Source organism: Nocardia sp. NPDC051052 (assembly GCF_044456045.1).
Lineage (GTDB): Bacteria > Actinomycetota > Actinomycetes > Mycobacteriales > Mycobacteriaceae > Nocardia.
In genome coordinates this window covers 169,587-225,027 of sequence record NZ_JBITFL010000007.1, presented here as the reverse complement: position 1 = coordinate 225,027, position 55,441 = coordinate 169,587, and the positions used below count along the sequence as shown (strand labels likewise).

At 67.6% G+C, this 55,441-nt stretch carries 57 protein-coding genes (2 of these 57 only partly in view); 27 read left to right on the top strand and 30 right to left on the bottom strand.

Going from position 1 to position 55,441, the window contains the following annotated elements; translation table 11 throughout:
- Positions 1-94: the beginning of a GyrI-like domain-containing protein gene (locus ACIBCN_RS25440; protein ID WP_396994152.1), read on the bottom strand. 470 nt of this gene lie to the left of the window's left edge; only the first 94 of its 564 coding nucleotides appear in the window; the start codon lies at positions 92-94; its stop codon lies beyond the left edge, outside the window.
- A 71-nt stretch (positions 95-165) separates the two neighbouring features.
- On the opposite strand from ACIBCN_RS25440, the gene ACIBCN_RS25435 reads away from it, so the two are divergent.
- Positions 166-1,110, top strand: coding sequence for a serine hydrolase (locus tag ACIBCN_RS25435; protein ID WP_396994151.1), 945 nt, complete (start codon positions 166-168; stop codon positions 1,108-1,110).
- A 7-nt stretch (positions 1,111-1,117) separates the two neighbouring features.
- On the opposite strand, the gene ACIBCN_RS25430 is transcribed toward ACIBCN_RS25435, so the two are convergent.
- Entirely contained in the window at positions 1,118-2,044 is a 927-nt protein-coding gene (locus tag ACIBCN_RS25430) for a LysR family transcriptional regulator (protein WP_396994150.1), read from the bottom strand.
- A gap of 218 nt (positions 2,045-2,262) precedes the next feature.
- On the opposite strand from ACIBCN_RS25430, the gene ACIBCN_RS25425 reads away from it, so the two are divergent.
- From ACIBCN_RS25425 to ACIBCN_RS25405, 5 genes are read left to right on the top strand one after another with little or no spacing between them, the layout of a single operon-like run.
- The gene (locus ACIBCN_RS25425; protein WP_396994149.1) at positions 2,263-2,736 is read left to right on the top strand and encodes a DUF2871 domain-containing protein; all 474 of its coding nucleotides are present in this window, start codon (positions 2,263-2,265) and stop codon (positions 2,734-2,736) included.
- Positions 2,733-2,909, top strand: a complete 177-nt coding sequence (locus tag ACIBCN_RS25420) for a hypothetical protein (RefSeq protein WP_396994148.1) — start codon at positions 2,733-2,735, stop codon at positions 2,907-2,909. The genes ACIBCN_RS25425 and ACIBCN_RS25420 overlap by 4 nt, the downstream gene beginning before the upstream one ends.
- The gene (locus ACIBCN_RS25415) at positions 2,906-4,324 is read left to right on the top strand and encodes an amidase family protein (RefSeq protein ID WP_396994147.1); all 1,419 of its coding nucleotides are present in this window, start codon (positions 2,906-2,908) and stop codon (positions 4,322-4,324) included. Before ACIBCN_RS25420 ends, ACIBCN_RS25415 begins: the two co-directional genes overlap by 4 nt.
- A gap of 41 nt (positions 4,325-4,365) precedes the next feature.
- Positions 4,366-4,740, top strand: a complete 375-nt coding sequence (locus tag ACIBCN_RS25410; protein WP_396994146.1) for a DUF4267 domain-containing protein — start codon at positions 4,366-4,368, stop codon at positions 4,738-4,740.
- A 38-nt stretch (positions 4,741-4,778) separates the two neighbouring features.
- Positions 4,779-5,324 carry a DUF1772 domain-containing protein gene (locus ACIBCN_RS25405; protein ID WP_396994145.1) on the top strand — a complete coding sequence of 182 codons (546 nt, stop codon included), beginning with the start codon at positions 4,779-4,781 and terminating at the stop codon, positions 5,322-5,324.
- Here the strand turns inward: ACIBCN_RS25405 and ACIBCN_RS25400 are convergent.
- Positions 5,284-7,986, bottom strand: coding sequence for an AAA family ATPase (locus tag ACIBCN_RS25400; protein ID WP_396994144.1), 2,703 nt, complete (start codon positions 7,984-7,986; stop codon positions 5,284-5,286). The two genes, ACIBCN_RS25405 and ACIBCN_RS25400, sit on opposite strands and share 41 nt — an antisense overlap.
- A gap of 66 nt (positions 7,987-8,052) precedes the next feature.
- Positions 8,053-9,072, bottom strand: coding sequence for an AraC family transcriptional regulator (locus tag ACIBCN_RS25395; RefSeq protein WP_396994143.1), 1,020 nt, complete (start codon positions 9,070-9,072; stop codon positions 8,053-8,055).
- 92 nt (positions 9,073-9,164) lie between these two features.
- Between ACIBCN_RS25395 and ACIBCN_RS25390 the strand changes: the two genes are divergently transcribed.
- Positions 9,165-10,148 carry an MBL fold metallo-hydrolase gene (locus ACIBCN_RS25390; RefSeq protein ID WP_396994142.1) on the top strand — a complete coding sequence of 328 codons (984 nt, stop codon included), beginning with the start codon at positions 9,165-9,167 and terminating at the stop codon, positions 10,146-10,148.
- Positions 10,149-10,151: 3 nt separating this feature from the next.
- Here the strand turns inward: ACIBCN_RS25390 and ACIBCN_RS25385 are convergent, their stop codons facing one another.
- Positions 10,152-11,387, bottom strand: coding sequence for an FAD-dependent oxidoreductase (locus ACIBCN_RS25385; protein ID WP_396994141.1), 1,236 nt, complete (start codon positions 11,385-11,387; stop codon positions 10,152-10,154).
- Between the two features lie 351 nt (positions 11,388-11,738).
- Here ACIBCN_RS25385 and ACIBCN_RS25380 point away from each other — a divergent pair, with 351 nt between their 5' ends.
- Positions 11,739-12,347, top strand: coding sequence for a DNA-binding response regulator (locus tag ACIBCN_RS25380; RefSeq protein ID WP_396994140.1), 609 nt, complete (start codon positions 11,739-11,741; stop codon positions 12,345-12,347).
- A gap of 445 nt (positions 12,348-12,792) precedes the next feature.
- Here ACIBCN_RS25380 and ACIBCN_RS25375 read toward each other — a convergent pair whose 3' ends face one another.
- Together ACIBCN_RS25375 and ACIBCN_RS25370 are read right to left on the bottom strand one after the other, a co-directional pair.
- Positions 12,793-13,557, bottom strand: a complete 765-nt coding sequence (locus ACIBCN_RS25375) for a hypothetical protein (RefSeq protein WP_396994139.1) — start codon at positions 13,555-13,557, stop codon at positions 12,793-12,795.
- 414 nt (positions 13,558-13,971) lie between these two features.
- Positions 13,972-14,580 carry a DUF6461 domain-containing protein gene (locus ACIBCN_RS25370; protein ID WP_396994384.1) on the bottom strand — a complete coding sequence of 203 codons (609 nt, stop codon included), beginning with the start codon at positions 14,578-14,580 and terminating at the stop codon, positions 13,972-13,974.
- Between the two features lie 414 nt (positions 14,581-14,994).
- Here ACIBCN_RS25370 and ACIBCN_RS25365 point away from each other — a divergent pair, with 414 nt between their 5' ends.
- On the top strand, positions 14,995-17,040 hold the full coding sequence (locus ACIBCN_RS25365) for a thioredoxin domain-containing protein (RefSeq protein WP_396994138.1): 2,046 nt from the start codon (positions 14,995-14,997) through the stop codon (positions 17,038-17,040).
- A gap of 85 nt (positions 17,041-17,125) precedes the next feature.
- On the opposite strand, the gene ACIBCN_RS25360 is transcribed toward ACIBCN_RS25365, so the two are convergent.
- Positions 17,126-18,724, bottom strand: coding sequence for an adenylate/guanylate cyclase domain-containing protein (locus ACIBCN_RS25360; RefSeq protein ID WP_396994137.1), 1,599 nt, complete (start codon positions 18,722-18,724; stop codon positions 17,126-17,128).
- Positions 18,725-18,958: 234 nt separating this feature from the next.
- Positions 18,959-19,582, bottom strand: coding sequence for a hemolysin III family protein (locus ACIBCN_RS25355; RefSeq protein ID WP_396994383.1), 624 nt, complete (start codon positions 19,580-19,582; stop codon positions 18,959-18,961).
- A gap of 207 nt (positions 19,583-19,789) precedes the next feature.
- Between ACIBCN_RS25355 and ACIBCN_RS25350 the strand changes: the two genes are divergently transcribed.
- On the top strand, positions 19,790-20,569 hold the full coding sequence (locus ACIBCN_RS25350; protein WP_357381248.1) for an isoprenyl transferase: 780 nt from the start codon (positions 19,790-19,792) through the stop codon (positions 20,567-20,569).
- Positions 20,570-20,596: 27 nt separating this feature from the next.
- A complete protein-coding gene (locus ACIBCN_RS25345; protein WP_396994136.1) occupies positions 20,597-21,211 on the top strand; it encodes a hypothetical protein in 615 nt (204 codons plus the stop codon).
- A 6-nt stretch (positions 21,212-21,217) separates the two neighbouring features.
- Here ACIBCN_RS25345 and coaA read toward each other — a convergent pair whose 3' ends face one another.
- Positions 21,218-22,150 (bottom strand): type I pantothenate kinase, encoded by a 933-nt coding sequence (coaA, locus tag ACIBCN_RS25340; protein ID WP_396994135.1) that lies wholly within the window; start codon positions 22,148-22,150, stop codon positions 21,218-21,220.
- Positions 22,151-22,385: 235 nt separating this feature from the next.
- On the opposite strand from coaA, the gene ACIBCN_RS25335 reads away from it, so the two are divergent.
- Entirely contained in the window at positions 22,386-23,582 is a 1,197-nt protein-coding gene (locus ACIBCN_RS25335; protein ID WP_396994134.1) for a DUF885 domain-containing protein, read from the top strand.
- A gap of 432 nt (positions 23,583-24,014) precedes the next feature.
- On the opposite strand, the gene ACIBCN_RS25330 is transcribed toward ACIBCN_RS25335, so the two are convergent.
- A complete protein-coding gene (locus tag ACIBCN_RS25330) occupies positions 24,015-24,464 on the bottom strand; it encodes a nitroreductase family deazaflavin-dependent oxidoreductase (protein WP_396994132.1) in 450 nt (149 codons plus the stop codon).
- 18 nt (positions 24,465-24,482) lie between these two features.
- Positions 24,483-24,941 (bottom strand): PaaI family thioesterase, encoded by a 459-nt coding sequence (locus ACIBCN_RS25325; RefSeq protein WP_396994131.1) that lies wholly within the window; start codon positions 24,939-24,941, stop codon positions 24,483-24,485.
- A 239-nt stretch (positions 24,942-25,180) separates the two neighbouring features.
- On the opposite strand from ACIBCN_RS25325, the gene ACIBCN_RS25320 reads away from it, so the two are divergent.
- The 3 genes from ACIBCN_RS25320 (at position 25,181) to ACIBCN_RS25310 (ending at position 28,398) form a co-directional block, all read left to right on the top strand.
- Positions 25,181-25,756, top strand: a complete 576-nt coding sequence (locus ACIBCN_RS25320) for a TetR/AcrR family transcriptional regulator (protein WP_396994130.1) — start codon at positions 25,181-25,183, stop codon at positions 25,754-25,756.
- 101 nt (positions 25,757-25,857) lie between these two features.
- Positions 25,858-27,153, top strand: a complete 1,296-nt coding sequence (gene glyA / locus ACIBCN_RS25315) for a serine hydroxymethyltransferase (protein ID WP_396994129.1) — start codon at positions 25,858-25,860, stop codon at positions 27,151-27,153.
- A 507-nt stretch (positions 27,154-27,660) separates the two neighbouring features.
- Positions 27,661-28,398: a GDSL-type esterase/lipase family protein gene (locus ACIBCN_RS25310; RefSeq protein ID WP_396994128.1), complete on the top strand. Its 738-nt coding sequence runs from the start codon at positions 27,661-27,663 to the stop codon at positions 28,396-28,398.
- Here ACIBCN_RS25310 and ACIBCN_RS25305 read toward each other — a convergent pair.
- The 6 genes from ACIBCN_RS25305 to ACIBCN_RS25280 all read right to left on the bottom strand — a co-directional run bounded on the left by ACIBCN_RS25305 (position 28,352) and on the right by ACIBCN_RS25280 (position 33,175).
- Positions 28,352-28,795: a hypothetical protein gene (locus ACIBCN_RS25305; protein WP_396994127.1), complete on the bottom strand. Its 444-nt coding sequence runs from the start codon at positions 28,793-28,795 to the stop codon at positions 28,352-28,354. The genes ACIBCN_RS25310 and ACIBCN_RS25305 overlap by 47 nt on opposite strands.
- A 38-nt stretch (positions 28,796-28,833) precedes the next feature.
- Positions 28,834-29,577, bottom strand: coding sequence for an ESX secretion-associated protein EspG (locus tag ACIBCN_RS25300; RefSeq protein ID WP_396994126.1), 744 nt, complete (start codon positions 29,575-29,577; stop codon positions 28,834-28,836).
- Positions 29,574-30,806: a hypothetical protein gene (locus ACIBCN_RS25295; protein ID WP_396994125.1), complete on the bottom strand. Its 1,233-nt coding sequence runs from the start codon at positions 30,804-30,806 to the stop codon at positions 29,574-29,576. The genes ACIBCN_RS25300 and ACIBCN_RS25295 overlap by 4 nt, the downstream gene beginning before the upstream one ends.
- Before the next feature lie 22 nt (positions 30,807-30,828).
- Positions 30,829-31,422 carry a DUF3558 domain-containing protein gene (locus ACIBCN_RS25290; protein ID WP_396994124.1) on the bottom strand — a complete coding sequence of 198 codons (594 nt, stop codon included), beginning with the start codon at positions 31,420-31,422 and terminating at the stop codon, positions 30,829-30,831.
- Positions 31,419-31,808 (bottom strand): hypothetical protein, encoded by a 390-nt coding sequence (locus ACIBCN_RS25285; RefSeq protein ID WP_396994123.1) that lies wholly within the window; start codon positions 31,806-31,808, stop codon positions 31,419-31,421. The genes ACIBCN_RS25290 and ACIBCN_RS25285 overlap by 4 nt, the downstream gene beginning before the upstream one ends.
- 170 nt (positions 31,809-31,978) lie before the next feature.
- On the bottom strand, positions 31,979-33,175 hold the full coding sequence (locus tag ACIBCN_RS25280) for an FAD-dependent monooxygenase (RefSeq protein ID WP_396994122.1): 1,197 nt from the start codon (positions 33,173-33,175) through the stop codon (positions 31,979-31,981).
- A 113-nt stretch (positions 33,176-33,288) separates the two neighbouring features.
- On the opposite strand from ACIBCN_RS25280, the gene ACIBCN_RS25275 reads away from it, so the two are divergent.
- On the top strand, positions 33,289-34,023 hold the full coding sequence (locus tag ACIBCN_RS25275; RefSeq protein WP_396994121.1) for a TetR/AcrR family transcriptional regulator: 735 nt from the start codon (positions 33,289-33,291) through the stop codon (positions 34,021-34,023).
- Positions 34,024-34,084: 61 nt separating this feature from the next.
- Positions 34,085-34,504: a limonene-1,2-epoxide hydrolase family protein gene (locus ACIBCN_RS25270; protein ID WP_396994120.1), complete on the top strand. Its 420-nt coding sequence runs from the start codon at positions 34,085-34,087 to the stop codon at positions 34,502-34,504.
- 19 nt (positions 34,505-34,523) lie between these two features.
- Here the strand turns inward: ACIBCN_RS25270 and ACIBCN_RS25265 are convergent, their stop codons facing one another.
- Positions 34,524-35,234 carry a helix-turn-helix domain-containing protein gene (locus ACIBCN_RS25265; RefSeq protein WP_396994119.1) on the bottom strand — a complete coding sequence of 237 codons (711 nt, stop codon included), beginning with the start codon at positions 35,232-35,234 and terminating at the stop codon, positions 34,524-34,526.
- 231 nt (positions 35,235-35,465) lie between these two features.
- On the opposite strand from ACIBCN_RS25265, the gene ACIBCN_RS25260 reads away from it, so the two are divergent.
- Complete coding sequence (locus ACIBCN_RS25260; protein WP_396994118.1) at positions 35,466-36,650, top strand: cytochrome P450; 1,185 nt, start codon at positions 35,466-35,468, stop codon at positions 36,648-36,650.
- A gap of 9 nt (positions 36,651-36,659) precedes the next feature.
- The gene (locus ACIBCN_RS25255; protein ID WP_396994117.1) at positions 36,660-36,866 is read left to right on the top strand and encodes a ferredoxin; all 207 of its coding nucleotides are present in this window, start codon (positions 36,660-36,662) and stop codon (positions 36,864-36,866) included.
- A 27-nt stretch (positions 36,867-36,893) separates the two neighbouring features.
- On the opposite strand, the gene ACIBCN_RS25250 is transcribed toward ACIBCN_RS25255, so the two are convergent.
- The gene (locus ACIBCN_RS25250; protein WP_396994116.1) at positions 36,894-37,166 is read right to left on the bottom strand and encodes a hypothetical protein; all 273 of its coding nucleotides are present in this window, start codon (positions 37,164-37,166) and stop codon (positions 36,894-36,896) included.
- 507 nt (positions 37,167-37,673) lie between these two features.
- Here ACIBCN_RS25250 and ACIBCN_RS25245 point away from each other — a divergent pair.
- The 3 genes from ACIBCN_RS25245 (at position 37,674) to ACIBCN_RS25235 (ending at position 40,726) form a co-directional block, all read left to right on the top strand.
- A complete protein-coding gene (locus tag ACIBCN_RS25245) occupies positions 37,674-39,059 on the top strand; it encodes a PhoH family protein (RefSeq protein ID WP_396994115.1) in 1,386 nt (461 codons plus the stop codon).
- Positions 39,060-39,227: 168 nt separating this feature from the next.
- Entirely contained in the window at positions 39,228-39,773 is a 546-nt protein-coding gene (locus tag ACIBCN_RS25240) for an LGFP repeat-containing protein (protein ID WP_396994114.1), read from the top strand.
- A 98-nt stretch (positions 39,774-39,871) separates the two neighbouring features.
- Positions 39,872-40,726, top strand: a complete 855-nt coding sequence (locus ACIBCN_RS25235) for an acyl-ACP desaturase (RefSeq protein WP_396994113.1) — start codon at positions 39,872-39,874, stop codon at positions 40,724-40,726.
- Positions 40,727-41,072: 346 nt separating this feature from the next.
- Here ACIBCN_RS25235 and ACIBCN_RS25230 read toward each other — a convergent pair whose 3' ends face one another.
- Both ACIBCN_RS25230 and glpX read right to left on the bottom strand, forming a co-directional pair.
- Positions 41,073-42,476, bottom strand: coding sequence for a class II fumarate hydratase (locus tag ACIBCN_RS25230; RefSeq protein WP_396994112.1), 1,404 nt, complete (start codon positions 42,474-42,476; stop codon positions 41,073-41,075).
- 252 nt (positions 42,477-42,728) lie between these two features.
- A complete protein-coding gene (gene glpX / locus ACIBCN_RS25225) occupies positions 42,729-43,772 on the bottom strand; it encodes a class II fructose-bisphosphatase (RefSeq protein WP_396994111.1) in 1,044 nt (347 codons plus the stop codon).
- Positions 43,773-43,966: 194 nt separating this feature from the next.
- On the opposite strand from glpX, the gene ACIBCN_RS25220 reads away from it, so the two are divergent.
- Entirely contained in the window at positions 43,967-44,533 is a 567-nt protein-coding gene (locus ACIBCN_RS25220; RefSeq protein ID WP_396994110.1) for a DUF4245 domain-containing protein, read from the top strand.
- Here the strand turns inward: ACIBCN_RS25220 and ACIBCN_RS25215 are convergent.
- The 6 genes from ACIBCN_RS25215 to ACIBCN_RS25190 are packed head-to-tail and all read right to left on the bottom strand — an operon-like array spanning position 44,530 to position 47,859.
- Positions 44,530-44,922 (bottom strand): type II toxin-antitoxin system VapC family toxin, encoded by a 393-nt coding sequence (locus ACIBCN_RS25215; protein WP_396994109.1) that lies wholly within the window; start codon positions 44,920-44,922, stop codon positions 44,530-44,532. The genes ACIBCN_RS25220 and ACIBCN_RS25215 overlap by 4 nt on opposite strands.
- A complete protein-coding gene (locus tag ACIBCN_RS25210) occupies positions 44,922-45,221 on the bottom strand; it encodes a type II toxin-antitoxin system Phd/YefM family antitoxin (RefSeq protein ID WP_396994108.1) in 300 nt (99 codons plus the stop codon). Before ACIBCN_RS25210 ends, ACIBCN_RS25215 begins: the two co-directional genes overlap by 1 nt.
- Before the next feature lie 37 nt (positions 45,222-45,258).
- On the bottom strand, positions 45,259-45,606 hold the full coding sequence (locus tag ACIBCN_RS25205; RefSeq protein WP_396994107.1) for a VOC family protein: 348 nt from the start codon (positions 45,604-45,606) through the stop codon (positions 45,259-45,261).
- On the bottom strand, positions 45,603-45,869 hold the full coding sequence (locus ACIBCN_RS25200) for an exodeoxyribonuclease VII small subunit (protein WP_396994106.1): 267 nt from the start codon (positions 45,867-45,869) through the stop codon (positions 45,603-45,605). Before ACIBCN_RS25200 ends, ACIBCN_RS25205 begins: the two co-directional genes overlap by 4 nt.
- A gap of 2 nt (positions 45,870-45,871) precedes the next feature.
- Positions 45,872-47,224 carry an exodeoxyribonuclease VII large subunit gene (gene xseA / locus ACIBCN_RS25195; protein WP_396994105.1) on the bottom strand — a complete coding sequence of 451 codons (1,353 nt, stop codon included), beginning with the start codon at positions 47,222-47,224 and terminating at the stop codon, positions 45,872-45,874.
- A complete protein-coding gene (locus tag ACIBCN_RS25190; RefSeq protein ID WP_396994104.1) occupies positions 47,221-47,859 on the bottom strand; it encodes a lipid droplet-associated protein in 639 nt (212 codons plus the stop codon). The genes xseA and ACIBCN_RS25190 overlap by 4 nt, the downstream gene beginning before the upstream one ends.
- Positions 47,860-48,025: 166 nt before the next feature.
- Here ACIBCN_RS25190 and ACIBCN_RS25185 point away from each other — a divergent pair, with 166 nt between their 5' ends.
- Both ACIBCN_RS25185 and ACIBCN_RS25180 read left to right on the top strand, forming a co-directional pair.
- A complete protein-coding gene (locus ACIBCN_RS25185; RefSeq protein ID WP_396994103.1) occupies positions 48,026-49,039 on the top strand; it encodes a 4-hydroxy-3-methylbut-2-enyl diphosphate reductase in 1,014 nt (337 codons plus the stop codon).
- Positions 49,040-49,103: 64 nt separating this feature from the next.
- On the top strand, positions 49,104-50,054 hold the full coding sequence (locus tag ACIBCN_RS25180) for a phosphotransferase family protein (RefSeq protein ID WP_396994102.1): 951 nt from the start codon (positions 49,104-49,106) through the stop codon (positions 50,052-50,054).
- Positions 50,055-50,069: 15 nt separating this feature from the next.
- Here ACIBCN_RS25180 and ACIBCN_RS25175 read toward each other — a convergent pair whose 3' ends face one another.
- Together ACIBCN_RS25175 and ACIBCN_RS25170 are read right to left on the bottom strand one after the other, a co-directional pair.
- The gene (locus ACIBCN_RS25175; protein ID WP_396994101.1) at positions 50,070-50,933 is read right to left on the bottom strand and encodes a DUF6542 domain-containing protein; all 864 of its coding nucleotides are present in this window, start codon (positions 50,931-50,933) and stop codon (positions 50,070-50,072) included.
- A 58-nt stretch (positions 50,934-50,991) separates the two neighbouring features.
- A complete protein-coding gene (locus ACIBCN_RS25170; protein ID WP_396994100.1) occupies positions 50,992-52,149 on the bottom strand; it encodes a DNA recombination protein RmuC in 1,158 nt (385 codons plus the stop codon).
- Between the two features lie 404 nt (positions 52,150-52,553).
- On the opposite strand from ACIBCN_RS25170, the gene ACIBCN_RS25165 reads away from it, so the two are divergent.
- Together ACIBCN_RS25165 and ACIBCN_RS25160 are read left to right on the top strand one after the other, a co-directional pair.
- Positions 52,554-53,732 (top strand): exonuclease SbcCD subunit D, encoded by a 1,179-nt coding sequence (locus ACIBCN_RS25165; RefSeq protein WP_396994099.1) that lies wholly within the window; start codon positions 52,554-52,556, stop codon positions 53,730-53,732.
- 79 nt (positions 53,733-53,811) lie between these two features.
- Positions 53,812-55,441 carry the 5' portion of an AAA family ATPase gene (locus ACIBCN_RS25160; RefSeq protein WP_396994098.1) on the top strand. Its footprint extends 1,574 nt past the window's final position, so only the first 1,630 of its 3,204 coding nucleotides appear in the window; its start codon is at positions 53,812-53,814; its stop codon lies beyond the right edge, outside the window.

Below are 55,441 nucleotides of genomic sequence, written 5' to 3'. Positions count from 1 at the left end.
CCGTCACGTACCCGTAGGTGCCGAAGGTGCGCAGCGTCGGTTCGGTGGGTGCGTGGTAGTAGTGCTTGTCGGTCTTGGCCAGGTCGAGCTTCATCACTGTTCTCCGTTCGCCTTGTCGGATGGAAGGCCAGCCTGAACGCTCCAGCACCGGGAGAGTCAAGCGATGTGGCAGGTTGGGGAGTCGTGCAGGAGTTCTTTCGGGATGTCGGGGTGCGGGGCTGGGTGCATGCGCAGTGTTTCGACTGCGGTGCGGAGGCCGGGTCAGGTGCCGACGAGCCGGTGGTGCTGGCCTCGGTGGTGAAGGTGCCGCTGGTGCTGGAGTTCGCCCGTCAGGTGGCGGCGGGTCAGCTGGATCCGACCGACCGGGTGCGCGCGGGCGGCACGGATCGCCTCGGCGGGGTCGGCACGGCGGGTTGTCACGACGACGTCGACCTGAGCCTGCGTGACGCCGCGTTCTTCGCCCTCACGTTGAGCGACAACACCGCCGCGGACCTGCTGTTCGACCGGGTCGGCCTGGACAATGTGCGGTCGCTGGTGCGCGAGCTCGGCCTCGAGTCCACCCGGATCGTCGGCGCGCCGCGAAACACAGTGCAGAGCATGGCCGACGACATCGGCGCGCCCGACGCCGCGGAGTTCGCCGCGAGGTTCCCGGCGCTCACCGCCGACGAGGTCCTCGGCACTCGTGCCCTGGATCCGCACCGGACCACCGCGAGCACGCCGCGAGAGATGACCCGCCTGCTCACGCTCATCGGTCAGGATCGCGCCGGTTCCGCCGAGGCGTGCCGGTGGGTCCGGGATCTCATGCGCCAGCAGGTGAATTGGCATCGGCTCGCCGGTGCGTTCCCGCCGGAGGTGCAGGTGTGGGCCAAGACCGGCACGCTGCCCGGGATACGTAACGAGATCGGCGTGCTGGAGTACCCGGACGGAACCCGTTATGCCGTATCGGTTTTCACCAGGGCGGGCACGATTGCCCAACGGCTACCCGAGGTGGATCGTGCCATCGGCGCCGTCGCCGCGCACGCGGTCGGCAGCATCGTGCACGACTGCGCCTCGCCGGTGCCGGGCACCGCCGCGGGCGATGGTGTGCCACCTCTTCGGCTCGCTCGCTGACACCGGCTCATGGCCTGCCGTACACCACATTCCACGGTCGCTGGGACGCGGCCTGAACCTCAGCGGGCCGAGATGCGCCGTCGCCCTGCACAACTCGCACGACCAGCTCGGCGAGTTCGGGGACCAGCGGGTGCGGCGCGGCCGCTGGCCAGGCGAGCGAGAGCCGCCAGCTCAGCATGCCCTCCGGTAGCGGCCGCCAGACCACCCTCGGTTCCTTCTGCGCCACCATGCCCTGATCGAAGGCGACGCCGCGGCCGGAAAGCACCATGCCGAGCACGAATTCGGGATTGCGGGCATGCTGCACCCGCGCGGGTTTGAAGCCGTGCTCCCAGCAGGTGCGCAGCGTCGCGTCGTAGAGTCCCGGCGCGGCCGCCCGCGGGAAGATCACCAGCCCGAGTCCGGCCAGATCGGCGAGGGTGAGCGAAGAACGCACGGCCAGTGGTGAATCGCGCGGCAGCACCACGCCGACGGGCGTGTCCACGGCTGGGCCGAGCTCGAGGCCCACCACGTCGACCGGATGCTGTAGCAGGCCCGCGTCGAGCTGCCGGTCGGCGAGCAGGCGGACCTGCTCGGCGGTGGTCAGCTCCTGCAGATCCACTCGTACGTCCCGACTTTCGAACGAGGTGAGGATCGCGGCGAGCAGCCGCCCCGCCAGTTCCGGCGGCACACCGACCCGCAACGCGTCCATCTCGCCCCGATGCGCCTTGCCGACCAGCGAGGTCGTGCGCTCCCAGCGGGCGAGTAGCTCGCGGGACTCGGCAAGCAGGATCTGGCCTGCCTCGGTGAGCTCGACCCGGCGGCTGTTCCGGTCGAACAGCCGGGCGCCGAGGTCGTGTTCGAGCTTGCGGATGCGTTGACTCAACGGCGGCTGGGCGATGCCGAGCCCGCCCGGGACTGGGGTGGGCTCGAATCGCTGCGCAAGGCGGTCGCCCAAGCCAGCCCCACCAGCAAGTTCGTCACCGTCGACACCTGAGGACCTTCGCCCTCTGAGCCGGCGAATTGCCGCTGTGAGCCGGTGCCGCGGCCACGACGCCGGGCAAAGTAGAGGAGATCGCCTCATACCGGCACAGGGCTGTCCGCGCATACGTTTCTTCTCGCCACCAGCAATGCTCAGCGCCAGGTAGCTGATCACCGCCTGACTCGAGGAGCCCTGTGCAGAAGATCTATTACGCCGCACACGCTTACATGATCATCGGAGTGATCAGCGGGCTGTTCTATCGCGAATTCACCAAGCTGAACGACTTCACGGGCGACACCCAGCTGGCGGTCGTGCACACGCACCTGCTTGCGCTCGGCATGTTGTTCCACCTGATTCTGCTGGTGTTGGAGAAGCTGTTCGCGTTGGCGTCGAGCAAGCTCTTCGCCTGGTCCTTCTGGACCTACAACGCGGGCGTCGTGCTGACCGTCGCCATCATGACCGTGCACGGCTGCCAAACCGTGCTGGGCTTGCACACCAGCGCGGCCGTCTCCGGAACCGCGGGGATCGGGCACATCGTACTGACGGTCGGCCTGATCCTGTTCTTCGTCAACCTCGGCCGACGTATTTCGGATCTTTCTGCGACACAGCAGATTTCGGTAGATGTGCCAGCGACTGCCGAGGGTGGGCCCGAACTTCGGCCGGTATGACCGAACGGGTCACCGCTGCCGCTGCGACCACAGGCCGCACCGCTGACCTGCCGCGCATCTCGGCAGTGTCACCAAATGCCTTTCTGCCGAACGGTATTCGACGAAATATCAATCGGCAGCGGACGCGCCGCGTATCGATTGCCGACGCCCCGGAATATCAGGAGATCACATGACCACCGGACACCGCACCGCCCTGTGGCGACTCGATGCGACCTCGCTTGCGGCCATGATCGCCGCGCGGGAGATAACGGCCACGCAGGTGCTGGTATCGCACCTCGACCGCATCACGGAAGTCGATCCGGTGGTCGGCGCCATGACATCGGTGCACACCGAAACCGCGCTGGACGCAGCCGAAGCCGCCGATCGGCACACCGGGCATAGAGGTCCGCTGCACGGCGTTCCGTTCACCGTCAAGAACAACCTCGATGTGGCCGGCAGCCCGACGACCTGGGGAGTTGCCGCGTTCGCCGACGCCGTCGCACCCGTCGACGCGCCGATCGTGGCCGCCTTGCGCCGGGCGGGCGCGATTCCGATCGGACGAACGAACATGCCGGACTTCGCCACCCGATGGCATACCGACAATGACGTCACGGGCCCGACGTTCAATCCGTGGGACGCCTCGCGCAGCCCCGGCGGTTCCAGTGGCGGCGACGCGGTCGCCGTCGCCACCGGTATGGCCCCACTCGGACTCGGCACCGATTTCGGCGGATCGCTGCGCGTGCCCGCCGCGTTCTGCGGTGTCACCTCGTTGCGCACGACGCCGGGGCGGGTCGCGGTGGCCTCCAGCCTGCCGGGCCCACCGCCGTCGCCCACCCTCCAAATGTTCGCTGCGCCAGGACCGGTGGCGCGATCGGTGGGTGATCTCTCGCTGGTTTTCGATGCCGTGATCGGCGGTGATCCGCGTGATCCCGCCTGGGTTCCGGTGCGTGACCCGGATGTTGCGCCGACCGGAGCGCTACCGGCAGTCGCGGTGACCTACGACGGCGGTGCCGATCGCGTCGCTCCGCAGGTGCGCGACGCGGTGTTGTCGGCCGCGGACGCGCTCGACCGGGCCGGTTATCCGGTCACCGAGCTGGCGCCCCCACAATTGGCGGAGGTCGCCACCGCCTACGGCCGGTTGGTGTCGACCGAGGTGGTGGTGCAACGGCTGGAATTGATGCGCACAGTCGGCAGTGCCGGATTGAACGCCTTCATCGACGCCGCATTGGCACTATTTCCGCCCTTGGATCTGGCGGGATACATGGGAGCGTTGGGCGATCGCCTCACCTTGCGCGCCGCCTGGTCGCACTTCCTCGCCGACTATCCGATCGTGCTCGGCCCGGTGTCGGCCGCGCCGCCATGGCCGGTGGGATACGACATCGGCGGTGCCGCGAACGTGGCCACGATGTATTCGGCACAACGACTGACCATCGCGGCCAATTACCTTGCGCTGCCCGCGGTTACGCTGCCGGCCGGACAGACGGCCGAGGGGCTGCCGCTGGGCGTTCAACTGATCACCGCACCGTTCGCCGAGCGCCGCGGCCTCGCGGCGGCCACGGTGCTCGAGCACGCCTTCCGGATCCAAACGCCGGTGGATCCGAGACGGTGACGTGCGATCCGCTCACTCACCACTAGCGCACCAGGAGAAACGTGCTCACCCCCCTCGCTTACGGTCTGGCGATTCTGCTCGACTTGTTGATCATCTTTATCGGCGTGCGGTTCTTCCGCAGGCCCGATGCCGCCGCCGCGGGCTTCGGCGTCCCCGCCAGGTCGGCCGGTGACGCGGGCACCTACCTGATCGTCAAGGGGCTGCGCGATGTCACCTCCGGCATTATCGGTCTCGTCGTACTCGCTTGTGCCGGAGCACATCCCGCGGGCTGGGCGATGCTGGCCGTCGCGCTCACGCCGTTCGGTGACACGGCCATCGTGCTGCGCAACGGCGGTACCAAGGCCGCTGCCTTCGGTATCCACTTCGCTACCGCGGTGATCGTGCTGATCAGCGCTGCCCTACTGCTCGCTGCCTGATGTCTGGAGTTTTGACAATGACCAAAGGAAATTCAACCGTGAAGAGTTGGCAGACAGGCGCATTGGTGGCATCCACCGTCGTCTCCGGGCTGATGGCGGGGCTGTTCGCCGGCTTCGCGTACTCCGTGATGCCCGGCTTGAAACAGAGCGGGGATCACGCGTTCGTCGAGGTGATGCGGAACATCAACGTCGCCATTGTGAATCCACTCTTCATGAGCCTGTTCATGGGCGGCGTCGCGGTGGGATCCGTTGCGGTGGCAGGCCTTTGGCGCGGCGCGGACAGACAGCTGCGCGCCTGGTTGTTCGCCGGCCTGCTGTCCTATGTGATGATGCTCGGCATCACCACGGGGATCAACGTGCCGCTGAACGATCAGCTGGCCGCCGTGGGAGCGCCGGACCAGGCGGATCTGGCCGCGGTGCGGTCGGCCTTCGAGGACAAGTGGGTGCTGTGGAACAGCGCCAGGGCGATCGCCAACCTGGTCTCGTTCGGCAGCTTCGCCTGGGCGCTGGTGCTGCTCGGCCGAGTCCGGAAGACGGCACCGGTCAGTCCAATTGGAGGCGTGCCAGCGCGACCCGGCTGGTGACGCCGAGCTTCGGATAGGCGCGATAGAGATGGTTCCCCACGGTTTTGGGGCTCAGGAACAGTTGGGCGCCGATCTCCTTGTTGGTCGCACCGGCGGCGGCCAGCCGAACCACCTGGAGTTCTTGGGACGTGAGGAGTGCGGCCAGGTCCGACGGGGTCCGGTCGCTCGCTCCGGTGTCGATCACGCCGACGCCCGCGGCCCGCAGCTCGTTGCGTGCGCGCTCCGCCCACGGGTGCGCGTGCAGTCGCTCGAAGATCCCCAGCGCCATCCGCAATTCCGAGCGCGCCTCGGTCAACTGCCTTTCGCGGCGCAACCATTCGCCGTACAGCAGTTCGGTGCGCGCCTGATCGAACCAACGTCCCTCGGCGGCATGAACTTTCAGTGCCTGCGCAAAGAGGGCGCCGTCGTCGTCGAGCATGGCTCGGCAGCGCAGCTCGTGTGCTCGGACCCACGCCGAACCGGTGGCCGCCGACCATTGTGCGAGCAACGCCATCGGTTCGCGCGCGCGTTCCGGGCGACGGAGTCGCACCGCGGCTTCCACGTAGTCACTCAGCAAGTGAATCCATTGGCCGAGCGCGTGATTCGGGTCCCGATGGATCGCCTCCAGCCGGTCCACAGCCGCCTCGTGCCGACCGGAACCCAGATCGAGCAGCGCCAGCGCCCAACCACTGCGTGCCGCGGCGATCGAGTTGAATCCCCGATCCGCCTGCCGCAGCGCGTGTCTGGCGAAGTCCCGGCAGGCGGCTTCGTCGCCACGGCTGGCCGCGAGGATGGACAGGACGGAATGGACCTGGCAGATCTGGCCAGGCTGTCCGATATCCTCGGCGATCCGCAACGCGTCGGTCAGCGCCACCTCCGCCTCGCGGAACCGGCCGAGCAGTAACTCCGCCATCCCGAGGCCGCAGCCGACGGTGGGCAGCCAGCCCACCATGCCCTGGTCCCGGCATTCGATGGCCAACCCGGCCAGGATTTCTCGCGCCTCGCCGATGTCGCTGGCGATGATCGACTGGACCGCCAGGGCGAACCGCATGGCCGGTGGGCCGCCGGAAACCGCCTTGATGCGCGCGACGTTGGCACGGATCAGCTGTACTCCGGTCGCCGGGTCCACCGAGTGCAGCGCGAGCGGACCGTCGATCACCGTGATCATGTCGACCAGGAGCGGGCTGGTGGGTAGCTCGGCCAGCCGTGCCCGCGCTGCCCGGACGCCCGCCAGATCGCCTGTGGTCCAAGCGGTTTGGGCGGCCTCGACCAGCATCTTCGCCGCCATATCAGGTTCGACCGTCGCGACTCGCCTGGCCGCGGTGAGCAGCAGTTCGTAGGCGATCTGCAACGCGCCCCGGTCGAACTCGACCCTGGCCTGCACAACGGCCAGCCGCGCGGCCGCGATCGGGTCCGTGGCCAGCCGCTTGGCCTCGGTGATCAGGCCGAGTGCGCGCTCCGGGCGGCCCGCGTCCGCGGCGGCCTCGACCGCGAGCACGAGGCGGCGCACGCGGTCGGCCGGGTCCGGCGTGAGCCGCGCCGATCGCTCCAGCGCGACTGCGGCGGTGGCGTATCCGGTTCGGGCGCAGGCATTTTCGGCGGCCGCCTGCAAAGCCGCGGCTACCTGCTCGTCCGGCCCGCTCGCGGCACCGGCGAGATGCCAGGCCCGGCGATCGGGATCATCGGTGATAGCGGCGGCGATCGCGGCGTGTACGGTGCGGCGCTGGGTGAACGTGGCGGTCTCGTAGACCGCGGCGCGCCGGAGTGGATGGCGGAAGGCGATCGTCAGTTCCGACACCGTCAGCATCTCGGTCGGTGCCGCTGCGGCCAGCACCTCTTCGGTCAACCCGAGACCGGTCAGCACCCGCAACACCAGAGCCAGATCGCCGGTCTCCTCGGCGGCCACGACCAGCAGGGCGGTGCGGATCGACTCGGGCTGATCCAGGAGATGGCACTGATAGCCGCTGCGCAACCGATCCGGCAGCGGAAGTGGGCCGACGGGAAGCAGATCCAGATTCATGCCGGGCATTTCCAGCAAGGCCAGCGGATTGCCCGCGGCCTCGGCGAGCACCCGGTCACGCGTCTCCGGCGCCAGCTTGGGCACGGTCTCGGCGAGCAGGGCCCGGGACGCTTGCGGGTCGAGCGAGCCAAGTCGCAGCTCAGTCAGTCCCTGCGCGGCGAACTCTGTACATGCGGCGAACAGCACGACAACACCTTCGGCGCCCAGCCGGCGGGCGACGAACAACATTGCCTCGATCGATGGTTGATCCACCCAGTGCGCGTCATCCACCAGCACCAGCACCGGTCCGGCCGCGGACATTTCGGCCAGCAGCGACAAGGTGCCGAGGCCGACCAGGAACCGATCCTCGGTGCGCGGCGACCCATCGAGTCCGAACGCACCACGCACCGCGGCCGCTTGCAACGGCGGCAGCGCGGCGAGCCGGTCCATCGCCCCGGCGAGCAGCAACTGCAGCCCGGCGAACGGCAGTTCGGACTCGCACTCGACGCCAGTGCAGCGCAACACCTGCCAGCTGTCATCGACCATGCTCGCTGCCCGGTCGAGCAACGCGGACTTGCCGACCCCGGGTTCGGCGACGATCACCAAGGAACCACTCGAGCCCGTCCTCGCGTCTTCGAGCAACTGGCTGATCTGTCGCTCTTCGCGGGCCCGACCGTATAGCACTGCGTCAACCTAAGGGGCGTCGTGCCGATTCAGCAAGCCAGCGGCGAACTCGGAATACCTGGTCGACTACCCCGAGAGTTGTTCGTCGGCGAACCCAGTGCGGGAGGCACGGCGGTAGCTGCCCGGTGCGGCGCCGTATTCGCGTTTGAATGCTTTCGCGAAGGCGAACTCCGAGCGGTAGCCGGTGCGTTCGGCCACGGTCGACAGCCGGGCGTCGGTTTCCCGGAGCAGCCTGCCCGCCGTGGTCATCCGCCAGCTGGTGAGATAGCTGAGCGGCGGTTCGCCGAGGACGGCGGTGAATCGCTTGGCGAACGCGGCGCGCGACAGTCCGGATGCCCGGCTGAGTTCTTCGACGGTCCACGGATGGCCGGGGTCGGCGTGGATGGCGCCGAGCGCGGGCGCGATGAGCGGGTCGGAGACCGCCGCCGACCAGCCTTTCGCGTGATCGTCGGTGATGTCCTGGTACCAGGCTCGCATGATCAACAGCAGCAGTAGGTCGATGAGGGCCGCGACGATGCTGTCGCTGCCTGGGCCCGGATCGTCCATCTCGCCGGTCAGCTGGCCGACGGCGATGCGGAGTGCGGGCTGGTGGCCCGCCGCGGGCAGATGGATCACCGCGGGCATGCCCGCGAGCAGCGGATGCTGCCGGGTGATGTCGAGTTTGTAAGCGCCGCAGGCGAGTAGCGTCCGGGCACCCGGTCCGTCCTGATACAGGCCGCAACCGACGACGGGCTGATTCTCCTCGACGGGCACCCGTTGGTCGACCGACTTGCCGTCGATCAGCAACTCCCTGATGTACGAGCTGTCATCGATTCGATCCTGGGCGAACACATCCGGCGTCAGGACCGGGTCGCTGCACAGCGTGTGCCCGCTGCCCTGCCGCAGGAACACGATGTCGCCGGTATCGAGGCGGGTCGGGGCGCCGTCGTCGAGCGGGAGGAGCAGGCAACTCCCGTGCAGCGCTACATGGAAGCTGGCACCCGAGACCGCGGGAAATCGCATACTCCACGGCGCCCGCGCATCGGTGCGGGTGAACACCGGAGTACCGGTGCGCAGCGCGGTGAGGGCGTCACTGAATACATCCACCTGCAACCTCACCGAACACCGAAGACGCTCTGACAAAAAAGCGAGCGTATCAGCCATACATTTGCCTACCCAGCGAATTTAACGTCGTCCATATGACCCCATCGACCAGGAAATTCGTGCCGACGAGTATGGCTGCCGCGGCGGCGCTCATGGTTTTCGCCAGCGGCTGCTCCTCGACCGGCACCACCACCGCACCAGCTGCGGCACCCGCCGTCGGACAGTTCGCTTCGTCGAATCCGGGCTCCGTCAACACCTTCTGGATAGACACCCCGGATGGCCTGGTCGTCGTGGATGCCCAGCGCTCGCTGACGGACGCGCGCAGTGCGGTGTCGGCGATCAAGGCCACCGGTCGTCCGGTCGCGGCGGTGCTGATCACCCACTCGCATCCGGACCACGTCGGCGGGATCGGTGTGCTGCACGAGGCTTTTCCCGAGGCGCCGATCTACTCGTCGAAGGTCACCGCGTCGGAGATCCAGACCGACCCGCTGCAGTTCTACGATCTCACCCGGAGCCTGCCGGATTCGGACTACACACCCCGAATGACGGTGCCGGACCACACCTTTGAGCCGGGGGCCACGATCGGCATCGGCGGCACCGAGCTCCGGTCGGCCGACTTCGAGCCCGGTGAGTCGGCGGCGGCCACCGCCTACTTCGAGCCGCGCAGCGGCACGCTGTTCGCGGGTGACCTGGTCGCGGACAAGGCCACTCCCGCACTGCTGGAAGGGCATTCGTGCGGATGGCTCGTCGATCTCGACAAGCTGACCGAGCGATTCCCCGGGATCCGCACGATCTATCCCGGCCACGGCGCTCCGGCGGGCCCGGAGCTGATCGACCAGCAGCGAACCTATTTGCGGAAGGTCCGCGGCCTGGTCCGCACCGCTATAGCTCCCGCATCGCCCGGCGCCGCCAAGGTGACCGACGACGAAGAACGGTCGATCCTGGCCGGACTCGACCGCACCTACCCCGGTTACCCCGCCGTCGCCTCGCTGCCAACAATGCCCCAGCTCAACGTCCAGACCGTGGCCAAGGAAGAACGAGCCGAGGACGCGAACGCACTGCCTTCCTCGTGCAGGTGAGGTCTACTCGCCGGAATCGGCGGTGACGGTCTGATCCCAGTCGATGGCGTAGTAGTGGGTGTGGCGGAACATCTCTTCCGGCGCGGGGAGGGCGGGTTTTCCCGCTGGCTTGCCCTCCGCTTTGGCCTTGTTGGTGCCGCGCGCGCCGTCGGCGATGGCCGTCACTCGGGGGCGGCGCAGCCGCTCGTACGCGGCGAAGGCCGCGGGAACGGGTAGGTCGCGCAGACACCGCGCGAGTTCGACGGCGCTTTCGATGGCCAGCGACGCACCCTGCCCGGAACTCGACGACGGCGCGTGTGCCGAATCGCCGACCAGCACGATGCGCCCGCGGTGCCAGGTCGGCACGGACGGCATCAGTTCCATCGGGCCGACGACGGTGACATCCTCGGGCACGGTGTGCGCGAGCAGCGCCTCGCCCGGCAGGTGGCCCGCGTACAACTCGCGCAGCCGGGTCAGCCATTCGGCGTTGGAGATCGCAGTGGTTTCCGCCGCGGTCAGCGGTTCGGTGCGCGGCAGGCTGGCGAACCAGACCGTGTTTCTCTCGCTGTTACCGGAATTCGGATCGTCGCGCCCGCCGCGACCGACACCGATGACGGCACCGGCCGGGACGCCGTAGTAGCCGAGAAAGTGCTGGCCGAAGGCGAAATACATCATCCCGTCTTTCGTCGCCACGTCGCTGCCGCGAGCGATGCCGCCGAAGCTCAGTACACCGCCGTATTCAGGGCCGGGGGCGGCCGGGTCGATGAGCGTGCGCACGGTGGACCGGATGCCGTCGGCCCCGATCAAGACGTCGGCGGTCGCGGTGCTGCCGTCGGCGAACGTCGCGGTCACCGCGTCGGCGGTTTCGGTGACGGAGACGAGTTTCTTGTCGTATTCGAAGTGCACGCCGCCCGCTGCCGCGTGGTCGGCCAACGCCCGGAAAAGGTCGGCGCGCGCCATGACTCGGGTGGCCGGCAGATCGGGGAAGCCCGCGAACTCGGTGAAGATGTTGCCGTTGGCGTCGCCGAAGATCGAGCCGGGGAATTCGAGCCCGAGTGCGTCGATAGCGCGTTCGCCACCGATGGCCCGCAGCGCCTGCTGGCCGTTGGGGGCAAGACTCAATCCTGCGCCGACGCCGTCCGCGGCGGTGGGGTAACGCTCATAGACGGTGGCGTCGATGCCGGCTTTGCGTAATGCCAGCGCGGTCACCGATCCGGCGACGCCGCCGCCGATCACCAATGCTGTTGCGGTCTTGCTCATTTCAGTTTCCGATCCGTCGATCCGTGTGCAGCCATAGTATCCAGATAACTAGTGTCATGGCAACTAGTTATCTGGAGTCTAGTTGGTTACATTGGCACGTAGCCCGAAAGCGCTGGGGGAGAGAGCGGTTCACGTTGCCGCCCAGGGCGCCCGCGTCCAAGATGAATCGATGAGAACCGACCGCCTGGCCTGCGTCCGCGCCGTCGACGATCACCTCGGGGATGATCACGACTTTCCTCTGAGAGTCTGCGTCGAAATCCGTGCCGGGAACAGTCATCATTTCCCAGGCTCGACTGTGAATCCGTCACGGCCGTAGATCAGTCCCCAGCAGCGAAATATCAGAGGAACTCCATGATCCGGGTGCTTGTGGCCGACGACATGAAACTCATCAGGGGCGCGCTCACGAACCTGCTGGATCAACAGCCCGATCTCGAAGTGGTAGCCCAGGTCTACTGCGGCCGAATGATCGTGTCGAGCGCACTCGAACACCGGCCCGACATTGCCGTGCTCGACATCGATATGCCCGGCTTGGACGGTCTGACCGCCGCCACCGAGCTGCGCGCGCAACTCCCCTCCTGCCGGATTTTGATCCTCACCTCGCTCTGTAGCGTCGCCAACCTGCGCCGAGCCATGCTCACCGCCCAGGTCGGCGGCTTCCTCACCAAGGACATACCGCCACAGGCGCTCACCGCGGCGATCCGGCAGGTCGCGGCGGGCCAGCGCGTGATCGATCCGTTGCTCGCCGCACAGGCACTCACCCTCCCGGGCAACCCGCTGACCCCGCGCGAGATCGCCGTGCTCCGACTGGCCAGAGGCGGCAGCACCGCCGGCGAGATCGCCACAGAGCTCTTCATCGCTCGCTCGACCGTCCGCAACTACTTGAGCACCGTCGTGGCCAAGCTCAATGCCCGCACCCTGCTGGATGCTGTGCGGATCGCCACCGAGGAGGCTTGGCTGTGACTCGCCACCGGCAAGTACTGCCACAAGTTCTCCAGAGACCCGCAGGCCAGACCGGCCAGGTAGCCAGTATCGCGAACATCGCCGACGTCGTCGGCCTCGACTCAGCCACGGTCAAGGACTATCTCGGCCTCCTCGAAGCCGGTTCACGGAGCTCACCGACGCGCTCGGCACGCAGCTCACCGGCACCAAGCCCTACACCTTCCTCGCGCCCGGCGAGTCCGCCGCCGCGCGGCCTTCGACTTCGACACCCTCGCGCGGCTGCGGGAGATCAAACGAAACCGCGACCCGCACAACGTCATCCGGGCGAACTTCCCCGACCAGGGCTGATCCGCGGCCGCGGGCAAGGTGAGCGCGATGCCCACCCGCCCGCGGCCCGGCCGGTGCACGCACTTGTCGCACCCACGGCGCCCGATCCGCAGTGTTCCAGTCACCGCTGAGTGATGGTTTAAGGCGCTGCCGTGACGGCGCAGGTGGTGGGGCCGTAGGTGAAGTTCCAGCCGGGGCCGGATTCCGCGGCATAGAGTTGGTGGGTTCCCGCTGTCGTGGGAGTCCACTGCACGCTGGCGGTGGTGCCGACGCCGTCGGCGATCACTACCGGAGAGCCGATCGGCACACTCGTCCCGTTGGGACCGACCGCGCTGAAGACGATGGTGGTGTTCGGATTCAGTACGGCGGCGCTGACGGTGTAGGTCGAATTCACCTGCGGGGTCGTGCTGGACACTGCGGGTTGGTTGGCCGGATTCGATCCCGAGGCATAGGTGCAGCCCGACGCTGCCGTGACGGCGCAGGTGGTGGGGCCGTAGGTGAAGTTCCAGCCGGGGCCGGATTCCGCGGCATAGAGTTGGTGGGTTCCCGCTGTCGTGGGAGTCCACTGCACGCTGGCGGTGGTGCCGACGCCGTCGGCGATCACTACCGGAGAGCCGATCGGCACACTCGTCCCGTTGGGACCGACCGCGCTGAAGACGATGGTGGTGTTCGGATTCAGTACGGCGGCGCTGACGGTGTAGGTCGAATTCACCTGCGGGGTCGTGCTGGACACTGCGGGTTGGTTGGCCGGATTCGACCCCGAGGCATAGGTGCAGCCCGAGGACGGTTGGTCGGCGTTGGCCGTCGCCATCGTTGCGCCCACCGTCACCGTCGCGACCGCTACCGCGGCCGCCGTCACTCTGATGATTCCCAGTAAAGCTCGGCGAATTCGCTTGTCTTGCATGGCATTTCCCCCACTTTTTTCACAGAAGGCGACGACAACCGGCGCCGATCACGAACGTAACTGTGGCGGGCCGGGAAGCAAAGGCGATATCGACAAAACGAACATATGAGACAAGACACAGTGCGATTGCGGCGCTTGATCGAATCGGCTGATGTACAAGCACAACGAGACGTGCGTTACCGCTACCCGTCTATGTCCGCCAGGGTGGCGCGACGACCTGCCCGCTCGATGGTCCCCTTCGGCACGGACCTGGGTAAGCGCTGTAACCAGCCGCATACCGCGCGGCCTACGGATCGCTCGAAGATCAACGGGCGGAGATCACCCCCGACCACGAGAACGCCCGCAACCGCCGATTATGTGATGGTTCATATACATCACCCGAAACGTCGGCGTGCGTGTTGGGTGACTCGGCAGCTACCGCGAGGCTGGGGGTAGGAGCCGGCCGCTGAGGACGGGACGGTCGATGCGGGCATCTTCTTCAGTCACCCCGACACCGAGGTTCTCCGCAAGCCTGTAGAACAGTCCGAGGGATCCCAAGGGGCCGTATTCGCCGCCGTATTCGCCTTCTTCGAGTCGGGCGCCGAGGGCCTGGATCTCGGTGTCGAAGTGGTGCGGTTCATGGCCTGTCCGTTTGACGACGTCGGTGGTGTCGAGTCCGGTGATGAGACGGCCGTTCTCGGCGTACTGGAATACCACTCCCGGTTTCATGCTGGAACGCAACTCCAGTGCCGCGGTGCCGATCGAGGCGCGCAGCATCAGTCCTGGGTCTTCCCGCGATTTCCAGCCACCGTGCTCCTCTACCCAGGCCCAGCTTCGGTAATGCCCTGCGGTGACCACATATCCGTCACGTTCGTAGAGAAGGCCGCCCAGCTCGTAGTGGAAGTCCTCCATCCCGCGCACCGCCACCGTGTCCTGGTCGACGCCCATCCGCTCCAACAGCTCTCGGGCGTTGATCTGACGGGCGAAGGTGAAGCTGACCAGCGGCAGATTTCTGCTGTACATCCACCCGAAGCCACCGGTCATGGTGTTCACGCCGCCCCGGTTCGTTGATCGCGATCAAGGTCGGGAAACACAGTCCATGATCATGAACCCAGGCGTCGTCATCAGCTGAAGCAGTCACAGCGGCTGACACTGCCATGAGCCACCGACATCCCCGCCCCGGCCCCGGGACCGTCGTCTAGTACAGACGGCCCCTCCGGCGGACAAGCCGGTTCCATGCGGGACTCGAGAGTCCGACGTCCGGAAATCAGCGCTGTTCGGAGCGGTCGTCGGCTGAATGTCTGCGGTGATGGCCCACTACGCTTCAGGTGATGGCCCACTAGTCGGCGGTGCGGTGGCAAGGCAAGATTTTGCCCTTCTGGCAAGTTGAGCTTGTGGACCGAGGTTGAGGCGGGTCGAGCACCTTCGGTGCCCGCCTGATACGGGAGGTTGATGCGTGTGAACCAATTGGCTAGTGCCACTTCGCCTTATCTGCGTCAGCACGCCGACAATCCCGTCGATTGGCGGCAATGGGGTGCCGATGCTTTGGCGGAGGCGACGGCGCGGGATGTGCCGATTCTGTTGTCCATCGGATACGCGTCTTGCCACTGGTGTCATGTGATGGCGCACGAGTCGTTCGAGGATGTCGCTACCGCGGCGTTGATGAACGAGAATTTTGTTTGTGTGAAGGTGGATCGGGAGGAGCGGCCTGATCTGGATGCGGTCTATATGAATGCGACCGTGGCGATGACGGGGCAGGGTGGGTGGCCGATGACCTGCTTTCTCACGCCGGTGGGGGAGCCGTTCTATTGCGGTACCTACTATCCGAAGGTGCCGCGCGGTGGGATGCCGTCGTTCACGCAGTTGCTCACCGCGATCACCGAGACGTGGCAGCAGCGGCGCGATGAGGTGCACAAGGCGTCCGCGCAGGTGACCGAGGCGTTGCGGGCGCAGGCGGCGGGGTTGCCCGACTCGGATCTGGCGATCACGGCGGAACTGCTCGATCATGCGGTCGCGGCGGTGCTGCGGGACGAGGATCCGAAGTACGCGGGATTCGGTGGGGCGCCGAAGTTTCCGCCGTCGGCGTTGCTGGAGGGGTTGCTGCGCAGTTGGGAGCGTAGCGGTGATCAGGCGGCGTTCGCGGCGGTGAGCCGCACGGCCGAGGCGATGGCGCGTGGTGGCATCTACGACCAGTTGCGTGGCGGTTTCGCGCGTTACTCTGTCGATCCAGCCTGGTTGATACCGCATTTCGAGAAGATGCTGTACGACAATGCGCAATTGCTGCGGGTCTATGGGCATTTAGCGCGGCGCGCGCCGGTGGATCCGGAGTCGTTGGCGCACCGAGTGACTCGTGAAACCGTTCAGTTCCTGCTGGATGATCTGGGCACCGAGCAGGGTGGCTTCGCCTCGGGCCTGGACGCCGACACGCATCTCGAGGCCGGGCAGCCAGGGGTGGAGGGCGCGACCTACGTGTGGACACCCGCCGAGCTGGTCGGCGAACTCGGTCCGATCGACGGTGCCTGGGCCGCAGAGTTTTTCGGAGTGACAACCGGCGGGAACTTCGAGCAGGGCACCTCGGTGCTCACCCGATACGCCGACCCCGCGCCCGCCGATGCCGAGCGGCTCGAACGCGTCACCGCTGCCCTCCGTAAGGCGCGCGACGGTCGACCGCAACCGGACCGCGACGACAAAGTGGTTACCGCGTGGAACGGCATGGCGATCACGGCCTTGGCCGAAGCGGGTGCCGCGCTGGGAGAAGAAGACTGGGTGGCGGCGGCGGTCCGCTGCGCGCGATTCCTGTTGTCCGAGCACGTGATCGACGGCCGCGTGCGCCGCGCCTCGTTGAACGGCGCCGCGGGAACGTCGCCCGGCGTGCTGGAAGATTACGCCTGGCTCGTCACCGGCCTGCTCGCTCTGCATCAGGCCACCGGCGAGCTCGACTGGCTCGACGAGGCACAACGGTTGCTGGACACGGCGATTCAGCACTTCGCCGATCCCGGCATCCCCGGCAGTTGGTACGACACCGCCGACGACGCCGAGACCCTGGTTGCTCGCCCCCGCGATCCCGTCGACGGTGCTACTCCGGCAGGCGCGTCCTCGCTCGCCGAGGCGTTGCTCACCGCGGCCGCCGTCAGCGAGCCTGAACAGGCCGTCCCATACTTCGCGTTAGCCGAGCAGACCCTCCAGCGCGGTGCGGTCGTGCTGGCCCGCGCCCCTCGCTCCGCGGGCCAGTGGCTCACGGTCGCCGAGGCCGCTCTTCGCGGCCCCCTCCAGGTCGCCATCGCCGCCGAATCGCCCAGCGAGCCAAGCGAACTGCTCGCCACGGCGCGCGCTGTCGCCCCTGGTGGCACGGTGATCCTTGCCGCCCCGCCGAACTCGGTACCCCTGCTGGCCGACCGTCCGCTGCTCGGCGGCGAGCCAGCCGCCTACGTCTGCCGCGGCACGGTCTGCGATCTACCGGTGGCGACAGCGGCCGAGTTGCGCGCGGCTCTGGAGCGGCCGTAGGGCTGCGCGGCGAACTGCGATCTGCCGGTAGCGCGCACACATATGCGACGGTACGCGTCTGCGCGAAGTTGGCGCAGCGCCGATCTCAGTCGGTTTCCGTTGCGGCAGTGCGGACTTCGACTACTGCACTGCGGTCGGTTGTCGGGTCGGCGGTGCCGCTCGGTGCGGCAGCCTGCGAACCGTTGGTGCTCAATTTGGTAGTAGCGGGCTGATCGACGTCGGTCCAACAAGCCGTCGGCTGCTTCATCCCGCGCAGCAGGATCGTTTCGTAGAGCGCCCATTTCGCGCGTTCGTGCGGCGCGGTGTCCTCGATGGCGGAGCCGCTCACCAGGATTCGGCGGGGGACCTCTTTTGCCTCGGTGGTGAGGCGGGCGGCCTCGTTGACGGCGTCGCCGATGACGGTGTACTCCAGCCGGGTGTCCGAGCCGATGTCGCCCGCGAAGACCCGGCCGTGCGCGACGCCGATACCGATATCGAGTTCACCGGCCGCGACCACTTCGTCGCGGATCCGGCGTGCCGCGCGCAGTGCGGGAGTCGCGTTGTCGCGCAAGGCGATCGGCGCGCCGAAGATGCACAGCGCCGCGTCGCCCTCGAACTTGTTGACCAGCCCGTGGTTCTCCTCGGTCGCGGCGACAACGGTCGCTAGCAGCCGGTTCAGTTTGGCGACGAACTCCTCCGGCGGCAGCCCGGTGGACAGTTCGACCGACCCGGTCACGTCGACGAACAGCGCGGTCACCACCCGTACGTCACCGGTCAGGTCCAGCCCGCCTGCCAGCGCGCGCTCGGCCACCTCGGTGCCGACGTGCCTGCCGAACACGTCCCGCATCCGTTGGCGCTCACCTAGATTCGCGGCCAGCTCGTTGACCGAGTTCTCCAACCGCCCGATCTCGCTGGTGCTGCCCACGGGCACACGCACGTCGAGATCGCCCCTGGTGATGCGATCCAGCGCCAGCCGCAGCGTGCGCATCGGCGTGGCCACCGCGCGGGCCAGGAATGCCGTGGCCAGCGCGCCGACGCTGAGGCCGACCACCGAAAGGTAGATCGCGGTGCGGATCCGGTCGGGCGGTGCCGCCGCCCGATTGGCCAGCACCACGATCAGCATCAGCAACGGCAACGCCGAGGCGACCGCCCAGCTCACCACCACGCGGACCAACACCGAGGAACTCCAGTGCATGGTGGGTCCGAGCACAGTGGCGACCACCGGAATGGTCGGCCGGATCAGCCGATCCACGATGAGGAAGGTGAGTCCGATCGATTCGATACCGCCGAGCGCGAACAATGCCGCGATGACCGCCGGGTCGTTGTCCGGAGCCAACTGCATGAGCGTGATGGTGGCAACGATGACGCCGGTGATCCACACGGCGAATGACCGCGCGGTGATGGAGAGGGGCAGGCGCAGCACCTGGCGCGCCTCGTCTTCGGTCGGTTTACGGCCCTGATCGAGCCAACCGAAGTGCACGGAACGGTCGCGGATGGCGAGCGCGACCCCGGCCAGGAAACCCAGCGACGGATAGATGCCGGCGAGCACGATGGACCGGATCCAATCGTGGCCGAATCTGCTGAGGGATCCGCTGAGCCATAGCTCGGTGACGATGACGGCGAACCCGCTGAGGTTGGCCGTGATAACCACCGCGGCCAGACCGGCGCGGGCCTTGAGCGCCCAGATGATCAGCCGGGCGGTCATCGCGTGTGCCGCGGCGCGACGGGCAGCGCGCTACGTCGGGCGGCGAACTCGGCCGCCGCTCGGCGATGATCGAGCCACCGCCGGGCACTCGGCTCCGGGATCGGTACGCCGACTTCGATCGTCTGCTGTGCCATCGTCGCTGCTGCCCCGTCTCGTTTCGACCTCGTTGCCGACTTTATTGCCGAATCCGTGAAAAGGGGACAGTGGGCCTGTTGTGTCGGCCGTTTGTGCCGGTCAGCGCAGCACGACGAGCCACACCGCGACATAGTGAGTCAGCGCGGCGAGCACGGTCGCGGCGTGGAAGAACTCGTGATGGCCGAAGACGGTCGGCCACGGGTTGGGCCACTTGGTGGCGTAGAGGATCGCGCCTGCGCTGTAGATCAGCCCGCCGACCAGCAGCAGGATCAGCGGCGCGATGCCGATCTGACTGTTCAGCTGCCCGGCGACCGGCACGATCGCCCAGCCGAGCAACAGGTACAGCGGCACGCCGACCCAGCGAGGAGCGGTGGGCCACAACAGTTTCAGCGCGACACCGGCCAGCGCGCCCGCCCACACCACGATGAGCAGCGTCTGTCCGGTGCGGCCGGGGAGGCCGAGCAGGGCGAACGGCGTGTAACTGCCCGCGATGAAAAGGAAGATCATCGAGTGGTCCGCCCGCTTCATCCGGATGCGGGCCTGCGGGGTCGGCCAGGTGACCCGGTGATAGACCGCGCTGATGCCGAACAGCCCGCACACGGTCAGCCCATAGACCGCGGTGGACCAGCCGGCGGTCGCCGAGATGGTGGCCGCCTTGGCGACCAGCACGATGGCGGCGACGGCCGCTATGCCGACCGCCCAGGTGTGGATCCAGCCGCGCATCCGTGGCTTCCCGAGCGCTGCGGCCAGGGAGTCGGACCCCGAGCCGTCGGCCACTCCGGTGTCGGTGGCGTCGACCGATTCGGACACGAGCTACCTCCTGGTTGAACTCACCGGTAACCTACGAGACCGTAGGTTTCGCCCCCTCGCTACTGTACCGGGAGACCCGGTCGCTGCCAGGATTCCGCCGCTGAGGCGTAGGGTGGCCGCGTGGAGCTTCCGGTTCAGGTGCGGGGTTTGCCGTATCGCATCTACGAGGCCCGGCTCATGAAGCAGCTGGCCGGCAAACAACATCCCCGCCACGTCGCGGTGATGTGCGATGGCAATCGGCGGTGGGCGCGCGAGAACGGTTTCACCGACGTGAGCCACGGTCATCGGGTCGGCGCGGTGAAAATCGCCGAACTCGTCGGCTGGTGTCAGGCCGAGGGCATCGAGATGGTCACCGTCTATCTGCTCTCCACCGAGAACCTGCAGCGCGACCCCGACGAGCTGGAAACGCTGTTCGAGGTGATCACCGACGTGCTCGAGGAACTGTCGGCACCGGAACAGAATTGGGGCGTGCGGATCGTCGGCTCGCTCGACGGCTTCCCCGAGCTGATCGCCAAGCGGCTGCGCACCGCCGCCGAACGCACCGAGGGACGCGACGGCGTGCACGTGAACGTCGCGGTCGGCTACGGCGGCAGGCAGGAGATCACCGACGCGGTGCGCTCGCTGGTCCGCCAGGAGATCGCCGCCGGGGAGACCGGCGAGGATCTCGTGCAGTCGATCACGGTGAACGCCATCGGCCAGCACCTCTACACCTCCGGCCAGCCCGACCCGGATCTGGTTATTCGCACGTCCGGGGAACAGCGACTCTCCGGTTTCCTGCTGTGGCAGAGCGCATACTCGGAGATATGGTTCACCGAGGCGTACTGGCCGGAATTCCGGCGCGTGGACTTCCTGCGGGCGTTGCGCGACTTCGCGGCACGGCATCGGCGCTTCGGGCTCTGACGCCCGCCCGGCACTGCGCGGTGGGTCATGAGTGACCTCGACAGCCGCTCCGACGGGCACCAGGACGCGGCCCCCGAGGCGACCGAACCGATTCCTTACATCAGCTACGAGGACTTCGGCAGGCGATTCCTCGAATACGCCGCCACCGAACAGCGCATCCTCGGCGCCTTCGATCAGTTGACCGGCGCCGCCTTCGATTTCGGCCCGATCGGGGTCGGCCCAGGCCGGTTGGCGAAGGCGAGCGCGCAGGTGCAGCTCGGACAGGCCGAGGTGCGGCGCGACATCGACGAGGTGATCTCGTTCGCGCTGAAGATTCCGCTCAGCGTGGACATGCTCATCGATCTCGCGCTGGACAAACATCGGTTCGAGGTGGACGGCCACATCCATCTGCACCTGATCGTGCGGGCCGCCGCGCCGCTGCGCGTGGTGATCGACATCGCGACGCCGCGGTCGAGCGACGTCCGGATCAATGTGGCCACAGGCACCATTCGCGGGCAACTGTTGCGCGTCCTCGCCAGCGTCGATCAGGAGATCCGGCGTTTCGTCGCCCGCTATATCGCCAAGGAGATCCAGAAGCCGCACATTGCCGCGGCCCGCGATATCAATGTGGCCAAACGCCTCGACGAAGCGTGGAAATTGTAAGCGGGATCACAATTTGCGCAGTCGCAGTCTATTGATGCTGTGGTCGGCGTCCTTACGCAACACGAGAGTGGCCCGCGGCCGGGTCGGCAGAATGTTCTCCACCAGATTCGGGCGGTTGGTGTTGTTCCAGATCTCCGACGCGGCATGTGTCGCCTGCTCGTCGGTGAATCCGGAGTAGTGGTGAAAATGCGCGTTCGGGTTCGCGAAGGCGGTCTCGCGCAGCGCGAGAAACCGTTGCACGTACCAACTCTCGATGTCCTCGATGCGGGCGTCCACGTAGATCGAGAAGTCGAACAGGTCCGAGACCATCAGCCGGGGCCCGGTCTGCAGCACGTTCAGGCCCTCGACGATCAGGATGTCGGGTTGGTGCACGCAGTGGAACTTGTCCGGCACGATGTCGTAGGAGATGTGCGAGTACACCGGCGCGCACACCTCGGCCGCGCCTGACTTCACCTCGGTGACGAATCGCAGCAGCTTGCGGCGGTCGTAGCTCTCCGGGAAGCCCTTGCGGTGCATGATGCCGCGGCGGGTGAGTTCGGCGGTGGGATAGAGGAATCCGTCGGTGGTGACCAGGTCCACCCGCGGGTGGTGGTCCCAGCGGGCGAGCAGCGCCTGCAGCACGCGGGCGGTGGTGGATTTACCGACCGCGACACTGCCCGCGACGCCGATCACGAACGGCACCTGCCGATCGGGGTGCGTCTCGCCGAGGAAGGTCGCGGTCGCGGCGAACAGCCGCTGGCGCGCGGCCACCTGCAGATGGATGAGGCGAGCGAGCGGCAGATAGACCTCCGCGACTTCTTCGAGGTCGATCTGTTCGCCGAGACCGCGCAGGCCCCGCAGTTCTTCCTCGGTGAGCACCAGGGGAGTCGACTTACGCAGTGTGCGCCACTGTTTCCGGTCGAATTCCACATACGGACTGGGCTCGCTCATTCGTCCCACTTACCCGACGCTCCAGTTCGGCAAACGCGTACACATACCGTGCCGGCTCGGTGTCTTTCGGTCTAACTCTCGCCGCATAGCCGAATTCTGCTCTGCATCAACAGCGTGCGATAAGCGGGGTACCGATAGTGGGGTAACCGGGTCGATGCTGAGTGCATTTCACCGGGCCGGCGCAGCGCGGCATCGCGCGAATATGCCGGGCGCGGGCTGCTGGTGTGCGGCTAAGGTCGGACGGATGGAAGCGCATCCACTGGTGACCGAGTACCTGCGGCTCGGCTTGGCATTCGACCGGCTCGAAGACGGGTTCGTCGACGCGTATACCGGCGATCCGGCCCTGCGCCGCGAGGTGGACAACGCCTCCGCGCCGGAGCCGCGGCAGCTGGCCCGCCGGGCGGCCGAACTGCGTGCCGGGCTGGGCGACGCCGGGCTGACGCCGGAGCGCACCGAATTCCTGGACGTGCACCTGCGCGCGCTGGAATGCTCCGGCCGCAAGTTCGCCGGGGACGACATCGGTTTCGTCGACGAGGTGCGCGCCTACTTCGACGTGGACATCGCGCCGGGCGACGTCGAGGACTATCGGGACGCGCATCGGCAGATGGACGAGGTGCTCGCCGGTGCGGGCCCGCTGGCCGAACGGGTGGCCGCGCACCGCAAGGCCGACGAGATCCCGCCGGAGCGGTTGGCCGCTTGCGTCGAAGCATTCTCGAGCGCACTGCGCGAACTGGTCCGCGACCGGTACCCGCTGCCCGACCACGAGCACGTCACCTACGAGGTCGTCGGCGACAAGCCATGGTCTGGCTTCAACTACTACCTCGGCAACTACCACTCCCGCGTCGCGATCAACTCCGACCTCAAACAGCACATGGCGCACCTGCCGTCGCTGATCGCGCACGAGTCCTATCCCGGCCACCACACCGAGCACTGCCGCAAGGAGGCCGGACTGGTCGCGGCCGGGCAGGCCGAGCAAACCCTGTTCCTGGTGAACACCCCGCAGTGCCTGATGGCCGAGGGCCTCGCGGATCTGGCCTTGCGCTCGATTGTCGGCCCCGGCTGGGGCAAATGGGCCCAGGAGATCTACGCCGACCTCGGCCTGCGCTTCGATGGCGAACGGGCGGAACGCCTTTCGACCGCCTCGGCGAAACTGCTCAGCGTCCGCCAGGACGCGGCACTGCTCCTGCATGACCAGCACCGCAGCGAGGACGAGGTCGCCGAGTTCCTGCAAACCTGGAGCCTCACCACCCCCGAACGCGCCCGCCAATCCCTGCGTTTCCTGTCCTCCCCGCTCTGGCGCGCATACATCTCCACGTATGTGGAGGGCTACCGCCTGCTCGGCGACTGGCTGGATCGCGCGTCGGACGCCGATGAGCGATCCGACCGCTTCCGCCGTTTGCTCGATGAGCCGCTCACTCCGGCGGGGGTCCGGCGCGGCTGACGCGGTGCTTGCGGTACCGGCCGGAACGCTGCGGCGTGAATTAATCGCTGAGACGATTCGCACCCGCTGCCGGGCAGTGGCAGCGGGTGCGAATACCCGAGGGCGATAGCGCCGCGGCGTGCCGTACGGCGCGATCCCCTCCGGTTCGTGCCGGCCAGTCGAATGTCCGCGCTCGCCGTGGCTGTGCGGCGGCGGAATTCGCTGCGCTACTGGACGACCGCGCAGTGCTGGCCGGAGGAGATGGTGCAGACGAGCATCGACAGCTGGCGGAGCAGTCCTTCGATCGGGTTGGTGGGAACCGAGATCAGGGTGACCATGGTGACTCCTCAGGACGGACGGCCGATTCACCTGTTCAACCGGTGGCATCGGGGGTCTCGTTACGCCCGGGCGGGCCCCGAATCAAGGTGCCCCGAGTAGCGGGGGCAGGGAGCGTCAGGCGTTGGTGAAGGTGATGCGCACCGAGATCGCGTCGCTTTCCAGTGCTTTCATCACCCATTCCGCCGCCGATTCGGGCACCCGGCCTTGGGCCATGCTGCGCGAGCGGGCGGACACATCGTCGTCGGGGACGAAGGCGGCGGTGCCGGTGTACCAGCGCTTGCCTTGGCGCAGGCGGACTTTCGGGTGGACGGCGATGTTGCGTGCCCAGCCCGAACGGTAGCCGTGCTGGGAGATCAGCCAGGCGCCCTCGTCGTCGTACGCGACGGTGACCGGAACACGGCGTGGCTCACCGGTTTTGGCGCCGGTGGTCTCCAGCTCGGAAACGAACGCCGAGCGGATGCCGAGGCGGTCGAGCAGGCCGACGGCAGGGTTGGCCAGGTAGCGGCCGATGAGGCGTTCGCGGCGGAACTTGCGGACGGCGGCGCTGGTGCTGCGTGCACTCATGGCGAAGCTCCTTGTGTCTCAGCGGTTTCCGCGCAGGATTACGCAGGTGGTGGTGGCGTGCGCGACCAGCCTGCCCTGTTCGTCGACGACGCGGCCCTCGGCGGTCGCGGTGGTGCGGCCGACATGGATGGTGGTGCCGGTGGCGGTGAGTTTCTGGCCGTCGGTGGGGACGGCACGGATGTAGTTGACCTTCAGTTCCAACGTGGAGTAGCCGACGCCGGCGGCAAGGGTGGAGTGCACCGCGCAGCCCATCACCGAGTCGAGCAGGGTGGCGCAGATGCCGCCGTGTGTGGTGCCGAGCGGGTTGGCGAAGTCGGGACGGGTGCGCAGCGCGAACACCACCTTGCCCTGCTCGATCATGTCCACTTCCATGCCGAGCAGATCGCCGATGAACGGCGGGCGGTCCCGCATCGTCATCGCCATGCGGAGCATTTCCAGGCCCGTCAGTTGCGCGAAGTCGATCGTGGTTTCCGACATAATCCGTCCTTTCGGTGAACCGATCGGTCCACATCTGTCATGATTGCAACATGGACCGATCGGTTCATGCAACAGTGCTGGAGGAAGAGGATCCGCGTGGGAGGCAATCGCGTCACGCTGACAACGCTGACAACGGGCGGAAACTCCGGTCGGCCACTGTCGGGTGGCGTAAGTCACAATGACGCGGTGCTCAATCCTTCGACGGGCACGCGGAACTGCAACCGGACAGGGGGCGCCCGATGACCACAGGCCCACGCGCTCGGCTGATCGAGAGCGCGATCGAACTGGTCCGCGAGCAAGGCGTGGCAGGCGCTGGACTCACCGCATTGCTCGACCGCGGCAAGGCGTCACGCAATTCGCTGTATCAGCACTTCCCGTCCGGCAAGAGCGAGCTCGTCGCGACGGCCACCACGATCGCCGGGGCCCGGCTCACGACCGTGCTCGAGAAGGTCACCACCTCGCGGCCGCCGCAACGATGGTTCGACGCCTTGTTCGGTTGGTGGATCGGCGCGCTGGACACCAGCTCGTTCCGCACCGGCTGCCCGATCGTCGGCGCCGCGCTCGCCGAATCCGAGCCCGGCGTACAAGCCTCGGCCGGTGCGGTATTCGCCGATTGGCACGACAAGCTCGGCACCGGCTTCGCCGACGCGGGCCTGCCCGCGGAGGAGGCGAAGTCCTTCGCCAGCTTCGTGATCAGTGCGCTGGAGGGCGCCATCGTGCAGTCGCGCGCCATGAAATCCACCCAGCCACTGGCCGACGCGCAACAGCACCTCGCGGTCCTGCTCGAACGGTACCTTCCGTCCGCCGACAACTGACGACAGCCAGCGCGAACTCCGTTCGCCGGTGTGCCACTCGGCCGCGGAGTCGCCTGGAACCCCATGCCGAAGAACACAGTGGCGGCCCATAGACTGTGGCGGTGACGCAGACGACGGCCTCGGTCAATACTCAGTCTCTCGGAGAGCTCGATCCGGAGCTTGCCGCCGCCATGGCGGGTGAGCTCGCCCGCGAGCGGGACACCCTCGAGATGATCGCCTCGGAGAACTTCGTGCCGCGCGCGGTGCTGCAGGCGCAGGGCAGCGTGCTCACCAACAAGTACGCCGAGGGCTACCCGGGTCGTCGCTACTACGGCGGTTGCGAGCACGTCGACGTCGTCGAGACGCTCGCCCGCGATCGCGCCAAGGAACTCTTCGGCGCCGAATTCGCCAACGTGCAGCCGCATTCCGGCGCGCAGGCGAACGCCGCGGTGCTGATGGCACTGATGAACCCCGGCGACAAGCTGCTCGGCCTCGACCTCGCGCACGGCGGCCACCTGACCCACGGCATGCGGCTGAACTTCTCCGGCAAGCTGTACGAGACGCACTTCTACGGCGTCAGCAAGGAAGACCACCGCATCGACATGGACGAGGTGCGCCGCATCGCCCTCGAGGCTCGTCCGAAGGTGATCGTCGCAGGCTGGTCGGCCTACCCGCGGCAGCAGGACTTCGCCGCGTTCCGCGCGATCGCCGACGAGGTCGACGCTTACCTCTGGGTGGACATGGCGCACTTCGCCGGTCTGGTCGCAGCGGGCCTGCACCCCTCGCCGGTGCCGCACGCGCACGTGGTGTCCTCCACCGTGCACAAGACCCTCGGCGGCCCGCGCTCCGGCCTGATCCTGGCCAAGCAGGAATTCGCCAAGAAGCTCAACAGCGCGGTCTTCCCCGGCCAGCAGGGCGGACCGCTCATGCACGCCATCGCCGCCAAGGCCGTCGCCTTCAAGATCGCCGCGGGCGGTGAGTTCCGGGACCGTCAGGAGCGCACCCTGTCCGGCGCCAAGATCCTGGCTGAGCGGCTCACCGCGGCCGACGTCAAGGGCAAGGGCGTCAGCGTGCTCACCGGCGGCACCGACGTGCACCTGGTGCTCGTCGACCTGCGCAACTCCGAACTCGACGGCCAGCAGGGCGAAGACCTGCTGCACGAGGTCGGGATCACGGTGAACCGCAACGCCGTTCCGTTCGACCCGCGCCCACCGATGGTCACCTCCGGCCTGCGCATCGGCACCGCCGCGCTGGCCACCCGAGGCTTCGGCGACACCGAATTCACCGAGGTCGCCGACATCATCGCCACCGCCCTCGCAGGCACCTCCGACGTCGACACCCTGCGCAGCCGAGTCACCAAGCTGGCCCAGAGCGTCCCGCTCTACGACGGCCTCGAAGACTGGCGCCTGCTGGGCTGAGCCCGACTTGCTGATGGCCCCGGTCATCGAACGGCTGCCTCCAAGCGCACACCGCTTGTGTAAGCCGCACCCCCAGTACACACGGTGTGCGCCTCACACAGTCGGTGTGCGCCTTCACGCAGTGGGTGTGCGGTCGTAAGTCCACCCCGCTGGAACCCGACATGCGCTCGATACCGCCATCTCGAAACGTCACCACAGCCAGATGACCACGCTGGAACCCCCACCTCACGTGACCAACCGATAACTACAGCCGGGTACGGCAGGCGACGCGCCCAGCACCACCCGATCATTCCCTGGAATATGTGCACCTACCGGATCAGTACACCGACGGACTCGAGGGGGGACTGCCCGGGGATGGAAGGCGGGGCCCGGGTGTGCGTTGTGGTGGTCGCCGTCGGCAGGATCGGGGCCTGGACCCGGCGGCGCACCGATGTGGTTGTTGAGTCGTGTCGTCGCTGATCAGGGGAGTGGGAGCCCGATGGTGTTTGCGCGGATCACCCTTGTCTGATGGTGGGGGAGCGCAGTCTCGAGTTGGGGGCGGCGGGGCCATTTATCGCGGACCAGGTCTACCCGCTGGGGTGCTTTCGGTCCCACCACAATTACGCGCATCTGGCTGCCGCCCCGCTCGGGCTGACGTTGCGTGACCCGGCGTGTTCCGGGGCGAAGATCGCGGATATGTATGTGGCACAGCCGTTGCCGTTCGGCGGCTCGAATATCCCGCAGATGGACGCGGTGGCCTCGGACGCGGCGATCGTGTCGGTGGACTTCGGCATCAACGATTACGCTGACGACGGCTGGACCGCCACCGCGCTGGTGCCGAAACTGGCTGCGCTGCTCGACGATATCCGTGCCCGCGCGCCGCAGGCCAAGATCTTCGTGATGGGCAAGATCGAGCGGGTGCGCGCGGGCGGCTGCTTCCCACAGGTGCCCCTGCCGCCGGCGCAGGCCGACCTGATCTACTCCGGCGTCGAAGCCGTCAACGCGGTGCTGGGTCGACCAGGCCGCGGCGCACGGCGCGACCTTCGTCGACGTCTACCCGGCGAGCGTGGGCCACGACGCTTGTGCGCTGGAGGACGATCGCTGGGCCGAAGGCATCTTCCCGAGCTCACCCGCACAATCGTTGCACGCCAACGCCATTGGGCATCAACACGAGGTGCAGCTGCTCATCGAGGCGATCCGCGAGAACACCTGATCGGCCTCAGCTCGTCGGCAGTTCGATGCCCTTGGCGGCGGCCAGCGCGGTGAGCTTCTCCATCTCATCGATGGCGACCGCGACGTACGCCTTCAACCGGCCGTCGTCGTCGCGGCGCAGCAGGTATTCGTAGTCGCCGTCGGTGAGCAGGGCGCTGTCGCCGTCGTAGAAGTGCCAGCGCACGTGGATCCTGGTGAGGCGGGCGGTGAGGTCGGCCTGTTCGAGCAGGGTGTGCCCGACGGAGGCGAGGCCGAGTGCCTGATAGAACGGGTAGGACTGTTTCAGGCCCGCGGCCATCTCGGTGGTGGAGGAGAGCGTGCCGACGAAGGCGTCGCTGACGATCATGCCGGGCATACCCCAGTGCGTGACCGCGCGTTCGGCGTCGAACGTGCTCAACGATTCTTGGTATTCGACTAGAAACGCCTCGATTTCATCCCGAGTGGTAGTCATGTCGCCAACGTACCCAGACCGGCCGACACCCACACTGTTCACACCGAATCCATCCTGGCCCGGGCCCGGGCGATCGCCTCGTCGAGGTAGCGGGTGATGTCGGCGCTGGTGCCGGGGCGGATCATCAGGGCGCGGTTGGCGGGGACCTCGTAATACCGGCCGTCGGCGGTGTCGATCCAGCGGAGACGACCGGTGCGCAGCGGTTCGGCGTTGCGCGGGCCGAGCAGGACCGCGGCGGTGCCGCGGGTGCCGCAGGATTGGCGCCAGAAGCGGCGGTAGCGATCCTTGACCTCGCTGGCGGGGGCGCTGCCGAACAGGTCGGGGCGTTCATCGTTGAGATCGTCCAGCAGGAACGACTTTTCGCCCGTGGTGCCCGCGGCGGTGTCGGGCAGTAGCCGCACCAGCTCGGTCGCGAGTTGGTCGACGCGGCAGCGGCGCAATTGGATTCGGCCGCCGGTGGGCGCGGGCGTCTGCTGCGCGATGACGCCCGCACCGCCGCGACTGGCGCAACCGATCGCGCGCAGCTCGACGCCGTCGCTGGTGTTGTCATGGCCGAACAGCTCGATGCGCCAATCAGGTCGGGCGAGCACGGTGATGGCGCGGGACAGCGGGGCGCGCTCGGGGCGGGCCAGCTCGTCGCGGAATTCCCGCTGATAGTTCTGGTATTCACGCAAACCGGGAAAGCGGCTGGTGAAGCGGAACGGAAAGGGTAGGCGATCGAGGCCGGTGCCGAACCAGGCCGCCGCGAACTGCTCCGCCGACAGCGACCACTGTGCTGTCACTTTTCTCCGATCACCGGCGGCACCGTCTTTTCCACCTCACCCAGCAGTTCCTTGGCGTGCTCCTCGGTGCGCAGGAAGTTGGGAGACTTGTGTTCGCCGTCGTCCTCGCCTCTGGTTCGGCCGCCGTGCGGAAACATGCCGGGATATCCCGACGTGCCCGGAGCGCCGGTTCGACCGGGGGCGGCGGCGGGTTGCGGTGCTGCCGCGCCTGCCGTGGTGGCGGGCAGCGGCGGGCGGGAGGTGCCTGGGCGTGCTTCATTGTTCGGACCGGCCGAGGTGGGTGGAGATGCCGAGGTGCTCGGGCGATCGCCGGTGCTCGGTGTGCCCAGCTTGCTCGGTGTTCCGTCGTACGAGGCGGAGGTGACGGTGGCCGGTGTCGACGGCAGTGTCGTGGTGGGGATTCCGGTTGTGATCGGGTTGGCCGAGGAAGTCTGGGTGCTCGGCGAGGTCGGGGTGGTGGTGGTTGTCGTCGCGGCGGGGGTGGTGGATGCGTTGTTGTTCTGATTCGGCGAAACAGACTGCGCAGCTGTGTCTTCCGGCTTGCCGTCGGTGTCGGGGGTGGCAGTGTCCGAGGAATTGCCGGACTTGTCGGTCGGCGCCTGTTTGCCGGAATCCGTACTGGCGGAACTGTTGTCCTCAGTGCGGGAGCCGTTGTTGTCGGGAGTCTTCCCGGGGATCGGGTTCGTGCCGGGGTCAACGCTGGTGTCACCGCCGGGCGTCGGCGCGACGACCGGGCTGATCGGCGGCGGGAGTGTCGGGATGGCGGGGGCCGTAGTGCCGTACGGCTGGATGTACTGCGTGGTCATCTCGTCGCGCGCCTGCTCCTCGTTGGAGTTGCGCAGCTCGGGCCCGCGTGGATTGGTCGAGGTGTCCACCACGTCGGGCACCGACATCTTGAACTTCGCGGCCGCGCTCGACGCCTGCGACAACGGTGTGCTCTGCGCGTGCAGCGTCGCGCCGAACTCGCCGACCTGGGTCGCGTAGTCGCGGATGCCGCGCACCGCGCTGTCGGCCGCCGCACCCTCCCAATGCTGTTCGACCGCCTGCTTGATGGCGGACTCGAACTGGTGACCGGCGTCGGTCACCGCCGTCGCTATCTTCGACCAGGCATCGAACGCGCTGTTGAGCCCGTCCGGGTTCATCCCGTCGGCCGCCTGCTTGATCTCGGCGTGGGTAAAGCTTTGCGCGTTCTCGGGATTGGTGATCGCGCGGCCATCGGTCTGTTTCATGATCGCTCCCCCCGTGGGGTGTTCAGCTGCCCGCCGGCAGCAATGGTGCGACTGCTTGGGCGATTTCGGTGGCGACATCACAGGCGGGCAGGCTCTTGCTCGCCTGTGTCTGCGGAACGTTGGTCAGGATGTACAGCGACCCGGATTGCATCTCGATGTTGATCGAGCAGCCGCCGGGGACATCGGGCCGGGCCTCGTAGCGCACCGCTTTGCGCGTGCCCGTCGGGACCTCCACGGCGGCTGGAAATTTGTCTCGTACCTGGGGGAGCGTGCTGTTGGTCGTCTCGATGACGAAGCCGTAGCCCGCCTTGCCGACATAGCGGCAGCCTTTCCAGACGATGCCACTCGCGCTGTCTTGCTTGGGTTCCGGCGGTTTCGCGTCCCATCGGTGCTCGCTCAAGAACTGCGGCGTCAGCGCCGTGCACGGGTCGAATGCAGTCGGCTGGTTGGACCCGGCCGACGTGGTCGCGGCGGCGGCGGACGATGTCGGTGAGGCGCCCGGTGTCGGTGTGCCCGCACCCTTTTCCTCGCCACAGCCAGCCAACAGTAGAAGGCCCGCCGCTGCTGCCGCGAAACCGATTCGCCGAGTGGCCGTTCCACTGACTCCGAGGTTCATACGTCGAGCTCCCGCAGCTTGGCGGCGAACCCGGCGTCGGCGTGGACGTAGCTGTCGCGGATGGCGGCGAACATGGCCTGGATCTCTTGGGCGACAGCGATGTAGTCGGTGATGGTGTCGAAGGCGTTGTTGGGGCCGCCGAATGCCTTCTCGCGGAACAGGGTGACCAGTTCGATGGCGGACGATAATCGGGGATTGGCTTCGCCTAGACCCCAATACGATCGCTCACCGAGTTCGCGTGCGTCGGTCTGCACCGCCACCAGCGAATCGATCAGGTCCTGACATGCCTTGTCGATATCGACGAACCCCTGCGGATCCATCCGCACTTGCAACGCCCCGGACTTCGCATCCTCGATGTACCCGGGAAACGGGCTGTCCACCGCCATCACCGTCCCCTTTCATGAGTGCCTCTGACCCTATAGACGCGCCCCGCCCCGCTTCGGTTCCATCGAAACACAGCGAATTCTCCGGTGCGGGCACATCGGCGGATCGACCCCGCATACTGGTCGGCCTCGAACCAGCGCGCGAGGTCGAAACCACAGCGCGGCCAACGGTTTCAGTTGATCTCGGTCGCGCCGACCATGGTCGGGTAGTCCCGCAGGTCGATGTCGTTGGCGGCCTTGTCGGCGTACTTCGCCATCATGGTGAACATCCGCGACCCGAAGAACCAGTTGCGCAACTTGATACCGTGCGCGGTCTTCGGCGCGAGGAACCGTCCCGCGTTGCTGTTGCCCATGATCTTGGCGTAGCCCTTCATGATCTCGTTGTAGCGCGCGAAGGCCACGGTGTAGTCGCCGTTGGCGACGGCGAGTTCGCCCGCGATGACGTACGCGCCGACCACCGCGAGCCCGGTGCCGAAGCCCGCCAAGGTATTTCCGTACGCCGAGTCACCGACCAGCGCGACTCGGCCCTTGGTGTAGGCGCCCTTCATCCGTACCTGGCTGAGCGAGTCGAGGTAGAAGTCGCTGAAATCGGCCATCTCGCTGAGCATCCTGGGAACGTCCCAGTTCACGTCGGCGTAAACCTGTTCGACGATGCGCCGCTGGGCGGCGGTGTCGTCGCGGGAGTAGTCGAGCTCGGGCGACATGAACATGTACAGCTGCTGCGCTTTGGAACCGCCGCTGATCGCGAGTTTCCCTGGCGAGTTGTGGCCGTAGGCGGTAACGCGTTCGCGCGGCCCGGTGGCATCTTTGCTCCACGGGCTGGCTCCGGCGACGCAGTAGTAGTGGCCGAGGTACTTGACGAAATCCTTTTCCGGCCCGAACGCCAGCTTGCGCACCCGGGAGTGGATGCCGTCGGCGCCGAAGACCAGGTCGAAGGTGCGGGCCGGACCGTGCTCGAATTCGACGTGCACGCCATCGGCGAGTTCGGTGAGTGCGCTGATCGAGTCGCCGAACAGATATTCGCAGTGCTCCGCGGTGCGCTTGTACATGATCTCGGCCAGGTCGCCGCGCAGGATCTCCACGTCGCCGCCGGTGAAGTCGCCGGACATGGTGGCCAGCCGCTTGCCGGTCTCGTCGACGAAGACGGTGTCGGTGGTGCCGGTCCGGCGCTCCTTGATGTCGTCCAGGATGCCCATGCGTGCCAAGACGGTGAAGTGGGTCTGGCCCTTGAAGTCGATGGCCTGGCCGCCCGGACGCAGGCCGGGGGCGCGCTCGACCACGGTGACGTCGAAGCCGTAGCGGTGCAGCCAGTAGGCGAGGGCGGGGCCCGCGATGCTGGCGCCGGAGACGAGGACGGACTTGTTACGCATGATGACTCCTGTGGTTGCAAATCTGCATCCCGTGGAAACTGTTTCCACTGGACACGAATTAGAGTATGGTAGACACAGTTTCAAGTCAAGCCGTTCTTCGGAAGGATTTGGTCATGGCGACACCGACCACCGTTCAGCTGCTGTGGGGCACCCAGCAGCGGCCCAAACGTGGGCCGAAGCCCGCCCTCTCCCTCGACGGGATCGTGGACGAGGCGATCGCGATCGCCGATCGCGAGGGACTGGCGAACCTGTCGATGCAGCGGTTGGCCGAGAGTCTCGGCTTCACGAAGATGTCGCTGTACCGGTACGTGCCGGGCAAAGAGCAGTTGATGGCGCTGATGCTCGACGCTGGCATGGGTACGCCGCCGGATACCGCCGCCGCGCAAGGTGATTCGGCAAACGAAGCCTGGCGTGCCGGGCTGCGGCTATGGTCCGAATCGATTTACGAGCGCTACCGCGCGCACCCTTGGGCCATCGAACTCACGGTCGGTGTGCGCCCGTTCGGCCCCAACGAGATGGGGTGGACGGAGGCCGCGCTCGCCGCGCTCACCGGCACCGGTCTCACCGGCTCGGAGCGGCTCGACACGATCGTGTTGGTGCACGGTCACGTCCAGAGTCTGGCTCGTCAAACGCAATCCTTGGGCGATGACCCGGGCGGTCAATTCGCCGAACAGTTCGCGGAGATGATGGCCCAGGCAGGCGATCGTTTTCCCGCTGTCGCCGCAGCCTTCGCCGAGGAGGCGGCGGCGACAGCGAGCTCCGGCGGCTCGAATGACGCCCTGAACTTCGGCATCGAACGCGTTCTCGACGGTCTGGCCGTCCTGATCGCGCGCCGATCGGGCAGCTGAGCCGTCACGTTCGACGTCCGCGAGGCTGCCACACCACCCGAGTACGGCCTATCGTCGGAACATGACCCAGGACCTCGAACTACAGCAGGACGCGATCACCACGGTGCGGCAGTTCTTTGCCGCGCTCGAACACGGCCCCGTCACCGACGCGCTGGACCTACTGCACCCGGACGTCGTGTGGAAGAACACTTCGTTGCCCGATTTGGGCGGCGGGCTGGCGCGCAAGGTACTGCTCGGCCTGGATCGGGATGCGCTCGGTTTCGCGGTGGAAATGCACCACATCGCCGCCGACGGCAATATCGTGCTCACCGACCGCACCGACATTTTGCGCTTCGGCCCGATCCGCATCGCGTTCTGGGTGACCGGCACCTTCGAACTGCGCGACGGCCGAATCATCCTGTGGCACGACCACTTCAGCTGGGAGAACTTCCTGCGCGGCACGGCCGTCGGGCTCTTCCGCGCCGCACTGCCGCGCGGCTGAATCGCGCCGTGCGGCCGCGTTAATCCTGCGTGTGCTGCTGGTCGAGAAACTTTCGCCAGCGTTCGACGGACTCGATCATGTCGCGACCGACGACGTCGAGGAACCGGCTGGTGTGCTGCGCGCGGTCGCTTGCCGGTGTGCCCGCGCCGAATATCTCGGCGCCGCGCCGGACCACCTCGGCCAGGTCGGACACCTGCCGCGCGCTGACCAATGTCGCATGGACCCAGATGTTTTCGTCGACTACGTAGCGATCCCGGCGGCTGCGGGCGTCACGTTCGCGCTGAATGAGTCCTTGGTCTTCCAGCATGCCGACGGCCGAGGAGATGGTGGCGGGGCTGACCCGAAGCTGTTGTGCCAGTTCGGCGGCGGTGAGGCTGCCGCTGTCGGTGGTGTACAGGCGGGCCAGCACGGCGGCCGCGGTGCGCGGCACGCCGGTGTTGGTGATCTGTGCGGTGAACCGGGTCAGGAATTCGTGGAGGGCCGGATCGCCTGCGGCGGGGGTGTTTTCGGGTGCCGCGCCGCGGTCCCGATGCCTGCGGGCGCGTTGCTCGGTCGCCCGGTGGGCGCGTCCGGGGTGGTAACGACTCGGGCCGCCGTTGCGGATGACCTCGCGGCTGACGGTGGACGTGGGTCTGCCCAGCTGCCTGGCGATCTCGGCGTATCCGAGCCCTTCCGCGAGGCCGTCGGCGATCTGCCTGCGATCGTGCTCGGTCAGCCTGCCACCGGGCATGGGCTCGCCTCCTGAATCGAGCGGCTCGTCGAGCCGCAGATCCAATGTTGCGCTCAGTCGCAGATCATTGCAACAGGAAGATCTTTCGAGTGCATTCACTAGCATTGTCATTGCAATTCAAATACTGAATCTGTCAGGCAGTACGGCGTTTTCGGCTACTTTTACCGTTGAGGAGATTCTGAACGCAACGTAGCGTTCGGCTATATCCGAATAACGATCTAAGTAGGAATCATGGCGCATAATCCGCTCTCCGAGGCCGTCGAACTCCCCAGAGCTCGTCAGCCGGGCTGCCCCTTCGACCCGCCCGCAGAACTGACCGCCCTGCCCTCGCTCGTCCGCATGAATTTCCCTGACGGCCACCGCGGTTGGCTCGCCACCGGACACGCGACCGTCCGCGCCGTTTTCGCCGACCCGCGCTTCAGCGTGCGCTACGAGCTGGGACACAACCCGCTCGCCGATACCGGCCCGATGCCGCCCGCACCGCCGGGCGACATGCTCGGTGTCGACCCGCCGCTGCACACCCGCTACCGAAAGTTGTTGGCGGGCAAGTTCACCGTGCGCAGGATGGCCATGCTCACCGAGCGCGTCGAGGAGGTCACGACCGAACATCTGGACACCATGGCGCGCGACGGCGGTCCGGTCGACCTGGTCGAGTCCTTCGCCTTCCCGGTCCCCGCACTGACCGTCTGCGAACTGCTCGGCGTTCCCGCCACCGACCGAGACACCTTCCGGCAGTCCGTGGCCGTGGCCAACGACCCGAGCGTGAGCATGGACGAGCAGATCTCGGCCTACGCGGCAGTGGTGGAGTACCTCCGCGAACTGGTGGTCGCCAAGCGCGCGGCGCCCACCGATGACCTGCTCAGCGACCTCACCGAGAGCGACCTCGACGACGACGAGCTCGCCGGCGTCGGCGCGCTGCTGCTCGGCGCGGGCCTGGACACCACGGCGAACATGCTGGCGCTCGGCACCTTCGCGTTGCTGTCCCATCCCGCCCAACTCGCCGAACTACGCGCTCGACCCGAACTCGCCGACCAGACCATCGAGGAGCTCATGCGATACCTGAGCATCGTGCACACCACGCCGCGCACGGCCCGCACGGATGTCGAGCTCGACGGACAGACGATCAAGGCTGGGGAGACGGTGACGCTATCGATCCAGGCGGCCAACCGCGACCCGGTCAAGTTCGACGAGCCGGACACCTTCGACATCCGCCGCAGCGCGGTCGGCCATGTCGGCTTCGGGCACGGCGTTCACCAATGCCTCGGTCAGCAGCTCGCTCGCGTCGAGATGCGGGTCGCGTTGCCCGCCTTGCTGACTCGCTTCCCGACATTGCGGCTCGCCGTCCCGGCGCAGGACCTTCCGCTTCGGCACGACATGGATATCTATGGCGTGCACCGGCTCCCGGTCACCTGGTAGGAGGGCCCCGTGAAGATCACCGCCGACCGCGACCGCTGTATCGGCGCGGGGATGTGCGCGCTCCTCGCGCCCGAGGTGTTCGATCAGAACGCCGACGACGGAAAAGTGCGGATACTCGACCCCGCACCGCCGCCCGCACAACACGCGATGAGCAGAGAAGCGGAGCAGGTGTGCCCGTCCAGCGCCATCACGGTTGCGCCGGACGGGAATTCGTAGCCGACGGACCGGGCACCGGTCAACAGATCAGTTGTGCTCGGTCAGATACTCCAGATAGAACGGCCGCAGCACCTCGGCGATCTCGCCGTCGCCCGCGTGGATGTAGTCGTCCAGCATCGGCAGCACGTACTTGATGTCCGCCTCGCTCTCGCCGAGGTTGCCCGCGGCGGCCTCGGCCGCCGGGATCGAGGTGAGCAGGCGCCACAGGAACTTCACGTCCCCGTGCCGCACGGCCAGCTTCACCGCCCGATCGTGCAGTTCCTTCGACGACAACTTCTCCAGGTCCTCGTTACCGGCCATACCCGCGACTCTAACGGGCCGCACCGACCGGCGGCGACGGCCGGTCCGTCCGCTGAGCCCAGTCGTCGTGCCGACGTAGTTCAGCACTGGCTGATCGCCGATGATGCGGCAATGATGCTGGTCACGTCGTCGGCGACGAGACGAATCCGCGCTGGACTCGGCCGCGGCCGCGAAGGCGTCGTTGAGCGGCGGGATTTCCCCGTACCGGCCGGTTTGGGAACGGTTGGCGCGGGGTACGCGGGCCTGGGTGTTTTGGGGTTAACGACAAATTCACGGACACGCCTACCTGTGCGGGAGCGGGGAAGCGTAGTTCGGCGGTAGCGTCGATGGTGCGGGCCGCGGCGGTGTGGCTCGTACGGGAGGTCCTGACCGTGACTGAGCTACTCAGTACGAGGGGGCCGGCACCCGGCCCTCGTGGCATCTGACGGTAACGCCAGATCCCATCAGGACGGACCGGTCCAGCGAGATCGTTCGTGCGGGTGCCGCGCGGACAAAGAGGAGCCCACCGTGACTGCTTCACGCTCCGTTCCCGCTCCCTCGGCGCAATCCCGTTCCGCGAAAGGCGGAACCGCCGCGAAGGGTGCACACCCCTCGCATTCCCCGGCCGATACCTTTGTCATCGACACTTCGGTCCTTTTGTCCGATCCCTGGGCGTTCACCCGGTTCGGCGAACACGACGTCGTGCTACCGCTGGTGGTCATCAGCGAACTCGAAGGCAAACGGCATCACCATGAATTGGGCTGGTTCGCGCGGGAAGCCCTGCGCAACCTGGACGATCTTCGCCTGCAGCACGGCAGGCTCGATCAGCAGGTGCCGATCGGCACCGAGGGTGGAACGCTGCAGGTGGAACTGAACCACACCGATCCCGCGGTCCTTCCGGTCGGATTCCGCACCGACACCAATGATTCCCGAATCCTGGCCTGTGCACTGAATCTGGCGGCCGAGGGCCGTCAGGTGGTGCTCGTGTCCAAGGACATTCCGCTGCGGGTCAAAGCGAGTGCGGTGGGCTTGCAAGCCGACGAGTATCACGCACAGGACGTCGTCACCTCCGGCTGGTCCGGCATGGTGGAACTCGACGTCAGCACGGCGCAGATCGACCAGCTGTACTCGGACACCATCCTCGATATCGATGATGCCCGGGAACTGCCCTGCCACACCGGCATCCGGTTGTTGGGCAGTAGCTCCAGCGCGCTCGGCCGGGTCACGCCGGACAAGCGGGTTCAGCTGGTGCGTGAACGCGAGGCGTTCGGCCTGCACGGCCGCTCCGCCGAGCAGCGCATCGCGTTGGATCTCCTGCTGGACGAGAGCATCGGCATCGTCTCGCTCGGCGGCCGGGCGGGCACCGGCAAATCCGCGCTCGCGTTGACCGCGGGCCTGGAGGCGGTGCTGGAGCGGCGAACTCAGCGAAAGGTGGTTGTTTTCCGTCCGCTCTACGCGGTCGGCGGCCAGGAACTCGGCTACCTGCCGGGTAGCGAGAGCGAGAAGATGGGTCCGTGGGCCCAGGCGGTCTTCGACACGCTCGACGGGCTGGCCAGTCGCGAGGTGATGGAGGAGGTGCTCGCCCGCGACATGCTGGAGGTGTTGCCGCTCACCCACATTCGTGGCCGGTCGCTGCACGACTCGTTCGTGATCGTCGACGAGGCCCAGTCGCTGGAACGCAACGTGCTGCTCACGGTGCTCAGCCGGCTCGGCACCGGTTCGCGGGTGGTGCTCACCCACGACGTGGCCCAGCGCGACAACCTGCGCGTCGGCAGGCACGACGGGGTGGCCGCGGTGATCGAGAAGCTCAAAGGTCACCCGTTGTTCGCGCACATCACGCTGACCCGCAGTGAGCGCTCGCCGATCGCGGCGCTCGTCACCGAGATGCTGGAGGAGTACGGCCCCAACGCCTGAGTTGGGTGGTGTGTTTCCGCTCACAGTCGCCGGGTAACATCTCTGCGATAGCTGTTCGGTATGACCCGGCGTGTCCCTGGTGGATTCGCCGGGTCATTGCTGAACATCGGCCTAGGCTGCCAGCGGCGTCACCGCGTCGGCGACGTCTCGGTAGCCACTTTCGAGAGGATGGAAATGCACCACTTCGCTCGACGAACGGCTGGATACACTGCCCTGCTCGCCGCAGCAGGCCTGATCGTCGCCGGCTGCAGCAAGGACAACGATAAGAACGACAACAACGCGGCGGCCTCCATCACGACCACCGCGGCCGCGATGCAGCACGGCGAGGAGCACGCCTCGGGTGCCGCGGCGGAGACCAAGATCGCCACGCAGCGCGGTGACCTCACCGTCTCCGGTGCGATTTTCGACAAGTACGTGGCGTCGGGCGGTCCGGCCGGCGCGCTCGGCGCCCCGCTGGAGGCGCAGGAGTCCGGTCCTGAGGACGGCAAGTACCAGGACTTCGTCGGCGGCACGGTGTACAAGGCCAAGGACGGCGAGGCGCACATCGTCTGGGGCGAGATCCGCAAGGCGTGGGAAGACAACGGCGGCGCCATGGGCAAGCTCGGCTACCCGACCAGCGACGAGAAGGACATCGCGGGCGGCAAGGAGAGCGACTTCTCCGGTGGCACGATCACCTGGGTCGACGGCAAGACCACGGTCACCCCGAAGCAGTAGTCGGTGCGGCGTCCGGGACGCCCCGACCGGTCCCGGACGCCCGTCCAGTCTCATTCCAAAAATCCCCGTATCACGGGCTCAACCGCTAGGTTGTCTAGGTGCAAACTCTCTTGACCGATCGCGAGTTGCTCGAATCCCTCGCGCTGGACGTGGAATCCATTCTGCGCCGTCACATCGACGCCGCCGACGGATGGCAGCCGCATGACTTCGTGCCGTGGGACGACGGTCGCAACTTCGCGTTCCTGCATGGCACCGACTGGGCGCCGGAGCAGTCCGAGCTCAGCGACGTCGCCAAGCTGGCCCTGACCGTCAGCGTGCTGATCGCGGACAACCTGCCCTCGTATCACCGCGAGCTCGGCAAGTACCTGCGCACCGGTGCCTGGTGGCGCTGGGTCGGCCGGTGGACCGCCGAGGAGAACCGGCACGAGATCCTGATCCGCAACTTCCTCATGACGACCAGGTCGGTGGATCCGGTCGCGCTGGAGCGGATGCGGATGGACAACATGACCACCGGCTTCCGCCGCCCCGGCATGCACCTGCTCGACGTGCTGGCCGCCTGCGCGTTCGAGGAGATCGCCGCCGCGATCCGGCATCGCAACACCGCCGCGCTCGGCGAGAGTCCGATGGTCACCGCGATCGCCGAGCGCATCGCGATCGACGACGAGCTGCAGGCGGTCGTCTTCGCCGAACTGGTCGAGGCGGGCCTGAACGTGGCGCCGGACCAGGCGATGCGCGCCATCGCAGACCAGGTCGCAGGCTTCACGGTGCCGTCGGTGACGATGGCCGACGGGCGCAACAGTGACGACGTGCTCGCCGAGGCCGGCATCTACGATCCGGCCAAGCAGGACGAACTGGTGTTCAAGCCGCTGCTGCAGCGGTGGAACGTCTTCACCCGGACGGATCTCGGCGAAGAGGGCGAAAAGGCCCGCGCCGAACTCGCGCATCTGCGCTGAATTACTCCCGGTCGGCGCGTGGATTCACCGCGCCGACCGGATTCTTTTCTTGCGCCGCGAAAAAAGTGATGAAACACACGTGGCGTTGCTCGCGATTAGCTGAGTACATCCGCAATGCGCGGAAGCAAGAAAGGAAAGAATCATGATTGCAGCAATTGTTGGCGGGCTCGTAGCTCTGTTCGGCCTCGGCGCGTCTGCGTTTCTCACTGCACTCGGCATCTTTTTGTGATGCCCCGCGCGGGTACGTCTACTTCGGCTGACATACCCGCGCACACGCACGTTCGGGCGTCACGTTGGACCATGAGGGTGTCCAACGTGCCGCTCGACGCAGCGTCGAAAGTAATTGCTATTTCTTATCTTTGACCTTCGCCATCGACAGCACATCCAATCGCCGGTCGAGTTCTTCCTCGGTGAGTTTTTCATCGAGCAGGCCGCGATCGATAACCGTCTGGCGAATGGTCTTCTTCTGCTTCAACGCTTCCTTGGCGACAGCAGCCGCTTCCTCGTACCCTATTGCCGAATTCAGCGGCGTCACAATGGACGGCGAAGATTCCGCCAACGTACGCAGGTGATCGACATTGGCGACCAGCCCGCGCACACACCTGTCGGCGAAGAGTCGGGAAACATTGGCCAGCAAGCGAATCGACTCGAGCAGATTGCGCGCCATCACCGGGATATAGACATTCAGCTCGAACGCGCCGTTCGCGCCGCCGAACGTGACCGCCGCGTCATTACCGATCACCTGCGCGGCGACCTGCGTAACCGCCTCGGGCAGCACCGGATTGACCTTGCCGGGCATGATCGAGCTGCCGGGCTGGAGGTCGGGCAGCTGAAGCTCGCCGAGCCCGGTCAGCGGGCCCGACCCCATCCAGCGGATGTCGTTGGCGATCTTGGTGAGGCTCACCGCGACGGTGCGCACCGCGCCCGACGCCTCGACGAGTCCGTCCCGCGCCGCCTGCGCCTCGAAGTGATCTTCCGCCTCGCGCAGCGCGTCCAGACCGGTCGAGCGGACCAGTTCCGCGACGACCTTCCCGCCGAAACCGTCGGGTGCGTTGAGGCCGGTGCCGACGGCGGTGCCGCCGATCGGCAGCTCACCGAGCCGCGGCAGCGTCGCCATCAGACGGTCGATGCTCGCGGCGATCTGCCGGGTGTAGCCGCCGAACTCCTGACCGAGCGTCACCGGCACCGCGTCCATCAGATGGGTGCGGCCCGACTTGACCACGGTCCGCCACTCGGTCGACTTGTCCAGCAGCGCCAGCCGCAGGTGCTCGAGCGCCGGCACCAGATCGGTGATGACCGCCTCGGTGGCGGCCAGGTGCACGGCGGTGGGGAAGGTGTCGTTGGACGACTGCGACATGTTCACGTCGTCGTTCGGGTGCACCGTGACGCCATTCGCCTTAGCGATCGAGGCGATCACCTCGTTGGCGTTCATGTTCGAGCTGGTGCCCGAGCCGGTCTGGAACACATCGATCGGGAACTGGTCGTCGTGCTTGCCTTCGGCGATCTCGTTCGCCGCGGCGACGATGGCGTCGGCCTTGGCCGGGTCGAGCAGGCCGAGATCCCGATTCACCTTGGCGCAGGCGGCTTTCAGCAGGCCGAGCGCGCGGATCTGCGCGCGCTCCAGGCCGCGGCCGCTGATCGGGAAGTTCTCCACGGCCCGCTGGGTCTGCGCCCGCCAGAGCGCGTCCACCGGAACCTTGACCTCGCCCATCGTGTCGTGCTCGATCCGATACTGCGTCTCCTCCGTCATGATTTCGACCCTATGCCGCACCGGCGTCCAGTGGGGCTGGCGCGCCTGTAGTGATTCGCACACCGCGGTGACCCGGCTGATCGGGAATATCGCGCGAGGCGGACGAGCGTCGTCGCCCGTCGGCGCGCGTCCGACGCCCGCCGGGAAGACAGGGCGCGGTTCGAAGCAGAGGCGGGCCGCATGGCGAAGATCGGCAAAACAAAAACGCGCAGGCGAATCGCCTGCGCGCTTTGTCGAACTCGGTGCTGCCGATCAGGGGAGCGGCGGGGTGGCGTGTTCGTCGCCGATGAAATCGACCGAGGAGTACTCGCGCAACTTGGTCAAACGGTGGTAGGCGTCGATCATCCGGACCGTGCCGGACTTGGAGCGCATCACGATGGACTGGGTGGACGCGCCACCACCGTAGTAGCGGACACCGCGCAGCAGATCGCCGTCGGTGACGCCGGTCGCGCAGAAGAAGACGTTGTCGCCGGCTACCAGGTCCTCGGTGGTGAGGACGCGGTCGAGGTCGTGGCCCGCGTCGATCGCCTTCTGCCGCTCGTCGTCGTCGGTCGGGGCGAGCATGCCCTGCAGTTCGCCACCCATACAGCGCATCGCCGCGGCCGCGATGATGCCCTCGGGGGTGCCGCCGACGCCGACCAGGATGTCGGTGCCGGAGTCGGGGCGGGCCGCGGCGATGGCGCCCGCGACGTCGCCGTCGGAGATCAGCCGGATGCGCGCGCCCGCGTCGCGGACCTCCTGGATCAGCCCGGCGTGCCGGGGCCGGTCCAGGATGCAGACGGTCAGATCCGACTTCGACAGGCTCTTGGCCTTGGCGACCCGGCGGATGTTCTCGCCGATCGGGACGGAGATATCGATCACGTCGGCGGCGTCCGGGCCGACCGCGATCTTGCTCATGTAGAACACCGCGGACGGGTCGAACATGGCGCCGCGCTGGGCGACCGCGAGCACCGCGATGGCGCCGGGCGAGCCCTTCGACATCAGCGTGGTGCCGTCGACCGGGTCGACCGCGAAGTCGACCTCTGGACCGGTGCCGTCACCCACCAGCTCGCCGTTGAACAGCATGGGCGCTTCGTCCTTCTCGCCCTCACCGATGACAACGACGCCGCGCATGGACACCGAATTCACCAGCTGCCGCATCGCGTCGACGGCGGCGCCGTCGCCCCCCTCCTTGTCGCCGCGGCCGACCCACCGGCCAGCGGCCATCGCACCGGCCTCGGTGACGCGGACCAGCTCTAGCGCGAGGTTGCGGTCCGGCGCCTCGCGGCGGCTCGGTGTCGGGGAAGATGCCGTCATTGCGGGGTGCCTCCTGTGCGTCGGTACAGAATTCGATGCGCCGCGCGCGGGGTCTACGTAAGCTGCCGCCTCCGGCCCTGACCGCGCGCGACGGTCCGGACGATTGTCTCACTCCGACTGGGACGGGCGTACACCCTGCTCGCCCGTCCGGGGTGGGAGATGGCGCACTGAACACGCGAGTGGATACTGAGTGCGTGTCCCCACAAAAGCCACGCATCATGAACGACTACCGGGATCTGTTCTGGTCGTTGATCCCGCTCGTGTTGATCGCCGTGGTTTTCGCAGGCCTCGCGAGCCAATGCAGTTTCGCCGCAAAGGGTCCGACGCAGGGACAGATCCCCCACTTCGACGTGAAGGCGGCGCTGACCTCCGACGCGCGCAGCCTGCCATTCCCCATCCGGAACCCGGCCCTCCCCAGTGACTGGACCCCCAACTCCGGCAGTCGCGAAAACATCAGCGGCACCGGCGGCGGCCCGATCAGCACTGTCGGCTATATCACTGGCCACGGCTCCTACATGCGCTTCAGCCAGAGCAACGCGACCGAGGAATCGATGTCCCGGTTCGTCCTCGGCTCCCGCTACGCCAGCGGCACCGAGCAGATCGGCGACCAGAAATGGATCGTCTACTCCGAACCCGGCTCGGAATCCGCCTGGGTAGCCGACCTCGGCCAGTCCCGCGTGCTCATCACCGGCGCGGGCCAGCGCGACTCGTTCGTCACCCTGGCCCAGGCGATCAGCGCGGCACAGCCGCTGAGCCGTTAGGCAGGAGCCACCCAGGTCAGGCCTGCTGCTTCCGCGGCCTCACCTAGCCGCTTGTCATATGCGACTACAGCGGTGAGATCAGTTGCCAGTTCCAGCGCGGTGGCCAAGTGGAGTGCGTCGAGGCTTCGGATGGTCGCGGGTGAAATCGCCGCGGCGTTCGACCGTACGATGCCATCCATATCGAGCCTGTCCACCCGAGACAGGACAGCGGGGATGTGAATCAGGTCGGCGGGCTCGGCAACCCGCACCGCGCGGACCAACTCGACCTCGACAAGGGCAGACGCCACCCACGGCACCTCGGGTCGATCGTCGAGCCAGTTCATCAGCGCGGCGGACTCGGTCTCCAGATGGACCAGTTTCACCAGCGCGCTGGTGTCCAGATAGAGCATCAGTAGCGCTCGTCATCTCGAAGCGCCCGCAGCGCCGTGCTCGCCCGATCGGCTGGGTCCGCAGGCGCTGTTACCAGCCGACGGCGCACATCCGCAAGAAGGTCTGCACGCCCCCTGGTCGCCGGCCGCATCCGCCCTTCGGCAAGCATCTTGGCGCGAATATCCCGCTCCGCGTCTACCGGCACGATGCGGCCGATGACTTTGCCTCGCTCGGTGATTTCGATCGTTTCGCCCGCTTTGACCAACGCCAAGCATCGAGCTGTGTGGTGTGAGAGCTCACGGATGGGGATGGCAGTCATAGAAGTATTGTGTCACAAATTTGTGTCACATGGCAGTTCAATGACGGTGGCTGACCACGTTGACGATGGTGCCGCTGGGGTCGCGGACGAAGAAGCGGCGGACGCCCCACTCCTCGTCGGTCAACGGATAGACGATGTCGGCGTCCGCGGCGGTCATCGCCTCGTGCACGGCGTCGACGTCGTCGACCTCGACGCTCATGTTCGGCTGTAGCTTTTCCGCGCCGGGGCCGACGAGCAGCACCTGGGCGGTGGGGTTGGACGGTGAGGCCATGGTGACGACCCAGCCGAGATCCATCGCCTCTTCGAAGCCGAGCAACTTGTAGAAGTCGCGGCTGCGCTCGATGTCGGTGGTGCGGATGTCCGGCGTGGCCCGGCGGATCGTCATTTGTCGTCCTCGAGGTCGGTGCGCGACAGCGCGTCCTCGACGCGCTTTCTGGCACCGGCCAGGTGTTCCTCGCAGCGGTTGGCCAGCGCCTCGCCGCGCTCCCACAGGGCAAGCGACTCGTCCAGGTCGAGACCGCCCTGCTCGAGCATCTTCACGACATTGACCAGCTCGTCGCGGGCGCGCTCGTAACCGAAGGTGGCGATCTCGGCCAGTTCGGTCTCGGCAGTCGGCGGAGTGGATGAATAACTGCCGGGCTCGGCCAAGATCAGCTCCTCCTTGTTTCGGTGTTTTCGGTGGGGCGCTGCGCGCCTAGTGCCTTCGTGCCCAGCGCTGCCGCGGAGACGGCGCCGTCGGCGACCCTGATGCGCAGCTGACTGCCCGCGGGCGCGTCCTCGATCGTGCGCACCACATGCCGCTCAGTGCCCGCGAGGCGCTGCACGACAGCGTAGCCACGGGCCAGGGTGGCGGCCGGGCCCACCGCGGTCAGCTTCTCGCGCAGGTGCCTGGTCGCGGTGGCCTCGGTGCGGATGTACTGCTCGGCGATGCGCCGGGCCGACGCCCGCAGGCGCTCGATTTCCTCACGGCGGCGGTCGATTTCGCGCAGCGGGTCGGCGAGCACGGGACGCGAGCGCAGCTGGGTCAGCGCGCGCGTTTCCCGGTCGACCCAGCCGCGCAACGCGGCGGCGGAGCGGGCGCGCATATCGCGCACCCCGGCCAATTCCGCGGCGGCGTCGGGGACAACGCGTTTCGCGGCATCGGTGGGGGTGGCGGCGCGCAGGTCGGCGACCAGATCGCTGAGCGGGTTGTCCGGCTCGTGGCCGATCGCGCTCACGATCGGGGTGGTCGCGGCGACGATGGCGCGGCACAGTGCCTCGTCGGAGAAGGGCAGCAGATCCTCGACGCTGCCGCCGCCGCGGGCGAGCACGATCACCTCGACCGTCGGGTCGCGGTCGAGCTGCGCCAGCGCTTCCAGCATCTGCGTCACCGCGGTCGGTCCCTGCACCGCGGTATTGCGGATCTCGAAACGCACTGCGGGCCAACGATTTCTGGCCACGGTCAGAACGTCGCGCTCGGCGGCGCTCGCGCGGCCGGTGATCAGGCCGATGGTTTTGGGCAGGAACGGGATCGGCCGCTTGAGCCGCGGATCGAAGAGTCCCTCGGCGGCGAGCAAAGCCTTGAGCCGCTCGATCCTGGCGAGCAGCTCGCCGATGCCGACCGGGCGAATCTCGATGACGCGCAAAGACAAAGTGCCGCGGCCGGTGAAAAAGGACAGCTTGCCGTAGACCACGACCCGGCTGCCTTCCTGCAGCGGAATCGGGGACTTGCGGATCAGATCCGGGTCGCACGTCACCGAGAGCGACATGTCCGCGGACGTGTCGCGCAACACCAGGAACGCGGTGCGGGTGCCCGGCCGCAGATTGATCTGAGTGATCTGACCCTCGACCCAGATGCTGCCGAGCCGGTCGATCCACTGCGCGACCTTGATCGCGACGGAACGGACCGGATACGGCTGCTCGGCGGAATTCGCGGGCGCGGCGGCCTGGGGTTGGTCGGTGCGCTCGGGTTGGCCGGGGGTGGCCCGGCCAACCGTCTGCGAAGGCGTCCGGGGTTCGGTCACTGGGCCCGCACGGTGGCGATCCGATTCGTCAGCATGGTCACGAACGGCGCCCGGTCCTGGGTCTGCTGCTCGTAATCCAGCAGCGCGGTGAGGTCTTCGACGGTCAGCATGCGCAGGCGGGCACGCAGCTGCGCGAGGGTCATGTTGGCGTAGTCGTAGCGGGTGGCTACTTCGGGCTCGCTGATCGCGGGCGCGGGGTCCTCCGCGCGGACGATCTCCAGTTCCGGTTCCGGCTCGGCGGTGTCCGGCTCGGCGACGAAGTCGACCGGGTGGCCGTTGCGCCCGGCCGGGGTCTCCTGGGTGGTGACGGGCGATTCGGATTCTTCGGCGGCGTACAGATCGAAGCGGCTGGTGTGCGCCGCGGTGCCGCCGAAGGATTGCTCGCTGTCGAGGTCCTCGTCGAAGGTGGCCCACTCCGGCTGTTCTTCCGGAGCGTTGCCCAAACGATCGAAAACCGCGTCGCCCTTGAGTGCGAGGCTGGTCACGAACTGCTGGACGTGCATCGTCGTCTGCAGCATCTGGCTGATGGCGGTGATCGGCAAATTCATTGCGGCCGTGGGTAGCCTGCGAGTTTCCTCAATGGCGTATACGGCGGCCCCGGCGGCTACCCGGGCCAGGAACGGTGGTCGAAACATGGTCCTAGCCTGCCCGAAATGGTGTGCTATGCAAAGGTCGGGGCTCACCGGAGTGATTCTGGCGCATGGAACGGCGTGCGCAGAGTACGCCTCGCCGCCGCGCGCACAGTTCGCGGGCGCACTGCCCGAACGGCGCGGAGTCGGTGTGCGCACGTAAGCTGTCGGCATGTCCACGGCCATACCCTTGAACGTCGGAATTGCCCGCTCAGCGGGTGCCGGAACCGCCGATACCGTCGGCGGCAAGCGGGTGCTGCTCGCGGAGCCGCGCGGGTACTGCGCCGGCGTGGACCGAGCGGTGGAAACCGTGGAGAAGACCCTGGAAAAGCACGGCGCGCCGATCTACGTGCGCAAGGAGATCGTGCACAACCGCCACGTCGTGGAAACGCTGCGTGAGCAGGGCGTCATCTTCGTCGACGAGACCGACGAGGTGCCCGAGGGCTCGGTGGTCGTGTTCTCCGCGCACGGCGTCTCACCGGCCGTGCACACCTCCGCCGCGGCGCGCAATCTGCACACCATCGACGCGACCTGCCCGCTGGTCACCAAGGTGCACCAGGAGGCGAAGCGGTTCGCCCGCGACGACTACGACATCCTGCTGATCGGCCACGAGGGCCACGAGGAGGTCGAGGGCACCGCGGGCGAGGCACCCGACCACGTGCAACTGGTGGACGGTCCCGCCGCGGTGGACAAGGTCACCGTGCGCGACGAGTCGAAGGTGATTTGGCTCTCACAAACCACGCTGAGCGTCGACGAGACGATGGAAACCGTGCAGCGGCTGCGTGAGCGCTTCCCCGCGCTGCAGGACCCGCCCAGCGACGACATCTGCTACGCCACCCAGAACCGTCAGGTCGCGGTCAAGGCGATGGCACCCGAATGCGATCTGGTGATCGTCGTCGGCTCGCGCAACTCGTCGAACTCGGTGCGCCTGGTCGAGGTCGCCCTCAACGCCGGCGCCAAGGCCTCCTACCTGGTCGACTACGCCCGCGAGGTGGACCCCGCCTGGCTCACCGGCGTGCGCACCATCGGCATCACCTCCGGCGCCTCGGTTCCGGAGATCCTGGTCCGCGGCGTCCTCGACATGCTCGAAGAGCACGGCTACGCCGACGTCCAGCCGGTCACCACAGCCAACGAAACCCTCGTCTTCGCTCTGCCCCGAGAGCTGCGCACCACCCGCGCCCGCTAGTTAATACACGCCGCCCGCGTTAAATCCGTCGCGTCGCAACCTGCCGGCCTGGCACCATCGCCGAGTGCCAGCAGCCATGACGTCCGACCAGCTCGCCACCCGTACATCGCGCGCGGTCGACGCGGCCGTCGCCGCGGGCCGTGCGCTCGGGCTGACGGTGACCGACGCGACGATCTTGCACGACGCGTTCTCCGTCGTTGTGCACCTGGCTCCGGCACCGGTGGTGGTTCGCGTCCCCACCGTTTTACCCGCGCACATGGACCTCGACGCGCAGGCCGCACGCCAGCGGGTAGAGCTCGATGTGGTGGCGTGGCTCGCCGAACAGGGCACGCCGGTGATTCCGCCGAGTCCGCTGGTGCGGCGGGAACCCGTGCGGCGCAACGGTTTCTCGATGACGTTCTGGCAGTTCGTCGAGCAGGACCCGAGCGTCGAGCCCGACTACGTGCACAACTCCGGCCTGATCGCCGACCTGCACGCCGCGCTGCGCGACTACCCAGGGGAGCTGCCGTTCCTGTCCTCGGCCGAACCGGCGTGGGTCACCGAGAGCCTTGCCGCCCTCGCGGCGCACCCCGGCCTGATCGACCCAGCCGACCTCGAACGCGCACAGCGCGAATGGGCGGTCCTGGAGCCGGTCATCCGGTCGCGTGCGGCGTTCGAGGCGGAGTTCCCTGGAATCGACCTACAGCCGATCCACGGGGATTCCCCGGCGGTCAATATCGTCGCCGTGCCGGGTGGTGTGTTGTATGCCGACTTCGAGCTGGCCACCTTGGGACCGGTCGAATGGGATCTGGCGTTTCTCGGCCCCGAGTGCGAGGCCGCCTACAACGCCGTGGCCGAGCGCCGAGGACAGCGACAGTTGGATGAGCGCGTGATGCGCTTCATCAACGCCGTAGGCATGGCAAGGACGCTGGCGTGTCTCGTGCTCGTTCCGCAGCTGCCGATGCTCGCCGACGCGTTGAAACCGTCCATTGAGCACTGGCGGGCAATGCCGTTTGCCGACGGTCTGGGTAACTGACGACCCCGGCGGGAGCTACAGGTTTTCGGGCCTGCGGCGGTCGGGGCGGCTCGAATCGCGTTCGCGGTAGCGGACATTGGGCTGAGGGTGGGGTGGCGGCATTTCGCCGCGACGGCGCGGGGGATTGCCGCGGGGTGGTTCGGCGTCCGTGCGCGGGCCTGCGGCGGCGGGGCGGGCGCCGGTGCGGGGGGCCGGGCGGCCCTCGCGGGGGCGGGCGGGGCCGGCGACTCGGGGCGGGGCGTCGGCCACCGGTGTGGTGGCTCGGCGGGACGGTCGCGGGGTGTCTTCGGCGCGGTCGAGATCGTCCGCGTCGTCCTTGGGGCGGCGGGTGCGGCGGCGGGCCGATTCGGCGAGACCGGCGGTGCCGGGTCGGCCGGTGCGCGGGCGCTTGGTGCCGGGTCGGCCCCAGCTTTCGCTGCGCTTGGGGTCGGCCGCGGCGTCGCTGCGTCGCTGCATCATGATGCGTGCGCCGCCGATCAGCAGGACCAGCGCGGTGGCGAGGAACATGGTGGGGAACCGCTCGACCAGCGGGACCGCCAGTTTCAGCAGGATTTCAGTGATCGAGTCCAGCGCGACGCCGGTCAGCTGCTTGTAAGCCAGCGGAACCGCGATGAACAGCAGCAGCGGCGGCAGCACCATGGTGGTGAACAGCCCGCGATAGCGGACTGTCAGTACGGCTGCGACACAACCGACGATGTATAGCGCGGCGAAGGTACCGGTCAGGTCGGTACTGTCGCCGTTCGCATCGATCAAGAAACCCAGAAACGTGCAGGCAACCGCGATCAGGACCGCCGCGCCCACCGGGAGACCCGGGACCGTCGGCAGTATCGAGCGTTGCGGCGCGGGCACCCGGGTTCGCACACGTTGGGAAGCAGCCACATTATGAACACTAACCTTCGCCGCCTCGGACGGCGTTATGGCACGGCGGTTGTCCCGGCTAATCGTCGGCGTCGGCGAAGCCCACCGCGCGTGGCCACGAATCCACTCGCTCGATCGCAGGCACCTCCTGTTCCGCTATTTCCAGGTCGTGCAGTTTGCGCGCGGTGACCATCACCCGCGATTCCACCGACGCGACCGTGTAGTTGAAAGCGTCGACGGCCTTGCCGAGTTGCGCGCCGAGCCGATCCAGATGCCTGCCCGTCATGCCGAGCCGGGCGTACAACTCCTTGCCTAATTGCTGAACCGTTGCCATATCCCGGGACAGCGCCTCCTGCCGCCAGCCGAACGCGACCGTGCGCAGCAGCGCGATCAATGTGGTCGGCGTCGCGAGGATCACGTTCCGGCCGAACGCGTACTCCAGCAGCCCCGAGTCAGTGGTCAGCGCGGCGTCCAGGAACGGATCGCCGGGGATGAAAAGCACCACGAATTCCGGCGCCGGATCGAACGCGGCCCAGTACGCCTTGTCGGCCAGCTGGTCGATGTGCCCGCGCAGGTGCTTGGCGTGCCTGGTCAGATGCTCGGCCCGCATGTCGGGATCGTCGACCATGCTCGCGTCCAGATAGGCGCTGAACGGCACCTTGGCGTCGACCACGATGTGCCTGCCGCCGGACAGATTCACCACCAGGTCGGGGCGGACGTTGCCGGTGCGGTCGCCATCGCCGTCGCCGCGGGCCGCGCGGGTCACCTGGGTGTCGAAGTCGACGTGTCTGGTCATCCCGGCCAGCTCGACCACCCGCTCCAGCTGGATCTCGCCCCACCGCCCGCGCACCTGCGGCGCGCGCAACGCGGCGACCAGCTGACTGGTCTGGCTGGTGAGCTGCAGCGAGGTGCGCTGCATGCCGGCGACCTGCTCGCGCAGGCTGGAGTACGCGTTGATCCGATGGTGCTCGACCTGCTGGATGTGCTGGTTCAGCGCGCCGACCGCGTCGCGCAGCGGATCGACCATGGCGCCGATCGCCTGCGAATGCCTGCGCGCCGCATCCTCGTTCGCCGCGGTGAGCGACTGCCGCAACAGGTGCTCGTTGTCGGTGGCCGCCGCGAGTCTCGCCTCCGCCTGCGCGGCCCGCTGCCCGGCGCGCGCGGCATGGCCGAGCCAGCCGAGCCCTACCCCGGCGGCGAACACCAGCATCAGTGCGACGAGCATCGGTGCGGTCATAGCGCCGATAGTGCCGCACCCCACCGACAAGAACGCGCCGGTCGGCAATTACGCAGCGCCGTGTCGGCAAACGCGGTGGTCAAGCCGTCCATACGTTTCGGTGCGACGCCGTCAGTCATGACAAGGCAACCGAATTCGTGACCCGCATCGCTCGGTAGTGATCGACCAGGCGCCGCACCCGAGGGCGCGAGGCGCTACGCCGCGTCGAAAACCGCACTCGCGGTGGGACTATGAGCCCGACGTCCGAACGACCGCGGCGCGGCCGCACGGTGCCCGCGCGCGCCGCGGAATAGCCATCGGAGTGCCGGCGAATCACCGCTGACACGCCGCACAAAAGGGCGGCTATCCGACACGGCGGCCTCGGCAATTGAATTGTGTCGGTGCGGTGGCCTACGGTTTCGCGGATGCGGATGCTGCACACCTCGGACTGGCACATCGGGCGCACGTTCCACGGGGTCGATCTGCTTGCCGACCAGGCGCGTTCACTGACCGCGATCGCGGAGCTGGTGGCCGAGGAGTCTGTCGACGTGGTGGTGCTGCCCGGCGACGTGTACGACCGGTCCATTCCGAGTGCCGACGCGATCGCGGTGTGCAACCGCGGCTTCGAGGCCATCCGCGCGGCCGGGGCCCGCATCGTCGCCACCTCGGGCAACCACGATTCGCCCGCCCGGCTCGGGGCAGGCGCGAGCTTCGCGGCGGCGGGTGGGCTGCACCTGCGCACCACTGTCGCCGAGGCCGACCGGCCGGTACTGCTCGACGACGAGCACGGTCCCGTGGCGTGCTACGGCATCCCGTACCTGGAGCCGGACATCACCCGCGCGGAACTCGGTGTGCCGCAGGCGCGTTCGCATGCCGACATCCTCGACGCCGCGATGGGCCGGATCCGTGCGGACATCGCGCGGCGCGACGGCACCCGCACCGTGGTGCTCGCTCACGCCTTTGTCGTCGGCGGCGAGGCGACCGGTTCGGAACGCTCGATCTCGGTCGGCGGCGTGGAGACGGTGCCGATGTCGGCCTTCGACGGCATCGACTATGTCGCTCTCGGCCACCTGCATTCCCCGCAAACGCTCTCGGAGTCCGTGCGCTATTGCGGCTCCCCGCTGCCGTATTCGTTCGCGGAGAGCTCGCACCGCAAGGCGGTATGGCTCATCGAGCTCGACGCCGCCGGACTGCACTCGGTCCAGCGGCGCGACCTGCCTGTGGTCCGCGGGCTGAGCAAGCTCACCGGAACACTGGACGAGCTGCTCACCGACGTGCACCACGCGCCCGCCGAGGAGCACTACGTTTCCGCGGTGCTCACCGACTCGACCCGCCCGGTCGACGCGATGCGCAAGCTGCGCGAACGGTTCCCGCACGCGGTGCACGTCGAGTGGGTGCGGCCGGAGGGCAACCCGGAGCTGCGCTACCGTGAGCGGGTGCACGGTCGCCGCGATACCGAAGTAGCGCAGAGCTTCCTCACCGACGTCCGCGGTGTGCCGAGCGAGGGCGAAATGGCTTGGCTGGAGCGGGCACTCGCGGCCGCGGTCGCGGAACCGGATCAGGCGCTGACAGCCGCCGACGCGGCAGCGGAACTCTCGGCGTGAGGCCGCGCCTTACCGCTCGCCGAGCGGCGCGCCCCGTGCCGCCCAGCGATGGCCATGCGACGATGGCCGGTGCGGCTGCATGAGGCTGCACAAGCTGGAGATGACCGCCTTCGGCCCGTTCGCCGAAACCACGGTCGTCGACTTCGACGCGCTCGGTGCCGACGGGCTCTTCCTGCTGCACGGGCAGACCGGGGCGGGCAAGACCACCGTGCTCGACGCCATCGCGTTCGCGCTCTACGGCCGGGTCCCCGGCGCCCGCGGCGAAAGCAAGCGACTGCACTCCGATCACGCGCCGGAACAGACTCCGCCGCAGGTGATCCTGGAGGCCACCCTCGGCGGACGCCGGGTGCGACTCACCCGCATCCCCGAGTTCGAACGCCCGAAGCTGCGCGGCACCGGCATGCGCACCGATCCCGCCAAGGCGACGCTGGCCTGGCTGGACGGGCGCGGCGAAAACCTCTCCCGGATACCCGATATCGGCGATGAGATCATCCGGCTGCTCGGCATGAGCGCCGACCAGTTCTTCCAGGTGGTGTTGCTGCCGCAGGGCGACTTCGCGCGATTCCTGCGGGCGGACAACGAAGATCGCGAGAAGCTGCTCGAAAAGCTCTTCGACACCGAACGATTCGGCAGCGCCGAACAGTGGCTCGCGGACAAGCGCCGCGCCTCCACCGCCGACCTCGACTCCCGCAAGCAGGGCATCGACCGGCTGATCGCGCAGGTCGGCGTCGCGGCGGGGGCGGGAGCGGCGGAGACCCTCGGCCCGCTGGAGGCCGTCGGCTGGTCGCAGGAGCTGCTCGCGACCGCGCGGACCGACCTGACCGCCGCGGCGACGGAAGCCGAACGCCGCCAGCAGGAGTCGGGCCGCGTGCGCACCCTGGCCGAGGAACAACGCCGCCTGCACGAGCTGCGCCGCCGAATGTCGGCCGCTCGCAAGCAACTCGACGACTATGCCGCCTCGGTAGACCAGCGCACCGCGCTGCAGGCCGAACTCGAACTCGCCCGCCGTGCCGAGCCGGTTGCCGCCGCCATCGATGAGGCGCGCGACGCCGTCATGCAGCTGCGCCGCAAGGACACCGAAACACTCAGTGCCAGTCGCCAATTGGCCGCACGTCTGCTCGAACCCGCCGGTGCTGACCTCGGCGGCGTCGAGCTGGTCCGGGAGGCGGCAGACCCGGCGGACATCAGGGACGACGCCGACATCGACGCCGCTATTCGGCGCTGGAGCGCGCAGCTCGGCGGCCTTGACGAGGTGCGCGCCGATGCTACAGCCGCCACCCGGCTCACCCGGCAGTTGGCCGGGCTGCGCGACGAAGACGCGGCCCTGAACACCACGGTGACCAAACTGACCCGGCTGCGCGAGCAACTCCCCGGCTCGCTCGCCACCCTCGAGGCCCGCCTGCGCGAGGCGACGAACGCGGCCGCCACGCTGCCGACCTTGACGGCCGAATGCGAGCGGCTCCAGACCGCCGCTGCGGCCGCGGTCGAACTCGCTTCCCGCAAAACAGGTTTGGACCACGCCCGGGTCGAGTTCGAGACGGCTCGCGCCGCACACAATGACGCCAAGGAACGGGTTCTTGACCTACGGGAGCGCAGGCTGGCGGGGATGGCCGCCGAACTCGCCGATGGGCTGACCGACGGTCAGCCGTGCACGGTGTGCGGTTCCGCCGAGCATCCCGCGCCCGCCCGCCCCACCGCCGGCGCCGTCT

Excerpts from the sequence above, each read along its gene's own strand:
- ACIBCN_RS25190 (WP_396994104.1), bottom strand. The coding sequence starts at position 47,859 with ATGTTTCGACCACCGTTCCTGGCCCGGGTAGCCGCCGGGGCCGCCGTA.
- ACIBCN_RS25375 (WP_396994139.1), bottom strand. The coding sequence starts at position 13,557 with ATGCAAGACAAGCGAATTCGCCGAGCTTTACTGGGAATCATCAGAGTG.
- ACIBCN_RS25290 (WP_396994124.1), bottom strand. The coding sequence starts at position 31,422 with ATGAACCTCGGAGTCAGTGGAACGGCCACTCGGCGAATCGGTTTCGCG.
- glpX (WP_396994111.1), bottom strand. The coding sequence starts at position 43,772 with ATGACGGCATCTTCCCCGACACCGAGCCGCCGCGAGGCGCCGGACCGC.
- ACIBCN_RS25270 (WP_396994120.1), top strand. The coding sequence starts at position 34,085 with ATGACCCAGGACCTCGAACTACAGCAGGACGCGATCACCACGGTGCGG.
- ACIBCN_RS25260 (WP_396994118.1), top strand. The coding sequence starts at position 35,466 with ATGGCGCATAATCCGCTCTCCGAGGCCGTCGAACTCCCCAGAGCTCGT.
- ACIBCN_RS25265 (WP_396994119.1), bottom strand. The coding sequence starts at position 35,234 with ATGCCCGGTGGCAGGCTGACCGAGCACGATCGCAGGCAGATCGCCGAC.
- ACIBCN_RS25205 (WP_396994107.1), bottom strand. The coding sequence starts at position 45,606 with ATGACGATCCGCCGGGCCACGCCGGACATCCGCACCACCGACATCGAG.
- ACIBCN_RS25320 (WP_396994130.1), top strand. The coding sequence starts at position 25,181 with ATGACCACAGGCCCACGCGCTCGGCTGATCGAGAGCGCGATCGAACTG.
- ACIBCN_RS25230 (WP_396994112.1), bottom strand. The coding sequence starts at position 42,476 with ATGACGGAGGAGACGCAGTATCGGATCGAGCACGACACGATGGGCGAG.
- ACIBCN_RS25325 (WP_396994131.1), bottom strand. The coding sequence starts at position 24,941 with ATGTCGGAAACCACGATCGACTTCGCGCAACTGACGGGCCTGGAAATG.
- ACIBCN_RS25330 (WP_396994132.1), bottom strand. The coding sequence starts at position 24,464 with ATGAGTGCACGCAGCACCAGCGCCGCCGTCCGCAAGTTCCGCCGCGAA.
- ACIBCN_RS25275 (WP_396994121.1), top strand. The coding sequence starts at position 33,289 with ATGGCGACACCGACCACCGTTCAGCTGCTGTGGGGCACCCAGCAGCGG.
- ACIBCN_RS25415 (WP_396994147.1), top strand. The coding sequence starts at position 2,906 with ATGACCACCGGACACCGCACCGCCCTGTGGCGACTCGATGCGACCTCG.
- ACIBCN_RS25345 (WP_396994136.1), top strand. The coding sequence starts at position 20,597 with ATGAGTGACCTCGACAGCCGCTCCGACGGGCACCAGGACGCGGCCCCC.
- ACIBCN_RS25185 (WP_396994103.1), top strand. The coding sequence starts at position 48,026 with ATGTCCACGGCCATACCCTTGAACGTCGGAATTGCCCGCTCAGCGGGT.
- ACIBCN_RS25295 (WP_396994125.1), bottom strand. The coding sequence starts at position 30,806 with ATGAAACAGACCGATGGCCGCGCGATCACCAATCCCGAGAACGCGCAA.
- ACIBCN_RS25280 (WP_396994122.1), bottom strand. The coding sequence starts at position 33,175 with ATGCGTAACAAGTCCGTCCTCGTCTCCGGCGCCAGCATCGCGGGCCCC.
- ACIBCN_RS25170 (WP_396994100.1), bottom strand. The coding sequence starts at position 52,149 with ATGACCGCACCGATGCTCGTCGCACTGATGCTGGTGTTCGCCGCCGGG.
- ACIBCN_RS25165 (WP_396994099.1), top strand. The coding sequence starts at position 52,554 with ATGCGGATGCTGCACACCTCGGACTGGCACATCGGGCGCACGTTCCAC.
- ACIBCN_RS25385 (WP_396994141.1), bottom strand. The coding sequence starts at position 11,387 with ATGAGCAAGACCGCAACAGCATTGGTGATCGGCGGCGGCGTCGCCGGA.
- ACIBCN_RS25355 (WP_396994383.1), bottom strand. The coding sequence starts at position 19,582 with ATGCGCGGCTGGATCCACACCTGGGCGGTCGGCATAGCGGCCGTCGCC.
- ACIBCN_RS25360 (WP_396994137.1), bottom strand. The coding sequence starts at position 18,724 with ATGACCGCCCGGCTGATCATCTGGGCGCTCAAGGCCCGCGCCGGTCTG.
- ACIBCN_RS25240 (WP_396994114.1), top strand. The coding sequence starts at position 39,228 with ATGGAAATGCACCACTTCGCTCGACGAACGGCTGGATACACTGCCCTG.
- ACIBCN_RS25420 (WP_396994148.1), top strand. The coding sequence starts at position 2,733 with ATGACCGAACGGGTCACCGCTGCCGCTGCGACCACAGGCCGCACCGCT.
- ACIBCN_RS25335 (WP_396994134.1), top strand. The coding sequence starts at position 22,386 with ATGGAAGCGCATCCACTGGTGACCGAGTACCTGCGGCTCGGCTTGGCA.
- ACIBCN_RS25210 (WP_396994108.1), bottom strand. The coding sequence starts at position 45,221 with ATGACTGCCATCCCCATCCGTGAGCTCTCACACCACACAGCTCGATGC.
- ACIBCN_RS25215 (WP_396994109.1), bottom strand. The coding sequence starts at position 44,922 with ATGCTCTATCTGGACACCAGCGCGCTGGTGAAACTGGTCCATCTGGAG.
- ACIBCN_RS25250 (WP_396994116.1), bottom strand. The coding sequence starts at position 37,166 with ATGGCCGGTAACGAGGACCTGGAGAAGTTGTCGTCGAAGGAACTGCAC.
- ACIBCN_RS25370 (WP_396994384.1), bottom strand. The coding sequence starts at position 14,580 with ATGACCGGTGGCTTCGGGTGGATGTACAGCAGAAATCTGCCGCTGGTC.
- ACIBCN_RS25380 (WP_396994140.1), top strand. The coding sequence starts at position 11,739 with ATGATCCGGGTGCTTGTGGCCGACGACATGAAACTCATCAGGGGCGCG.
- ACIBCN_RS25390 (WP_396994142.1), top strand. The coding sequence starts at position 9,165 with ATGACCCCATCGACCAGGAAATTCGTGCCGACGAGTATGGCTGCCGCG.
- ACIBCN_RS25310 (WP_396994128.1), top strand. The coding sequence starts at position 27,661 with ATGGTGGGGGAGCGCAGTCTCGAGTTGGGGGCGGCGGGGCCATTTATC.
- ACIBCN_RS25285 (WP_396994123.1), bottom strand. The coding sequence starts at position 31,808 with ATGGCGGTGGACAGCCCGTTTCCCGGGTACATCGAGGATGCGAAGTCC.
- ACIBCN_RS25305 (WP_396994127.1), bottom strand. The coding sequence starts at position 28,795 with ATGACTACCACTCGGGATGAAATCGAGGCGTTTCTAGTCGAATACCAA.